This is a genomic window from Paracidovorax citrulli, from assembly GCF_900100305.1.
Lineage (GTDB): Bacteria > Pseudomonadota > Gammaproteobacteria > Burkholderiales > Burkholderiaceae_C > Paracidovorax > Paracidovorax citrulli.
Map to the genome: position 1 here is coordinate 1 of NZ_FNEY01000015.1, position 56,348 is coordinate 56,348.

Consider the following 56,348-nt stretch of genomic DNA (forward strand, 5'->3'; position numbering starts at 1 on the left):
GTGGCGGCGGCGGCCGGGCGATCGGCGCGCTGGGCGGAGCGCTGAAGACGCGCGAGGCCAGCGCGATGCTGACGCTGGTGGACAACCGCTCGGGCGTGCAGGTGTCGGTGTCGGAGGGCAGCGCGTCCAAGAGCGACTTCGCGGGCTTCGGCGGCCTGTTCGGGGGCTCGGCCGGGGGCGGCCTCGGGGGCTATCAGAACACCTCGCAAGGCAAGGTGCTGACGGCGGCGTTCATGGATGCGTACAACCAAATGGTCATGGCGCTGCGCAACTACAAGGCGCAGAAGGTGCAGGGCCAGGGGCTGGGCGGTGGCGGCCGGCTGGGCGTGGACGGGGGCATGGCGCCGTCGCAGACGAAGGCGGGCGCGGCGATGTCGGTGCGCGAGGCGCAGGCGCGGCTGAACGCGCTGGGCTACGACGTGGGCGCGCCGGACGGGGGCATGGGCCCGAAGACGGCGAACGGGCTGCGGGCGTTCCAGAAGGACAAGGGCCTGCCGGTGACGGGGCGGCTGGACGCGGCCACGACCGACGCGCTCTCGCGTTGAGCGGGGCCACAACGGCTTCCCGGGCGTGGCGCTACACTCCGCGCCCGGAGGATCCCCCGAAAATGCGAACCACCGTCACGCGCGTCTGCCGCACGTCGCGCTCTGCCCTGGTACTGGCCGGCATTCTCGCCGCCGTACCCTGCCTTGCCGCATCTCCGCCTGGAGATCCTGCATTCACCCGGCCCGATCCCGTCCGCCTGCCCGACCGCCCCATGCTGCGGGCTTTTCTCGAGGAGCTGGGGCAGACGCGCCACGCGAACACCTTCTGCTTCGTGCAGCAGCGCCTGTCCCCCCCGGAAACGGCCGAAGACGGCACGAGCGTGCTGTCGATGCTCTGGCATGAAGGCGAGCGCATCTACCTCGTCAATCTCGTTCGTCCGGGCCAGCGCTATCAGCCGGTGGAAGACTCCGCGGGCGAAGGCCGTGCGCTGGCGTCCTCCAGCGGCAGCGTGGACCTCAAGACCGACGTCGTCCCGACCGAAGCCGACGTGGGCTCCAGCACGACCCTGGTGAGCCGTGCCTGGGTCGAACGCCTGAAGGCCCAGTGCCGCCGCTTGGGCACGACGATCCGGGTGCCGGCCTTCACGCCGCGGCGCACACCGTAAGTCTGGGCACTCCGCGCGCCGTCCGGCAACGCACTCCTTCGCTCTTGCATCTGTCATGGCTCGTCCCTGGTGCCTGTTCCGGCACGGGACATGCCGCCTCCATCCGCCACCTTTCCCGCCACCCATGCCCAATGCCCTGCTGAAATACGCCTACGATGCGCCACTGCCCGCATCCATCACCCTGGTGGAGGGCAATGCGCTGCGGGTCAAGCTCGAATCCATCGAAAAGCGGTACACGCTGGTGGCGGTGAGCGATTTTCCGAACGTGCTGGAAGTCACGGCCACCCAGCACAATGCGCGGGCGGATTCCTGGGCGTTCACCGTGACGGCCCGCAGCGCCGGCAATGCCAAGCTGGCGGTGCAGGTCCAGCGCGGCGCCGGTGCCCCGGCCCTGACCATCACCCCCGCGCTGGTGAGCATTTCCGTGAAGCGCAAGACGGTACTGCCCGACCCGGACTCGGACGAGGGCTTGCTGGTGCGCCTCTTTCTCGTCGAGGTGCCCGCGCCGCAGGAGTGGCGGGCCGCTGGCATCGGCGGACCGGAGGAGGCGCTGGAAATCATGCGCATGATGCGCCGGGTGATCGTCAACCGGCTGCAATCCGGCAACACGCGGGAGTTCATGGCGGCGGGTGCGCGCGACATCCGCGGCATCGTCACCGCGAGCGATGGCGGCAGCGTGCAGTTCGCGGGCTTCGACAGCTATCCGAACATCGCCGGCGCCAAGCAGAAGATGATCGAATCCCGCATGGCCATCGTCAACGACGCCACCAATGCCGCTTGGCATGCCAAGTACGCGGCCTTCTACGAGGCGGCGCTCACGGCCGCGACCGAGCCGCTGCCGGCGGATCCCAGCCCCACGGGGCTTTTCGGCTGGCGCACCGAAGGGCGGGGCGCTCCTTCCCCAGAATACCGGGCCTTCCGATCGCTGGGGCGCAATACCTTCTTCACGCACCAGCGGTACCGCATCGGCGGCCGCTGAGGCGGATGGCCGGGGGGGGGGGCGTGCCGCGTCAGCCGGCCGCCGGCTCGCTCGTCAGCCCGAGGAAATGGTCCAGCATGTGGAAGTGGTCCTCGAAAAAGGCCTCTTCCAGCGCGGCCAGCTGCGTGATGGGAAACCACTCCACCTGCGCCGCGTCGTCGTCCGCGCGCACGTCGGGAAAGGGGTCGCCCTCCAGGTCGAAATAGTGCGCGTGCGTGATGGTGCGTCCGCGCTGGCTGCGGTCCGGGTGGTCGAACACGGCCACCTCCCGTAGCGCGGCGCGCATGCGCGCTTCGGGCAGCGCGCAATGCGTCTCCTCGGCCAGTTCGCGCAGGCAGGACTGCCAGACGGTTTCTCGCTGCTCGATGAAGCCCCCAGGTGCGGCCAGCTGCCCCTTGCCCGGCGCGTGCGCGCGGCGGATGAGCAGCACGTGGTCCTGGCAGCGCAGCACGGCATCCACGGTCACGAACACCGGCGGATAGGGCGCCTTCGCCCAGGCTTCGCGGTAGTCGCGCAGCATGCGCCACTCCTCCTGCAGGGCCGCGTAATGCGGGGCCTGGGCGAAGGCGCGCAGGAAGTCGATGGTGCTGTCGGGCATCTGCTCCGCGAGCAGCCCCAGCGCGGCGAGCAGCGTGTCCGGCGTGGCGCCGAAATACGCATCCCTGATGGCGGTGGCGTCGATGCTGCCCTGCCGCTCCACCGCGATGAGCTGCCAGCCCGGGAAGCGCCGCAGGTAGCTGCTGGTGGCGTCCTTGAAGTGGCCCACCAGCCCGATGCGCGCATCGGGCCGCACGTGCCGCGACACCGCCTGCAGCACGGCCGCCACCCAGGCCAGTTCGTTGTAGTGGTCGCGCACGGGCAGCACGGTGAGGCGGGCGCGGTCCGCCTCGGGCAGGGCATTGCGCAGCATGGCTTCGCGCTCCTGCCAGGTGAACGGGTTCTTGGGCGAGCGCGCCTGCCAGGCCGAGCCCATGATGACGATGGCATGGCGGGCGCTGTCGAGCGCACGGCGCAGCAGGGCCAGGTGGCCGTTGTGGACGGGCTCGAAGCGCCCGATGAGGATGGCGTTGTCGTACATGGATGCGGATGCGATGAGGGAAGCCCGCGGGCGGGACGCGCCCGGCGGGGCTGCAGGGCCACTGCGGCAAATGTAGCCGTGCCGGCGCGGTCAGACGTACTTCGCCGCGATCGGCATCTGCCGGCCGTTGCCGAAGGCCTTGGCGCGCACGCGCAGTATGGGCGGCGCCTGGCGGCGCTTGTACTCGTTGCGCGCGATCATCCGGCGCACCCGGTGCACCAGCGCGCGGCCGGCCTCGTCATGCTGCAGGCGGGCGGCGAAGTCGCGCGCATCGGCATACTCGGCATGCGAGAGGCCCTCGCCTTCGATGAGGAGCTTGAGCACCTGGTCCAGCACCGGATAGGGCGGCAGGCTGTCCACGTCCCGCTGGCCGGGAGCCAGTTCGGCCGACGGCTCCTTTTCGATGATGGCCTGGGGAATCAGTTCGCGGCCGGCGTGCGCGTTGACGTGGCGGGACAGCTCGAACACCTCGGTCTTGTAGAGATCGCCCAGCAGCCCCAGGCCGCCGTTCGTGTCGCCGTAGAGCGTGCAATAGCCCACCGAAATCTCCGACTTGTTGCCCGTGGTGAGCAGCAGGTGCCCGAAGGCGTTCGAATACTCCATCAGGATGGTGCCGCGGATGCGTGCCTGCAGGTTCTCCAGCGGCAGTCCTTCGAGCGACTGGCCGAAGCTGGCCTCGAACTGCGCGGCATAGCCCGCCACGAGGTCCGCGATGGGGTGCGTGTGCAGCCGGATGCCGAGGTTGCGGCAGAGCGCCACCGAATCGTCCACCGATCCGCTGGAGGAAAAGCGCGAGGGCATGGTCACCGCTATGACATTCTCCGCGCCCATCGCCTCGGCGGCGAGCGCCAGGGTCAGGGCGCTGTCGATACCGCCCGAACTGCCGACCACCACCTGCCCGAAGCCGCAGCGCCGCGCGTAGTCGCGCAGGCCGAGCACGATCTGCTGGCGGTAGAAGTCCATGGTGGGCAGGCCCTCCCGCGGCACGGGCGGCAGGGGGCCGCCATCCGCGGAGCGGAAGCGCCCGCCCTCCAGGCACAGGGTGCGCACGTCTTCGGCGAACCGCGGCGCCTCGAAGACCACGCCCGCCTCCGGCTCCGCCGCGAACGACGCACCGTCATAGACGATCTGGTCCTGGCCGCCGACCTGGTTCACATAGACCACCGGCAGGCCGTGGCGCCGCGCGGCGTCGCCGAATACTTGGTGCCGGACCTCGCGCTTGCCGATGTGGCTGGGGCTGGCATTGATGCTCACCACCAGGTCCGGCGCGGCATCGGCCAGGCGCTGGAAGGGGTTGGTGGCGTAGTCGGCCACGGCGTCGTTCCAGCCGTCCTCGCAGACCATGAAGCCGATCTGCGCGTGGCCGATGCGCAGCACGCGCGCCACGTCGGGGCCGGGCTCGAAATGGCGGCGTTCGTCGAAGATGTTGTAGGTGGGCAGCAATTGCTTGGCGTAGGTGAGGCGGATCGCTCCGTCCCGCAGCACCAGCAGGCTGTTGTGCAGGCGCTTGCCGGGGCCCTGCGCGCGCGTGGGCGTGCCCACCACCCAATGCAGCCCCGGCGTGGCGCGCGAAGCGTCCTGCAGCGCGGCGATGCCGGCGTCCACGCGCTCCATGAAACCGGACTCTTCCAGCATGTCGCCGGGGTAGTAGCCGCACAGCGCCAGCTCGGTGAACACCACCAGGTCGGCACCGGCCTGCGCCGCCTGTCGGGCGGCGTCGGTCATCCGCTGCACGTTGCCTTCGATGTCGCCCACGGTGAGGTTGAGCTGGGCAAGGGTGATCCGGAGCATGTCGTTTCCTTGGAGGTTGTTGGGGGCAAGGCGAAAAGGCTCAGGCCTCGGGCGGCAGGCCGAATACCTGCCGCAGGTAGGCGAGGTAGGTTTCATCGTCGCACAGCGTCTTGCCCGGGCTGTCGGACAGTTTCGCAACCGGCTGGCCATTGGCACGCACGATTTTCATGACGATGTTGAGCGGGCGCGGCCCCAGGTCGTTGCTGAGCTGCGTGCCGATGCCGAAGCCCAGCTGCACACGGTCGCCGAAGTGGCGGTGGAGCGCCAGCGCGCGCTCCACGTCGAGCCCGTCGGAGAACACCAGGCGCTTGCCGTGTGCGTCGATGCGCAGCCGCGCATAGTGCGCCAGGGCCTTTTCGCCCCAGGCGACCGGGTCGCCCGAGTCGTGCCGCAGGCCGTCGAAGAGCTTGGCGAAGTACAGGTCGAAATCCGCGAGGAAGGCGTCCATGCCGACCGTGTCGGTGAGCGCGATGCCGAGGTCGCCGCGGTATTCCTGCACCCAGTCCTCCAGTGCCGCCTTCTGGAAATCGCGCAGCCGCACGCCCAGCGCCTGGTAGCTCTGCAGGTACTCGTGGGCCATGGTGCCGATGGGCACCAGTTGCAGATCGCGGGCCAGCAGCACGTTCGATGTGCCCTTGAACCATTGCGGAGCCTGCGCGGCGAAGGTCTGCACCACCTCGCGCTGCCAGGCGGCGCCGTAGCGCCGGCGCAGGCCGAAGTCGAACATCTCGAACGGATGGGTACGCGGCGCCTCCGCTGCCAGCGCCCGCACCCGCGCGATCTTCGCGGTCAGCCGGCGGCGGCCTTCCCGCAGCACGTCCGCGCCACCGCCGAGCCGGCGGAAATACAGCTCGTTCACGATGGCCAGCACGAAGATCTCGAAGCCCATCACATGCACCTGCGGCCCGCGTGCCACGATCGACAGCTGCTCCCCTTCCGCGCGCGCCTCGATGAAGGCGCGCTGGAACTGGAAGATGCGCAGGAAATCCACGAAATCGCTCTTGATGTAGCGCAGCCCGCCGAGGTAATCCAGCTCGTCCGGGGAGAAGCGCAAGGCGCACAGTGCGTCCAGTTCCGCGTTGACCTGCGGCAGCAGTTCCGCGAGCGGAAAAGCCGGCGCATTGCGGCAGACGAAGCGATACTCCGCCTGCGTCTGCGGGTGGCGGTGCAGCAACGCCTGCCACATCGTGAACTTGTAGAGGTCGGTGTCCAGCAGGCTCTGGATGATCGGTGCCATGCGTGCGTGCTCCTGGAAGGCTGGAAGAAGGAAAGGCCGGGCGGCCCGCGCTAGGCAGCCCAATCGTCCGCGGCCGCGAGCCGCACGCCCTGCGCGCGCATCGCTTCGAGGAAAGCGCCCTGCTGGCTCTCGAAACCATGTACCGGGCTCATGCAGTCGGTCAGCAGCACGACGCGCGACGGCGTCCAGCCCGGCTGCAGGCGCGGCAGGTGTTGCACGATGTGCTCTGTGGTGGCGCGCACGCAGTGGCTGCCGGCCTCCCCGGCGATCACCAGGCACTCCGCCGCGCCCACGCGCCGCAGCAGCGGCATGTTCAGCGCGGTCGCCGGATCCTGCGGGTCGGGCACCTCGGCCTCGATCGCGCTGTAGTGCTCGGTCCATGGATTCATGCCCTTGAACACGGCCTGCACGGCCCGTCCACGCACGGCCTGCCACTGCGCGCAGGCCGCCAGCACCTCGGCATGTACGCCGTGGCCCCAGCTTCCTATCTCGCAGTGCACCGGCCACACCATGAGGGTATGGCGGCCCTGGGCTTCCAGCGCGTCCAGATACGCCAGCACGCGGGGCAGGGCGCCGGCATCGCGCGGCAGGAACGCGCCGTCGCGTACCTGCGCGGCGGTAATCGGCGTGAAGGGTTGTACGTCTCCGCCTTCGCGCGCCCGCCAGAAGAGAGGATGGGCGACGTCGTAGCGCTGGTGCGAATCCAGCGTGACGGTCACTGCGTCCAGACGGCTGGCGACGCGCCGTACGAACGAAGCCAGCCGCTGCATGTCGCCGTGCGCACCGGCCACCGGCAGCGATGGGGCCAGAGGAGCGCCGCTGGCGGGATCGACGGGGCACCAGTCCGCGGGCAGGTCGCAGAAATCGTTCTGGGGATCGATGGCCAGCAGATGCAGGGGGATGGAGGGACTGGTCATGGCGGTGTCCGTGGGAAAGGGCGATGAGGCCATTCTAGTTAGTTAGTTTATTTGTGCAACTAAGTTGGCGGTAAAAAGATGCAACGCGCGCTCCTTCTCATCTGCGCAAGAAGCGTGCTCCGTACGACGCCGGGCCACAAACAAGCATGCCCGGCCCGCTTCGCCTCCCCGCATGTGCAGAAGGCGAAGCGGACCGGGCATGCCGGGCTGGCTGGACCTGGGCCCGTCGTGCGGCTGCGGGAGCGCCAGGCGGTTACTTCATCACACTGCGCGCGGCGCCCACGCCGAGCACGGCCAGCACGATGAAGATGACCGCGACCACGAGGAACAGGAAGAACAGGATCTTGGCGATGCCCGCCGCGCCCGCGGCCACGCCGCTGAAGCCGAGCGCGCCGGCGATGAGGGAGATGATGGCGAAAATGATGGCGTACTTCAGCATGGTGTCGCTCCGTTGACGGTGGGGCCGTTGCCGGGCGGCTGTGCCGCCTTCTTTGCACCGGGTGTCTCGATCATCGCGAGCGGTTCAAGCGAGCGCCGTCGGCATGCCCTGACTGCCGGTGTAGGAGCGGGCGCAACGAAAAAGCCGCCGACCCGTGCGGGGGCGGCGGCTTGGCGGAGTGCGGTGAAGGGCAGGGGAAGGCTTGCGGCTCCGGCACGGCCCTATGGGCCTTCACATCGCTGGCGCGATGTGAGCCTGCGCCGCAAGGCGGCCGAACCCGCTGCGCGGGTTGCCGGGCTTACAGCCCGGCCGCTGCGCGCAGCGCGGCCGCCTTGTCCGTCTTTTCCCAGGTGAACTCGGGTTCCTCGCGGCCGAAGTGGCCGTAGGCGGCGGTCTTTTCGTAGATCGGGCGCAGCAGGTCGAGCATCTGGATGATGCCCTTGGGCCGCAGGTCGAAATGCTCCTGCACCAGCGCGGCGATCTTCTCGTCCGGGATCACGCCCGTGCCCTCGGTGTAGACGGTGACGTTGATCGGGCGGGCCACGCCGATGGCATAGCTCACCTGGATCTGGCACTGGCGCGCCAGGCCCGCGGCCACGATGTTCTTGGCCACGTAGCGCGCGGCGTAGGCGGCCGAGCGGTCCACCTTCGTCGGGTCCTTGCCGCTGAAGGCGCCGCCGCCGTGGGGGCAGGCGCCGCCGTAGGTATCGACGATGATCTTGCGGCCCGTCAGGCCGCAGTCGCCCTGCGGGCCGCCGATGACGAAGCGGCCCGTGGGGTTGATCAGGTACTTCGTCTCCTGCAGCCACTCCTTGGGCAGCACGGGCTTGATGATCTCCTCGATCACCGCCTCGATGAAGCTGGCCTTCATCCTGGTGGCGGTCTCGGACTGGTCGGGATGGTGCTGGGTGGACAGCACCACGGTATCGATGCTGTGGGGCTTGCCGTCCACGTAGCGCATCGTCACCTGGCTCTTGGCGTCCGGGCGCAGGAAGGGCAGGCGGCCGTCCTTGCGCAACTGGGCCTGGCGCTCGACCAGGCGGTGCGCGTAGTAGATGGGCGCGGGCATCAGCTCGGGCGTTTCGTCGCAGGCGTAGCCGAACATCAGGCCCTGGTCGCCGGCGCCGGTGTTCAGGTGGTCGTCGCTGGCATGGTCCACGCCCTGGGCGATGTCGTTGCTCTGCTTGTCGTAGGCCACCAGCACCGCGCAGCCCTTGTAATCGATGCCGTAGTCGGTGTTGTCGTAGCCGATGCGCTTGATGGTGTCGCGCGCCACCTGGATGTAATCCACGTGGGCATTGGTGGTGATCTCGCCGGCCAGCACGACGAGGCCGGTGTTGGTCAGCGTTTCGGCGGCCACGCGGCTGCGGGGATCCTCGCGGAAGATCGCGTCGAGGATGGCGTCGGAGATCTGGTCCGCCACCTTGTCGGGGTGGCCTTCGGACACCGATTCCGACGTGAAGAGAAAGTCGTTCGCCATTTGAATAAACTCCTGTGCTTTTTGGCATTTTGGGCGTTGCCCTCAGCCTTGTGGAGCCGTGGCGAACGCTTTAGCAGAGTTGTTTAACGTCGCCCTGCAAGTTGCTCATTTAACTCAGCGACCCCGCCATTCTACCGACACGGATCTGTCACCGATGCCCCCCGCGTTCCGCTTCTTCGCCCGATGGCCATTGCCTGCGCTCCATGCGCTGGGCGCGGTGCTGGGCTGGATCGCGTTCCTCGCGTCGCCCACCTACCGCCGCCGCTTCCTCGCCAATGCTCGCCTGGCCGGCTATCCCTTCGTGCGCGTGCGCGCCGCGGTGGCCCACGCGGGCCGCATGGCGGCCGAGCTGCCGCGCCTGTGGCTGCGCGCCGAGGCGCCGCCGTTCCGCATGGAGGGGGCGGAGTGCGTGGAACAGGCCTGGGCGGCTGGCCGGGGCATCGTCTTCCTCACGCCGCACATCGGCTGCTTCGAGCTGTCGGTGCAGATCGCGGCGCGGCGCTGGGCCGGGGAGCACGGCCCCGTTACGGTACTCTACCGGCCCGCCCGGCAGGCCTGGCTCGCGGAACTCATGCGCACGGCGCGCGACCGGCCAGGGATCCGGGCAGTGCCCACCACGCTCTCGGGCGTGCGGCAGATGATCAAGGCGCTGCGCCGCGGCGAGGCCGTGGGCCTGCTGCCCGACCAGGTGCCGCCCGAAGGGCAGGGTCTTTGGGCGCCGTTCTTCGGACTGCCGGCCTATACGATGACGCTCGCCGCCCGCCTGGTGCAGCAGACAGGCGCCACGGTGGTCCTGGCACGCTGCGAGCGCCTGCCGCGCGGCCGCGGCTACGTGCTGCACCTCGAGCCCCTGGCCGAGCCGCTTTCCCCTTCCCTCGAAACCGCCGTCCTGCAGATCAACCAATCCATGGAACGCATCATCCGACACTCTCCCGACCAATACCTCTGGGGCTACGGGCGCTACAAGCAACCGCGGGCCGAGGCATCCACGCCGGCCGTGCCGGGAGCGGACGCATGACGGCGGGGCGCTTCAATCTCGCCTGCATGCGCGTGCTCGCCCGCCTGCCCCTGCCCGTGCTGCGGGCCCTGGGCTGGGTGCTGGGGCAGGTGATCTACGTGCTGGCCAAGCCGCGTCGCAAGATAGCGCTGCGCAACCTGGAGCTGTGCTTTCCCGAGGCGAGCGCCGCGCAGCGGCGAGCGTGGGCGCGCGAAACCTTCGTGCGCTTCTGCCAGGCCTGGCTGGACCGCAGCTGGCTCTGGATGGCACCACGGTCGGTGGTGGAAAAGCGCCTGGAAATCCACGGCGCGCTCGACGAACTCGAAGGCGATACACCCACGATCATCCTGGCGCCGCATTTCCTGGGCATGGACGCCGCGGGAACCGCGCTCACGCTGCAGACCGACCGGGCCTTCACCTCCATCTTCACCCCGCATCCCGATCCGGACATCGATGCCTGGCTGTTCGCGGGCCGCCAGCGCTTCGGCAACGTGCGCATGCTCAACCGGGGAGACGGCGTCAAGCCCATCCTGAGCGGGCTGCGCAAGGGGGGGCTGCTGTACCTGCTGCCGGACATGGATTTCGGGCCCAACGACTCGGTGTTCGTGCCCTTCTACGGCATGTCGGCCGCCACCATCACTTCGCTGTCGCGCTTCGCGCGGCTGGGCCGGGCCAAGGTGGTGCCGCTCATCGGGCGCATCACGCCGCGCGGCTACAGCGCGGAAATGATGCCGGCCTGGCAGAACTACCCCACCGACGACATCGAGGCCGACACCGCCCGCATGAACCGCGAACTGCAGCAGTGGATCGACACCATGCCGGGCCAGTATTACTGGGTGCACCGGCGCTTCAAGTCGCGTCCTGCGGGCGAGCCGTCCGTCTATCGCTGAAGCCGGCCGACCGCTGCCGTGCCTGGCAGCGGCAGCTACTGCTGGCGCGTCTCCTTCAGGAAATCCCCGATCTCGCGCGCCACGCGTTCCGGCTGCTCGTGCACGATCCAGTGCGACGCGCCCGGTACCGTGCGCAACCGCAGCGCTGGCACCCAGCGCTCCAGCCCGTCGAGCAGGCCCGGGCGCAGCGCCGGGTCTTCCAGGCCCCACAGCACCAGCGTGGGCAGGGTGATGCCGAGCATGCCATCCGGCAGCTCGACGGCGGCCGCATGCGGCTCGCCCTCGCGCGGCGGCCGCAGCGGGCTGGCCCGGTAGTAGTTGCAGGGGCCCGTGAGGCCTTCGTCCCAGGTTGCGCGGTAGCGGCCCCGCAGCTCGGGCGTGAGCCATCCGGGGGCGCTCCCGTCGGGGCGGTCGAAAAAGCCGAAGAGCCGACGGTAGCCGTCCTCCGCCAGCAGGGCCTCGGCGTCGGGCCGGCAGAGGAAGTGCATGTATTCGCTGGCCTTTTGCTGCTCGGGGCTGTGCTGCAGTTCCCGCAGGAAGGTGCCGGGATGGGGCGAGTTCACGATCACCAGGCGCTCCAGCAGGTCGGGCCGCTGGTTCGCCAGGTTCCAGGCCACCGCTCCGCCCCAGTCGTGCGCGACCAGGGCGGCGAGCCGGCCGCCGGCTGCGGCGGGACCGCATTCCGCCTCGATGAGCGCTGCCAGATCCTGCACGAGGTGTTTGGCCCGGTAGGCCTCCACGGCCTGCGGGCTGCTGGAGGGCGCGAAGCCGCGCAGGAAGGGCGCCACGCAGCGGTAGGCACCGTTCTCGGGGCGTGCGAAATGCTCCAGCATCCCGTCCCAGATGAAGGCGCCCTCGGGGAAACCGTGCAGGAAAACCAGGACGGGGCGCCCGGCATCGCCGCGGGTGCGGCAGTGCAGGGTGATGCCGTGGGGCAGCGGGTGGAGCGTGGTGTCGGTCATGTGCGCGGCGGTCCGTGGGGCCACCCGCGCGGATCGTCCGCGCGGGTCGTCAGGAGGTTGCGGAATCCTCGGGGCCGGGCGCGGGGTCGGCGGGCGGCTGCAGGCCCTCCTGCGGCCCGGCCGCTGCGGCCGGCGTCCCGTCCAGGGGGTGCGACCATTGCCACAGCAGTTGCGCGACCTCGTCCACGCCCTGCTTCTTGAGGGCCGAGAACATCTTCACCTCCCCGCCGCCCGCCTGCAGTCGCGTGATGGACAGCACCTTGGCCTGCTCGGCGCGCGTGAGCTTGTCGGCCTTGGTGAGCAGCACCAGGAATTTCAGGCCGGCTTCCACCCGGGGCCGCACCGCCTCCAGCAGCGCCTCGTCCAGCTCGGTCAGGCCCAGGCGCGGGTCGCACAGCAGCACGATGCCCGTGAGGCTCTCGCGGCTCACGAGGTAGTTCACCATCACCTGCTGCCAGCGCTGCTTGTCCGATCGCGACACGGCCGCATAGCCGTAGCCGGGCAGGTCGGCCAGCACCGCGTCGGTCACGCCCTGGCGGCCCAGGGCGAACAGGTTGATGTGCTGCGTGCGCCCCGGCTTCTTGGAGGCGAACGCGAGCTGCTTTTGCTGCGTCAGCGTGTTGATGCAGGTGGACTTGCCCGCGTTGGAGCGCCCGACGAAGGCGAATTCGGGGACGTGGATGGCCGGCAGGTGGTGCAGCTGCGCGGCGGTGGTGAGGAAGCGGGCCGTGTGCATCCATCCCACGGCGACCTTGGCGTCGGGTGCGGGCGGAAGCGAGCCAGCAACTGGCGCATGTGATGTAGTCGTCATAAATGGGGGTTAGCAGGGAGACGCCCGCGAAGTGCCGCATTGTAAGATTGACGGGCTTTGCGGCCCCCCTTCTACAACACAGAACCCCCGATATGAAGAAACTGCTTGCTCCCATGCTGATGGCTGCCGCGCTGGCGGTGGCCGCCTTCCCGGCCTCGGCCCAGGCACCCGCGGCGGGACAGAAGGCGGGCAAGCCGGACCTGGTCAAGGGCGAGGCCGGCTTCGCCACGGTGTGCGCGGCCTGCCATGCGGCCGACGGCAACTCCACCATCGTGGCCAACCCCAAGCTGGCGCAGCAGCACCCCGAATACCTCGTCAAGCAGCTGCAGGAGTTCAAGTCCGGCAAGCGCAGCGACCCGGTGATGCAGGGCATCGCCGCCACGTTGTCGGAAGACGACATGCGCAACATCGCCTGGTGGGCGGCCGGCAAGCAGGCCAAGCCCGGCTTCGCCAAGGACAAGGACCTCGTCGCGCTGGGCGAGCGCATCTACCGTGGCGGCATCGCCGACCGCAACATCGCCGCCTGCGCGGGCTGCCACAGCCCCAACGGAGCCGGCATCCCGGCCCAGTACCCGCGCCTGTCGGGCCAGCATGCCGACTACACGGCCAAGCAGCTGGCCGCGTTCCGCGACGGCAAGCGCGCCAACAGCGTGCAGATGACCCAGGTCGCCGCCAAGCTCAACGACCGCGAGATCCGCGCCGTGGCGGACTACATCGCCGGCCTGCGCTGAACTCCTTCCTCCCCGCGCACCCTGCGGGAATCCCGGGAGCCCCGGCGCTTGATTTGCGTCAAAATCCCCCCGGTTGGCCCCCCGGCCTTCCGGAACCTGCCGCCGATAATCACACCCAAGACGGGCGGGCCCATCTGAACGGATGGCCCGCCTTTTCCGTTTTCAGGGCCCTGCCGCTCCCATCCTCCCCGCCAGCCGCACGCTTTCCGCCTGTCCGTTTCCATGTCCGACACCGTCCACGGCCACCCGCATTCGTCCCGCACAGCACCCGCGCGGGCCCTGGTCGAGCTGCTGTCGTCCATGCGTTTCGCGATCTCGCTGCTCACGGTGATCTGCATCGCCTCGGTGATCGGCACCGTGCTCAAGCAGCACGAGCCCGCGGCGAACTACGTGAACCAGTTCGGGCCCTTCTGGTCCGAGCTGTTCCTGGCACTGCGGCTGAATGCGGTGTACAGCGCGTGGTGGTTCCTGCTGATCCTCGCCTTTCTGGTGACCAGCACTTCGCTGTGCATTGCCCGCAACGCGCCGCGCTATCTCGCCGACCTGCGCAGCTACAAGGAAAACGTCCGGGAGCAGAGCCTGAAGGCCTTCCACCACCGCGCGCACGCGGTGCTCGGCGCCGAGGCGCCGGAAGCCGCGGCACGGCGCATCGGGGGGCTGCTGGCCGGCGGCGGCTGGAAGGTCCGCCTGCAGCAGCGTGACACCGCCGCCGGGCCGGGAACGGGGTGGATGGTGGCCGCCAAGGCGGGGGCCGCCAACAAGATCGGCTATATCGCCGCGCACAGCGCCATCGTGCTCATCTGCCTGGGGGGCCTGCTGGACGGCGACCTGATCGTGCGCGCCCAGATGTGGCTCGGGGGCAAGGCGCCGTACACTGGCGGAGGGATGGTTTCCGAGGTGGGGGCGGAGCACCGGCTCTCCGAACGCAATCCCACCTTCCGGGGCAATCTGTTCGTGGCCGAGGGCACCCAGTCCGGCACCGCCATCCTGAACCAGTCCGACGGCGTGCTGCTGCAGGAGCTTCCGTTTTCCATCGAACTGAAGAAATTCATCGTGGAGCACTACTCCACCGGCATGCCCAAGCTCTTCGCGAGCGAGATCGTCATCCACGACAAGGCCACGGGCGAATCCGTGCCCGCCCGCGTGGAAGTGAACCACCCCGCCAGCTACCGCGGCATCGAGATCTACCAGTCGAGCTTCGACGACGGCGGCTCCCTGCTCAAGCTGCGGGCCGTGCCCATGGCGCCGGGCGTGCGGCCGTTCGAGGTGGAAGGAACCGTGGGCGGCTCCACGCGCATCGAGCGCGCCGGCACCGGGGACAAGGGTGCGGATGCCGGGCAGGCCCTCACGCTGGAATTTACGGGGCTGCGCACCATCAACGTCGAGAACTTCGGCGCTGTACCTGGGACTGGCGGTTCCGGCGCGGATGTGCGCAAGGTGGACCTGCGGCATTCCATCGAGTCGCGCCTCGGGGCTGGCAACAAGACCGCCACGCCGAAAGAGCTGCGCAACGTCGGCCCGAGCGTCACCTACAAGCTGCGCGACGCCGCCGGCCAGGCGCGCGAATTCCACAACTACATGCTGCCGGTGGACACTGGCGACGGCCAGCCGGTGTTCCTGCTGGGCGTGCGGGAGACCCCGGCCGACCCCTTCCGGTTCCTGCGCGTGCCAGTGGATGACCAGGGCCGAATGGATGGCTTCCTGCGCATGCGCATGGCGCTGGCCGACCCTGCACTCCGCGAGCAGGCGGTGCGGCGCTACGTGGCCCATGCGGTGGACGGCTCCCGGCCCGAACTGGCCGATCAGCTGGCGCAGTCCACGCTGCGCGCACTGTCGATCTTCGCCGGTGCCGCGGAGCCCGGCAAGACTGCCGCGGGCAGCCCGCAGCGCGGCGGGCTGCAGGCCATCTCGGAATTCATGGAGGCGAACGTGCCTTCCGCCGAGCGCGAGCGGGCCGGCGAGGTGCTGATCCGCATCCTGAACGGCGCGCTGTTCGAGCTCGCCCAGCTGACGCGCGAGCGCGCGGGCCTCGCCCCCCTGCCGCAGGACGAGGCCACCCGCGCCTTCATGACGCAGGCCGTGCTGTCGCTCAGCGATGCCCAGGCCTATCCCGCGCCGATGGCGTTCGAACTGGCGGATTTCAAGCAGGTGCAGGCCAGCGTGTTCCAGGTGGCGCGCGCCCCGGGAAAGAACGTGGTGTACCTGGGCTGCGCGCTGCTGATCCTGGGCGTGTTCGCGATGCTCTACGTGCGCGAGCGGCGCGTATGGGTGTGGCTGGCGCCGGCCGGGAACGGCGACGGGGCCGACGCCACCATGGCACTGTCCACCAACCGCAAGACCCTGGACGGCGACCGCGAATTCGCCCGGCTCACCGAGAAACTCATCGGGGCCCGGCCCCACCACGGAGGCATCACCGCATGAACACGGCGACCACCACCATCACCCTGAGCGAAGGCTATTTCGCGCGCCGCAACTGGTTCGACTGGGTGTTCGCGGCCATCGTGGCGGCGGGCGGCCTCTATGCCCTGCAGCGCTACGGCGCCTTCATGGATGTGTACGAGAAGGGCATCCTGCTCGGTGCCATCCCCTGCACGGTCTGGCTGGGATGGTTCTGGCGTCCGCTGCGCACGCTGATGCTGGCGGTGGCGGCGTTCGCGTTGCTCGCCATCGGCCTCTACCAGCAGGACGGCGCGGGCAGCCTCGCGCGCGCGGATACCGTGTTCGGTCTCAAGTACTTCCTCTCCAGCCAGTCCGCCATCCTCTGGATGAGCATGCTGTTCTTCATCAGCACGGTCTTCTACTGGCTGGGCATGTTCGCCCGGGGCGAGCGCGGCACGCTCTCCCTGCTGGGCTCGCGCATCGCCTGGGTGGCGATCGCCATGGCGCTGATCGGCACGCTGGTGCGCTGGTACGAGAGCTACCTCATCGGGCCGGACATCGGCCACATCCCCGTGAGCAACCTCTACGAGGTCTTCGTGCTCTTCTGCTGGATGACGGCCGCGTTCTATCTCTATTACGAGGAGCAGTACGCGACGCGCGCGCTCGGCGGCTTCGTCATGCTGGTGGTCAGCGCGGCCGTGGGATTCCTGCTCTGGTACACCGTCGTGCGGGAAGCCCACGAGATCCAGCCCCTGGTGCCGGCCTTGAAGAGCTGGTGGATGAAGCTGCACGTGCCTGCCAACTTCATCGGCTACGGCACGTTCGCGCTGGCCGCCATGGTCGCGTTCGCTTACCTCGTCAAGCAACAAGCCGGCGAGACGCGGTGGTGGAAGCTCGCGCCGCTGTGGATGCTGGGTGTGGTGCTGTGCTTCGAGCCCATCGTGTTCCGCCAGAGCGCGGCCGAGAACGGCGGCAGCTACTGGATGGTGTATTTCGGCATTTCCGCGCTCATCGTCGCCGGCATCCTCCTGGGCCGCCGGCGCATCGCCGAGCGCCTGCCGTCCTTCGAGGTGCTCGACGACGTGATGTACAAGGCCATCGCCGTCGGCTTCGCCTTCTTCACCATCGCCACCGTGCTGGGTGCCCTCTGGGCGGCCGAGGCCTGGGGCGGTTACTGGAGCTGGGATCCGAAGGAGACCTGGGCGCTCATCGTCTGGCTCAACTATGCGGCCTGGCTGCACATGCGGCTGATGAAGGGGTTGCGCGGCACGGTGTCGGCCTGGTGGGCGCTGGTGGGCCTCGGGGTGACCACCTTCGCGTTCCTGGGGGTCAACATGTGGCTCTCCGGGCTGCACAGCTACGGAACGTTGTAGCGCGGGATGAGTCTCTCGGAGGGTTCGGCGCGTATAACCGGGGGCTTCCCCCCAGGGCGCCCCTACCGAGGACCATCCATGCTCATCCGCAACCACGACGACGGCTTTCTCCACCCCACCGGCAGCGAGATCACCCCGCGCTCGGTTTATGAGGGGCGCCGCGACCTCATGAAGCTGATGGCCGCGGGTGCGGCCGGTGCCGCCCTGGCATCCTGGGCCGGCCGGGAAGCCCTGGCCCAGACGGCCCGCCCGGGAAAGCTGGCCGCCCTGGCGGCGGTTCCCAGCAAGGTGGCGGGCGCCACCACCATCGAGAAGCTGACAGAGTACAAGGACGCCAGCACCTACAACAACTTCTACGAATTCGGCGTGGACAAGAGCGATCCCGCGCGCAACGCGCACACGCTGAGGACTTCGCCATGGACGGTGGAGGTCGAGGGCCTCGTCAACAAGCCCGGCAAGTTCGCCATCGAGGACCTGCTCAAGCTCAGCCCGCAGGAAGAGCGCATCTACCGGCTGCGCTGCGTCGAGGGCTGGTCGATGGTCATCCCCTGGGTGGGTTACTCGCTCGCAGAACTCATCAAGCGCGTCGAGCCCCAGGGCAGCGCCAAGTACGTCGAGTTCGTGACCCTGGCCGACAAGCAGACCATGCCCTACGTGGGCCGGCCCGTTCTGGACTGGCCTTACACGGAAGGCCTGCGCATGGACGAGGCCATGCATCCGCTCACGCTGCTCGCCTTCGGCATGTACGGCGAAGTCCTGCCCAACCAGAACGGTGCGCCCGTGCGCCTCGTGGTGCCCTGGAAGTACGGTTTCAAGAGCGCCAAGAGCCTGGTCAAGATCCGCTTCGTCGAGAAGGAGCCCGGCACGGCCTGGAACAAGGCGGCGAAGCAGGAGTATGGTTTCTATTCCAACGTGAACCCCAATGTGGACCATCCGCGCTGGAGCCAGGCGACGGAACGCCGCATCGGCGAGGACGGCCTGTTCGCCAAGAAGCGCAAGACGCTGATGTTCAACGGCTACGAAGCGCAGGTCGGCCAGCTCTACGCGGGCATGGATCTCAAGAAGTTCTACTGATCCGTGGGGCGCCGCCATCCACACGGTGCCTCGGCCGGATGCGGCCGGCCTGCTGGCTTCCTGTAGACCTCCATGAAAAAACTATTGCTGCACCCCGCCGCCAAGCCGGCGGTCTTCACGATCTGCCTGCTGCCCTTCGCCTGGCTCGTCTATGGGGTGGTCACCGACCGCCTGGGCCCCAACCCCGCCGAAGCGCTCATCCGCGCCTCCGGCGACTGGGCCCTGCGCGGCCTGTGGATCGCGCTCGCCGTCACGCCGCTGCGCATGCTCACCGGCATGCCGGCACTGGCGCGGTTCCGCCGCATGATCGGGCTGTTCGCGTTCTTCTACGCGCTGGTGCACCTGCTGTGCTACGCGTGGCTGGACATGGGCTTCGACGTGCCGGAGATCGCACGCGACATCGCCAAGCGGCCCTTCATCCTCGTCGGCATGCTCGCCTTCGCGCTGCTGCTGGTGCTCGCGGCCACCTCGTTCAACCGGGCCATCCGCTGGCTCGGCGGCAAGCGCTGGCAGGCCCTGCACCGCGCCGTCTACGTGGCCTCGGCCCTGGCGCTGCTGCATTTCTTCTGGATGCGTGCGGGAAAGAACTTCTTCGGCGAAGTCGCCATTTACGCGGCCATCCTGGCCGCGCTGCTGGGATGGCGCATCTGGAAGGCACTGCGCGGTGCGCGTGCTGCGAGGGCGGCGGCGTGAGTCAGGGCTTGGCGCTGAGGCAACCTGGTACCTGACCCACTATCGGGCACTCTGAGGGGATGTTTTCGAAGACGACTCCGAGGCCTGCATAAACTTTGTTGGCCTGCATGGGGGGGTCGAGATACCAGTCGATCGCACCGATTCCAGGCTCAAGATCAACCACCTTGCTTTCGCCGAGCAGTTTCTTGTGGTTTACCTCGTACAGGCGGAAGATGCCTGGGTCTCTTTGATCGTGATGCACGATGCGTTGCCACAGCGATGCTTCGTAGATCTCCAGCCGATACACGTAGTGAGGGCTGTTGTAAGTCATGAAGAGTGTCGGCCTCGTTGCATACCAGCCCAGCACCAAGCAGGCATTCAGCGCCAAGCACCAGACGATGCAGGGCACACTCTTAAGGTTGGCAAGCTTCATCACCACTCCAGCTTGATCGGAAAAGGCAGGCGCACGCGGTGCACGTCGGAGACGACCATGAAATCCCCGCCCCGTCCGTACAGGGCGCGCCATTCTCTGAAATGCCGGTTCTGCACCAAATAGTTCTGGCGTGCCGCTTCGGCGGCGTCTGCAAACATCCACTGCTCGGACATTGGGATGTCCAGTGCGGAGGGTAGAAAACGTTTCACGCCATCCGGTCCCCAGAAGCCCAGCGGCTGCGATATGAGAGAGTCATCGTTAAAGTCGTAGGAGTCGCGCAGGTAGAAGGCCAACTCATCGATTGCGATGGCGGTCTTGCCGGTCCCCTTTGACGTCACCAAGCCCGACACCGCGACCTTGAGCGTGGCCTCTCCCATCGCGCCGTAGAAGTCGTCCATAGGGTCGCTGAACCTGCCTATTTGCAAGATATTCACTTGGCAGGTGGTGTCCAGGATCTTTGCCGGCCGGTTCAGGTTACCGAAGCGCCAGGGTAAAGTCTGACCTAGTGCGTGTCGTGTCACCTTCCTTTGTAGCTCCACTATGCCGGCAGGGCTGTTCCATTCCGCCTGCAACCTCGACACCGCAGCCTGCACGCGCGAAAAACCCAGCGCCCATTGCATGGTGATTGTGGTTTCGTCCAGTTGCGAGGCTGGTAGCTGGTGCAGTTGTTGAGGTGGAACGCTGCGTTTTATCGGAGAAGTGATTTCAAACCCTACTTCCCTGAACCACCGCTCCATCAACGCAGCCGCCACTGGCCATCCCAGGCGAGAGCGCATCACGCCTGGAATGTCATCCAGCCGAAACCGCCGGACCTTCGGCGGCAGTTTCTCTTCCAAGCGCGCATGCAGGCGCTCCGTATCGACAAGTACGATATCGTTCATGTGCCCCTTCCCTCCGGTGTTTCTTCTTCGGGCCTGATTCTGGGGGGGCAAATACGCTCAGCGCCACGAAATGGATAGTCACATGGTTACGAAGCGCAACTGTCGAGCTGAAGCCACGCCTGCACAGGTGCAGCCCTTGTAATGCAGCAAGTGGCAGGCGCGGCCTCGGGCCGCAGGAAAGGGTGCGAATCCGGGCCGGCTTTCTGTCCGGGAATGAGCCTCCCGGTCCTCAGGCCCGCACCGCCTGCAGCGCCGGCCTCACCTGCCGCGTGGCCGGATCGATGAGCGCCGTCGGCAACTGGTAAGCGCGGTCGTCGAACAGGTCGATACCGCACTGCAGGTTCTCGATCCAGTCGAAGAAGTCCGCGATTGCCTGGCGGCCCATGATGGGCGCGCCGTGCTGCGGCACCAGCATGGCGATGTCGAGCTGGCGCGCCATGCGCGTCCACAGGCGCAGGATTTTGTTGGAAACCATGTAGCGCCGATGGAAGCCCTCCATGCGCGGGATGTGCGGGCGCAGGTCGGTGACCGGCTCGCGCGCCTCGGCCCCGGAGGTCATCGATACGCCCAGGTCCCCCGTGAAGAGAATCCTGCTCACCGGGTCGTAGAAATGGAAGTTGCCCTCGGAGTGCATGAAGTGCGCGGGCAGCAGCACCAGCTCATGCCGGCCCAGGGGCAGGTGGCCGCCGGCGTCGGGCACGCCGATCACGCGGTTCTCGGTCTTGCCCACCTTGGTGAAATGCGGCGCGAACCGCTCCCAGATGCGCGAGATCACCAGCGTGGCCTTGGTGCTGGTCATCCACCGGTCGAGCGAGGCGATGATGTCCGGATCGGCGTGCGAGGCGATGAGGTAGGAGAGCTTGTGCGGGGCGAAGTGCTTGCTCATGCCCATGAACAGCTCGTTGAACGCCAGGTTCCCGCCCGGGTCGATGATCGCCCCGGTGTCACCGTCCACGATGAGGAACTGGTTGGCCTGCACCGCCTGCCCGTCCTCCTCGATGAGGTCGGAGAACATCAGGCACGCGTGGTGCCTGTCCCGATACAGTTCCAGAGGTTCCGATGCCATGGCGTCCCGTCCGTCGTGAAACGGCCAATGTACGGACACCGGCCCGGCGGGAGCTTGATGCGCATCAAGCGAACGTTCAGCCGGGCAGTTTCTCGTGGCGGAACGTGTCTTCCAACGGCTCGCGCGTGCGGATCAGGTGGGCGTGGGTGCCGTCCACCAGCACTTCGGCGGGCCGCGCGCGGGTGTTGTAGGTGCTGCCCATGGAACTGCAATAGGCCCCCGCGGACAGCACGGCCAGCCGGTCGCCCGCACGCACGGCCAGCGTGCGGTCCCGGCCGATCCAGTCGCCGCTCTCGCACACCGGGCCGACCACGTCGTACACGGCGGTGGCCGCATCCCGGGCAGGCGCGGCCACCGGCACGATGCCGTGGAACGCCTGGTACATGGCGGGGCGGGGCAGGTCGTTCATCGCGGCATCGACGATGCAGAAGTTCTTCTGCTCGCCCGGCTTCACGTAGAGCACCTCGGTCAGGCAGACGCCCGCATTGCCCACGAGGGAGCGTCCGGGCTCGATCATGAACTGCCGGTCGCCGTAGCCGCGCGCGTCCAGGCGCGCGAGCAGCTGCTTCCACAGCGCATCCGCCGCGGGCGGCGTGTCGCCGTTGTAGTCGATGCCCAGGCCGCCGCCGAAATCGATGTGGTGGATGGGAATGCCGGCCGACTCGATCTGCGCGACCAGGTCGAGCATGCGGTCCACGGCGTCGAGGTAGGGCGTGGCCTCGGTGATCTGCGAGCCGATGTGGCAGTCGATGCCCACCACCTGCAGGCCCGGCAGGGCCGCGGCGCGCTGGTAGGTGGCGACCGTGCGCTCGTGGGCCACGCCGAACTTGTTGCCCTTGAGGCCGGTCGAGATATAGGGATGGGTCTTCGGATCCACGTTGGGATTCACGCGGATGCTCACGGGCGCGCGCCGGCCGCAGGCCATCGCGACCTCGTTCAGCACCTCGAGTTCGGGCTCGCTCTCCACGTTGAAGCAGCCGATGCCGGCTTCGAGGGCCTCGCGCATCTCCTGGCGCGTCTTGCCCACGCCGGAGAAGATCACCTTGGCTGCCTCGCCCCCCGCCGCCAGCACGCGCCGGAGTTCGCCGGCGGAAACGATGTCGAAGCCGCAGCCCGCCCGCGCGAACAGCTGCAGCACGCCCAGGGAGGAATTGGCCTTCATGGCGTAGCAGATCTGCACCTTGCGGCCCGCGAAGCCCCGCTGGTAGGCCTCCAGGGCCGACAGCATGGACGCCTTGGAATAGACGTAGAGCGGCGTGCCGTGCTCCTGCGCCAGGTCGGCGGCCCGCACGGATTCGATGAAGAGGTCGTCGCCCCGGTAGGCGATGTGAGGATGGCCGGGCAATGCGGTCAGCGTCATGGCGTGGTGGTGGCGGAAGCGGGGGAGGACGCGGGGGAGGACGCGGGAGAGGACGCGGGCGCGGCGGCCGGCACGGCGGGCTCGGGCGGCGTCAGGGACGGCACGGGAATCGGCGACGGCGTTGGCGCGTCGCGCATGGGATCGAGCGTCTGCGGCAGCGTGGCCCGCTGGCTGGCCGCGGGATCGCCCGGCAGGTAGAGCGGGCCGCGCTGCCCGCAGCCCGTCAGCGCGGCAACCGTACCAGCGGCAAGGACGGACACGCTGACTAGAATTTGGGAAGCTCTCAACATCCGCAAATTGTAGAAGTAATGACCGATACCGAATTCCTGGACCATGCCGAGAAACTGCTGCTGGCGGTGGAGCAGGGCTGTGATCGCATCAACGACACGACCGACGCCGACCTGGACGCCCAGCGGTCGGGCGGCATGGTCACCATCACCTTCCCCAACCGCAGCCAGATCGTCATCAACCTGCAAAAGCCGCTGCACGAGATCTGGATGGCGGCGCAGTCGGGCGGCTACCACTACCGGCTCGAGGACGGCGCCTGGAAGGACACCAAGGGCGACGGCGAGTTCTTCGCGGCCCTGACCCGCGACGCGTCCCGGCAGTCGGGCATGCCCCTGGTGTTCTCCGCATCCTGAACCAGGGGCTGCTCGCCAGAAAAGAAGAGGCACCGCGGCAGGCGCCGGGGTGCCTCGATCGCCCGCCGCACTGCACTGGCGGGAAGGCGGGGGGCGGGTTCAGTTCCTGAACAGGTCCAGGATGCGGTTGCGCTCTTCCGCCGGGGGAGGGGCCTGCGGCGGGGCGCCCGGCACCGCGGCGGCGGGATGGTCTTCCATGCCCACGCTCGCCACGCCGGCATTGCGGGCGAATTCCTCGTAGAACCATTCGCCGCCGACATTCACCACGCCGGGTGGCACCGTGGGCTCGGCCACGGGCACCCCCTTCAGGGCGCGCTCCATGAAGCTGATCCAGACCGGCAGGCTCAGGCCGCCGCCGGTTTCTCGGCTGCCCAGGTTGCGCGGGGTGTCATAGCCGATCCAGGTGACCGCCGCGATGGTGGGCTGGAAGCCCGCGAACCACGCATCCATGGCATCGTTGGTGGTGCCGGTCTTGCCATAGACGTCCGGACGCTTGAGCGTCGCCTGCGCGCGGGCGGCCGTGCCCGAACGCGTCACCTCCTGCAACAGGCTGTCCATGATGAACGCATTGCGCGCGTCGATGGCGCGCGGATTGTCGGTGGTCGCCGGCGGCTCGAAGTTGGACAGGATGCGTCCCTTGTGGTCCGTCACCCGGGTGATGAGATAGGGGTTCACGCGGTAGCCGCCGTTGGCGAACACCGAATACGCGGACACCATCTGCATCGGCGTCACGGAGCCGGCGCCCAGCGCCATCGTCAGGTAGGCAGGGTGCTTGTCCGCGTCGAAGCCGAATCGCGTGACCCAGTCCTGCGCGGTCTTCGGGCCCACGGCCTGGAGGATGCGGATGGACACGACGTTTTTGGACTTGGCCAGCGCGGTGCGCAGGGTCATGGGGCCGTCGTACTTGCCGTCGTAGTTCTTGGGTTCCCAGGGCTGCCCGCCCGTGGTGCCTGCGCTGAAGAACAGCGGGGCGTCGTTCACCACCGTCGCAGGCGTGAACCCCTTCTCGAGCGCCGCGGAATAGATGAAGGGCTTGAAGCTCGAGCCCGGCTGCCGCCACGCCTGGGTGACGTGGTTGAACTTGTTCTTGTCGAAATCGAAGCCGCCCACGAGCGCCTTGATCGCGCCGTTGCGGGGGTCGACGGCCACGAAAGCGCCTTCGACCTCGGGCAGTTGCGTGATGTCCCAGGTCTTCTTGGGCGTCTGGATGATGCGGATCACCGCGCCGCGGCGGATGCGGATGTTGGGCGGCGCCTTGTCACTGAGCCCGGACTGCGCGGGCTTGAGGCCGTCGCCGGTGATCTCGATGGGCTCGCCGTTCGCGCGCGCCGCCACGATCTTCTTCGGAGAAGCTTCCAGTACCACCGCCGAGAGCACGTCGCCATTGTCGGGATGGCCCGCGAGCGTGTCGTCGATGACGTCCTCGGCTTCCTGGGGATCGGTGGGCAGGGCGACGAATTTCTCCGGCCCGCGGTAATGCTGGCGGCGCTCGTAATCCATGATGCCCTTGCGCAAAGCCTGGTACGCCGCTTCCTGGTCCCCCGCGGTGAGGGTGGTATAGACATTCAGGCCGCGCGTATAGGCTTCGCTGCCATATTGCGCGAAGATGAGCTGGCGCGCCATCTCGGCCACGTATTCGGCATGGATGCGGGTATTGTCCGGGCCGCCGGAACGGATCTTCAGGTCTTCCTGCTTGGCGGCCGCGCCCTCCTCGGGCGTGATGAAGCCGTTCTCCACCATGCGGTCGATGATGTAGAGCTGGCGCACGCGGGCGCGTTTGGGGTTGCTGATGGGGTTGTACGCGGAAGGTGCCTTGGGCAGGCCCGCCAGCATCGCCGCCTCGGCGATGCTGATGGATTTCAGCGGTTTTCCGAAATACGCCTCCGATGCGGCAGCGAAACCATAGGCCCGGTTGCCCAGGTAAATCTGGTTCATGTAAATCTCAAGAATCTGATTTTTGGTCAACAGATGCTCGAGTTTGAAAGTTAGTAATATTTCGTAAATTTTGCGAGTAATTGTTTTCTCGGACGACAGATAAACGTTTCTTGCCACCTGCATGGTGATGGTGGAGGCTCCCTGACTCTTCACGCGGCCCAGATTGGCCAGGGCCGCGCGGACCATGCCCTTGTAGTCCACGCCGCCATGCTGGAAGAAGCGGGCATCCTCGATGGCCAGCACCGCATTGGTCATGACCTTGGGGATGTCCTGGATGGGCGTGAGATTGCGGCGCTCCTCGCCGAACTCGCCGAGCAGGGCCCCTTCGGCGGAATAGACGCGCAGAGGCAGCTTGGGCCGGTAGTCGGCGAGGTCGGAGATGTCCGGCAGGTTGGGGTACGCCACCGCCAGCGCGACGGCGATCAGCAGGGCGAGGCCCAGCGCGCCCGCGGCCGCGATCGCGAAGAGCCAGGCCAAGCTCCTGAGCAGCCAGCGGAGCCACGTGGGACGGGCGGAAGCGCTCTCGCGAGCGGTCTTGTCGGTCGGGGGAGGCGGCATATCTGTCCAGTGCAAATCAACCGGGCATTATAAAAAATCGAACGTTGCATCACGTTTTTTCAGGGTCGTCCCCCGGAGCCCGCGCCCGACGCGGCAGCGCCTGCGCCCGCATGCATTTAACGCCCCGCAACGGCTCGAAAACCGTCTGCTTTTGACAACGTACCGCCGGCTTCGGCGGCGGGAAACGCTTTGCCGCCCCGCAACCTTACTGCTAGCATTCATGTGAAATGTTAAGTTTTGTTGCGTCAATAAGGCGAGTTACAGGGGGCCAATCTTGATCTCTTTGGGATCTTTGTTCAGTCGCCAGGCTGCGCCGCTGCTGGGCATCGACATCAGCTCCTCCAGTGTCAAGCTGGTCGAGCTCGGGCGCGACAAGGCAGGGGGGCTGGTACTGGAGCGTTGCGCGATCGAGCCCCTGGAGCGGGGCTGGATCAGCGACGGCAACATCGAAAAATTCGACGAGGTCGCCGAGGCCCTGCGCCGGCTGGTGAAGAAGAGCGGCACGCGCACCAGGAACGTGGCGCTCGCTCTGCCGCCTTCGGCGGTGATCACCAAGCGCATCACCCTGCCGGGCGGCATGACGGAGCAGGAGCTCGAGGTCCAGGTCGAGTCCGAGGCCAACCAGTACATTCCGTTTTCCCTCGACGAGGTGAGCCTCGATTTCTGCGTCATCGGCCCCAACAAGAGCGCGCCGGGCGACGTGGACGTGCTGATCGCCGCCTCGCGGCGCGAGAAGGTGCAGGACCGGCAGGGGCTGGCCGAGGCCGCCGGCCTGAAGCCGGTCATCGTCGATATCGAATCCCATGCATCCCGGCTCGCCGCGGGCCGGCTCATCGAGGCCCTGCCGCAGCAGGGCAAGGACGCGCTGGTGGCGCTGTTCGAGGTGGGCGCGCTCACGACGAGCATGCAGGTCATACGCAATGAAGAGGTCCTCTACGACCGGGACCAGGCCTTCGGCGGCGCGCAGCTCACCCAGCTCATCGTCCGCCAATACGGTTTTTCCGCCGAGGAAGCGGAGAGCAAGAAGCGCAGCGGCGACCTGCCGGAGGACTACGCCTCCGCCGTCCTCCGCCCGTTCGTGGAGAGCATGGCTCAGGAAATCGGCCGTGCATTGCAGTTCTTCTTCACCAGTACGCCCTACAACCGGGTGGATCACATCATGCTGGCCGGCGGCTCCGCGCCGCTGCCCGGCCTGACGGAAGCCGTCACGCAGCACTCGGGCTGCGCCTGCACGGCCATCAATCCCTTTGAGGGCATGGAGATCGGAAGTTCCGTCCGTCTCAAGAAGATGGTGCGAGAGGCGCCTTCCTACCTGACTTCGTGCGGGCTCGCCATGCGGAGGTTCCTCCAGTGATTCTCATCAACCTGCTGCCCCACCGCGAGGCAGCCCGGAAACGCCGCAAGGAAGCCTTCCAGGTGGCGATGTTCGCGTCGTTCCTGATGGGCCTCGCGATCGCCGCCGTCGTCTATTGGTGGTTCCAGATGATGATCGGAGAGCAGCAGGGGCGCAATGCCTTCCTGCAGTCCGAGATCCAGGTCCTGGAGGGGCAGATCAAGGAAATCGCCACGATCGAAGAGGAAATCGCTGCCCTGCGTGCGCGCCAGAAGGCGGTGGAGGATCTCCAGTCCGACCGCAACCTGCCCGTCCATCTGCTTTCGGAACTGGTGCGGCAGCTGCCTGACGGTGTCTACATCACGAGTCTGAAGCAGGCGGACCAGGTCATCACCATGCAGGGCATGGCGCAATCCAACGAGCGCGTCTCGGAGATGCTGCGCAACCTGGCGGACAACACCCCGTGGTTCTCCAAGCCCGAGCTGGTGGAGATCGTGGCCACGAACGTGGCCCTGACGCCGCGCGACCAGCGCCGGGTGGCTTCGTTCAACGTGCGTTTCCGGCTCATGCGGACCAGCGAGGCGCAGAAGGCCATGGACGGCGCGAGCGCGCCGCGCGCGGCGGGGGGATGAGCATGGCGACGAGAAAAAAGACATCCGTGGATTTCGGCGCGCTGCAGGACAGTCTGCAGCGGCAATTCAGGAACCTGGATCCGAAGGACCCCTCCCTCTGGCCGCCCCTGCCCCGGCTGCTGCTGTGCGTCTTCATCGCCGTGGCGGTGGCGGCGTTCCTCTGGTTCTTCAAGATCAACGAGTACCAGGACGAGCTCGACGCCGAGCGCGCGAAGGAAGTCAGCCTGCGGGAGGACTACCAGCGCAAGCTCGTCAAGGCCGTGAGCCTGGACGCCCTGAAGAAGCAGCGCGAGCAGGTGCAGCAGTACGTGATCCAGCTCGAGAAGCAACTGCCCAGCAAGGCCGAGATGGCCGCGCTGCTGTCGGACATCAACCAGGCCGGCCTGGGGCGCAGCCTGCAGTTCGAACTGTTCCGTCCGGGGCAGGTGGTGGTGCGCGATTACTATGCCGAGCTGCCCATCGCCATCAGGGTCACGGGCAAGTACCACGACATCGGCGCGTTCGCGGCGGACATCGCCAATCTCTCCCGCATCGTCACGCTGAACAACATTGCGCTGTCGCCCGCGAATGCGAAGGATGCGCCGGCGGGCTCGCTGTCCATGGACGCCACGGCGCGCACGTTCCGCTACCTGGACCCCGACGAGATCCAGGCCCAGCGCAAGGCTGCCGGAGGAAAGAAATGAAGCGGCACCTTCCGTATGCGCTGGCCGTGCTCGCGGTGGCGGCCCTGCAGGGCTGCGGCTCCTCCAACGAGGACGAGCTGCGCGAGTGGATGGCGCAGTTGCGTGCGACCACCCGCCCGCACGTCACACCCCTGAGCGAGCCCAAGCGGTTCCAGCCGGAGAACTATCTCGTCGATGGAAGCGCCGATCCGTTCAATCAGACCAAGCTGACGCAGGCGCTGCGCCGCGATTCCGCCCAGGTGGCCTCCAACGCGACGCTGATCGCGCCCGAGATGGCCCGCCGCAAGGAGCCGCTGGAGGCCTATCCGCTGGATGCCATGGCCATGGTCGGCAGCCTGAACAAGAACGGTGTTCCGACGGCCCTTCTGAAGGTGGACAACCTGATCTACCAGGTGCGCGTGGGCAATTACCTGGGCCAGAACTACGGAAAGATCACCCGGATCACCGAGACGGCCGTTCAGCTGCGTGAAATAGTCCAGGACGCCACGGGTGACTGGATGGAGCGTCCTGCGACGCTGGATCTCCAAGAGGGGAAGAAATGATTCGAACGAAATGGTTTGGTTTTCGCTGCCGGGCGGCCTTGCTGGCTGCCGCAGCCACGTTGTGCAGTACCTGGGCCCATGCGCAGGCCGCGATCGAGTCGGTCACGGGTGCAGTGCAGGGCGGAACGGAAATGGTCCGCATCGAGCTGTCGCAGCCGCTCGGCGCCGTGCCTTCGGGCTTCGCGATCCAGGCACCCGCCCGCATCGCGCTGGACTTCCCCAACACCACCAACGGGACGGGCAAGTCGCTGGTCGAGGTGAACCAGGGCAACCTGAAGTCGGTGAACATCGTCCAGGCAGGCGACCGTTCACGGGTGGTCCTCAATCTCAAGCAACCCACGTCCTACAAGGCGGAAGTGCAGGGTTCCGCCCTCATGGTGTCGCTGGAGCCCGTGTCCGGCGGGGCTGTGTCCAATGCGGCCGCCCCCGCGGTGTTCGCTGAAAACCGCAATACCGACGTGCTTCCGCTGCGCGACGTGGATTTCCGCCGCGGCACCGACGGCGCCGGCCGGGTCATCGTTGGCCTGGCCAACAACCAGGTGGGCGTGGACCTGCGCAAGCAGGGCAACAACCTCGTGGTGGAATTCCTCAAGTCCTCGCTGCCCGAGGGGCTGCGCAGGCGCCTCGACGTCACGGACTTCGGCACGCCCGTGCGCACCGTGACCACCACCACCCAGGGCGAGCGCGTGCGCATGACGATCGAGCCCATCGGGGAGTGGGAGCACAGCGCCTACCAGAGCGACAACCAGTTCGTGGTCGAGGTGCGGCAGAAGAAGGTCGATCTGAACAAGCTGAGCCAGGGACCGGGCTTCAGCGGCGAGAAGCTGTCGCTCAACTTCCAGAACATCGAGGTGCGCTCGCTGCTGCAGGTGATCGCGGACTTCACCAATTTCAACATCGTCACGTCCGACACGGTGACCGGCGCCCTCACGCTCCGGCTCAAGGATGTGCCCTGGGACCAGGCGCTGCAGATCATCATGGATGCCAAGGGCCTGGGCATGCGCAAGTCCGGCACCGTGCTGTGGATCGCCCCGAAGGACGAGATCGACGCCCGTACGAAGAAGGACTATGAAGCGGCGCTCGCCATCCAGAAGCTCGAACCGCTGCGCACGCAGGCCTTCCAGCTCAACTACGCCAAGGCGGCCGACATGGTGACCCAGCTGGCCAACAACAGCACCGGCAGCACCGGCACGTCCACCCGCTTCCTGTCCGAGCGTGGCAGCGCGATCGCCGAGCCTCGCACCAACCAGCTCTTCGTCACCGACACTCCTTCCAAGCTGGAAGAGGTGCGCCAGCTGCTCAGCACGCTGGACGTGGCCGTGCGCCAGGTGATGATCGAGGCGCGCATCGTCGAGGCGCGCGACACCTTCGGCCGCTCCCTGGGCGTGCGCCTGGGTGGCGCCGACCTGCGGGCCAACCGCGGGGGAGACGGCGGCTACAGCGTGGGCGGCAACAACCGCCTCGCGATCGGCACCAGCTACAACAACGCCGTCGCATCGAGCGGCGCGGGCGGAACGGTGGCGACGGGGTCGGATGCCGCCGGCTCCACCTTCGTGAACCTGCCGGCCGCGCTCTCTTCCGGCGCCAGCTTCGGCAACTTCGCGCTGACGCTCTTCAATTCCGCAGCGAACCGCTTCCTGACCCTGGAGCTGTCCGCCATGGAAGCCGACGGCCAGGGCAAGGTGGTATCGAGCCCGCGCCTCATCACGGCGGACCAGACCAAGGCCCTGATCGAGCAGGGTACCGAATACCCGTACTCGGTGACGGCCCCGAACGGCGCGACCACCATCGCCTTCAAGAAGGCGGTGCTGAAGCTGGAGGTCACGCCCCAGATCACGCCCGAGGGCAACATCATCCTCGACCTGGATGTGAACAAGGACAGCAAGGGAGAGACGACCACGCAGGGCGTCGCCATCGACACGAACCACGTCAAGACGCAGGTTCTGGTGGAGAACGGCGGTACCGTGGTGATCGGCGGGATCTTCCGGTTGGAGGAAACCAACCAGGAAAACAAGATCCCCCTGCTGGGAGACGTGCCGGTCGTCGGCAACCTCTTCAAAAACAGGACCCGTGAGTCCACCAAGCGCGAAATGCTGGTGTTCATCACGCCGAAGGTGATTTCGGACAAAGGTCCGGTCCGTTAAAAGCAAATGAAGGTGAACGAATGAAAGCATTGATGAGAGCCATCGCGTTGACGCTGGCTGCCACGCTTGCAGCGTGTGGAGGAGGTGGCGGGAGCGGCGGGAGCAGCGGCGGCGGAAGCGGCGGCGGCACCACGACGCCGAACGTGGCATCCATCGAGGTCCTGACCTCGGCGACCACGCTGGCATCCGCCGATGCCACGGGCGTGACGGTCACGGCCGTGCTGAAGGACGCAGCCAACAACGCCATCGCGTCCAAGCCGGTGACCTTCAGTGCGAGCAGCGGCACGCTGGCCAGCGCGGCGGCCTCCACCGGTGCGGACGGCCGCGCCACGGCCACCCTCACCGCCGGCACGGACCGTTCCAACCGCGACATCGTGGTGACGGTGGCATCGGGCTCCGTCACGCAGAAGGCGACCATTCCGGTCTCGGGCACCACGCTGACGGCATCGGGTGCCACGTCCATGCTGACGGGCGCAACGACCAACTTCGCCGTGTCCTTGCGCGACAGCGGCGGGGCCGCTCTTCCCGGCGTTGCGGTGACTGCTTCATCGTCGCTGGGCAATGCGGTTACTGCCAGCAGCGCCACGACGGACACCAATGGTTCGGTGACGCTGGCCTATGCAGCCACCCGCAGCGGCACGGACACGCTGACCATCCAGGGCGCTGGGGCGTCGCAGGCGCTCACGATCAATGTCAGCAGCGTGAATTTCGCCTTCTCGGCCCCCGCTGCCAACACGGAGGTCGAGGTCAACAGCACCCGCACGGTGACAGTGCGCTACCTGTCGGGCAATGCCGGAGTGGCGGGCAAGGTCATTTCGTTCGGCACGACCCGCGGGACCGTGACGCCCACGCAGGCGGTGACCGACGCGAATGGTTCGGCCACGGTGCAGGTGACTTCCCCGTCGGTGGGCATCGCCACGGTGAGCGCCCGCGTGGATGACAACGCCATCACGACCCTGCCGCTGAATTTCGTGGCTTCCACGCCCGCGACCCTGGTCCTGCAGACTTCGTCGGCAGCCCTGGCACCCAACCCGGCCGGCAGCAGCACCAGCCAGGTGCAACTGCGCGCCACCGTGCGCGACGCTGCCGGCAATGCCGTCAAGGGCAAGACCGTGTTCTTCACCGTGGTGCAGGACCTGAGCGGCGGCGCCATCAAGACGGGCACGGCAGTCACCGATGCCAACGGACTGGCGACGGATGTGTTCGTGGCCGGCGCCACCTCGACTGCTGCCAATGGCGTGCAGATCCGCGCCAGCGTGGCCAACACCAACATCAGTGCCGTGTCGTCCCTGACGGTGAGCAACCAGGCGCTCTTCATCTCCATCGCGGCCAACAACCAGATCGAGAAGCTGACGACCACGTACCGCAATACGTTCTCCGTGCAGGTCACGGATGCCACCGGCGCGCCGGTGGCCAACCAGAATGTGGCGCTGTCGTACTGGGCTCCGCTGTATGGCAAGGGTACTCTGCTCTTCGACAAGACCAACAATGTCTGGACCTACAGGGACAATCCCCCGGCCTTCTGCTTCAATGAAGATGCCAATCGCAACGGCATTCTCGATCCGGGCGAGGACCGGGACGGCAACGGCCGCCTGAGCCCGGGGCTGCCGGCTGCCATTGCGCCGGCTTCCGTGACCACGGATGCCACCGGCAGCGCAACCTTCACGCTGACCTTTGGGCAGCAATATGCCAATTGGCTGCAGATCGAGCTGGCTGCCAGGGCCATCGTTGCGGGCACGGAATCCAGCACGTTCTTCAGCTTCTTCACGGGGGCACCGTCTTCCGACATGACGAACGCGCAGGTGCCTCCCGCCTCGCAGGTCAGTCCTTTCGGCAGCATCAACAATTGCGCGGACCCCAACTGAGCATCCACCTCATCGGCCTTCCAGGCTCGGGTAAATCCACCGTCGGGCGACATCTCGCCCGGCGGCTGGGCCTGCCCTTCATCGATTCGGACCACGTGATCGAGCAGCGCATCGGCGGCTCGATCCGTGGTTTTTTCGATCGTGAAGGCGAAGCCGCCTTCCGTGACCTGGAGGAGGAGGTCATCCTCGAGCTGACGGAGGCGAACGTGCCGCCCCAGGTGCTGGCCACGGGCGGCGGGGTCGTGATACGTCCCGGCAACCGGACACGCCTGCGTGAGCGGGGCACGGTCGTTTACCTCAACGCTTCGCCGGAGGAAATCTTCCGGCACATCCGCCACGACCAGACGCGGCCCCTGCTGCAGGTGGGTTCGCCGCTGGACCGGCTCCGCGAACTGCAGCGCGAGAGGGACCCGCTCTACCGGGAGGCGGCCCATTTCGTCATCTCGCCGGAGCGCGGCAAGAACGTGGCGGCCCTGGTCCAGCACATCGCCATGCAGCTGGAGCTGGCAGGCATCCGTCCGCCATCCCCATGAAGACCTGACGGAAGCCGATAGACTCCACGGCATGACTGCCGACGCATTTTCCGTTCGAGACACCGACCGGTCCCTTCCGTCCTCCCATACCGGCGCCGCCGTGGCGGACCGCATGGCCCCGCCCGTGGCGTCGCCTGCGCCGCAGGCGCATGCCGGCCGCGTGGAGATCGCGCTGGGCGACCGGAGTTACGGTATCGAGATCGGCGCGGGTCTGCTGGGCGATGCCCGGACCTACGGCGCGCTGCCCAGGGCCGCCCGCGCGTTGATCGTGACGAACGAGACGGTGGCGCCGCTCTACGCGGAGCCGTTGCGCGCCGCGCTGTCCGCGCACTATGCCGATGTCGTCCTGGCCGTGCTGCCCGACGGCGAGGAGCACAAGGACTGGCCGACGCTGAACCGCATCTTCGATGCGCTGCTGTCGCACGGCTGTGACCGCAAGACGGTGCTTTTCGCGCTGGGCGGAGGTGTCGTGGGCGACATGACCGGCTTCGCCGCCGCGAGCTACATGCGTGGCGTGCCGTTCGTGCAGGTGCCCACGACACTGCTCGCGCAGGTCGATTCTTCGGTGGGCGGCAAGACGGCCATCAACCACCCCCTGGGCAAGAACATGATCGGGGCGTTCTACCAGCCGCAGCTGGTGGTGTGCGACCTCGCCACCCTGGCGACGCTGCCCGCGCGGGAGTTGAGCGCGGGCCTGGCCGAGGTCATCAAGTACGGCCCGATCGCGGACATGGAATTCCTGGCCTGGCTCGAAGACCATGTCGAAGCCCTGCGCGCGGGCGACCACGCGGCCCTGGCCCACGCCGTGCGCCGCAGTTGCGAAATCAAGGCCTGGGTGGTGGGGCAGGACGAGCGGGAGGCCGGCCTGCGCGCCATCCTGAACTTCGGCCATACCTTCGGGCACGCGATCGAGGCGGGCATGGGCTATGGCGTGTGGCTGCACGGCGAAGGCGTGGGGGCGGGCATGGTGATGGCCGCCGAGCTGTCGCGCCGGCTGGGCCTGGTGGACGAGGCGTTCACCGCGCGGTTGCGCCGCCTCGTCGAGCGAGCCGGCCTTCCCGTGCGGGGCGCCGTGCTCGATCCTGCCGACAACGCCGGCCGCTACCTGGAGCTCATGCGCCTGGACAAGAAGTCGGAAGGGGGCGAGATCCGTTTCGTCGTCATCGACGGACCGGGCCGCGCCGCCGTGCGTCCCGCGCCCGACGCGCTGGTGCGCGAGGTCATCGGCGCCTGCTGCGCGTGAGCTGAGGATGCGGGAGCGCCCGATGGCGGACATGCATTCCCCCGGCGCAGTCGGGCAGTCCGGTGCCGGCGCGGTGGAAGGCGCCGCGGGCCAGACTGCCGGCCCGCTCGCGCCCTATGCCAGCGACCCCGCCCGGACGCGCGGCCGCCGCCATCCGCAGGCACCCGCGCCCACGCGCACCGAGTACCAGCGCGACCGCGATCGCATCGTGCATTCGACCGGTTTCCGCCGGCTGGTGTACAAGACCCAGGTGTTCCTCAACCACGAGGGCGACCTGTTCCGCACCCGGCTCACGCATTCGCTCGAAGTCGCGCAACTGGGGCGTTCCATCGCGCGCTCGCTGCGCATCAACGAGGATCTGGTCGAGGCGATTTCGCTGGCGCACGACCTGGGGCATACGCCTTTCGGGCATGCGGGCCAGGATGCGCTGAATGCCTGCATGGCCCCGTACGGAGGCTTCGAGCACAACCTGCAGAGCCTGCGCGTGGTGGATGCGCTGGAAGAGCGCTACCCGGACTACGACGGCCTGAACCTGACCTTCGAGACGCGCGAGGGCATCCTCAAGCACTGCTCGCGCGCCAATGCCGAGCGCCTGGAGGCCTCGGAGCCCGGCGGCGTGGGCGCGCGGTTCCTGCGCCGGGAGCAGCCCGGCCTGGAGGCGCAGCTCTGCAACCTGGCCGACGAGATCGCCTACAACGCCCACGACATCGACGATGGCGTGCGTTCCGGCCTGATCACCCTGGCCCAGCTGCGCGATGTGCCGCTGTTCGACCGTTTCCGGGCCGATGCCGAGCGGGAACATCCGCACCTGGCCGCGCCGCAGGCACGGCGCCGGCTGCTGCACGAGGCCATCCGCCGCATGCTGAGCGCCCAGGTGTACGACGTGATCGGCGCCACCGAAGCCGCGCTGGCGCAGGCTGCACCGCGCACGGCGGACGATGTGCGCCGCATGCCGCCGCTGGTGGCTTTCAGCGCGGCCATGCGTGCGCAGTCCATCGAACTCAAGCGCTTCCTGTTCCAGAACCTCTACCGCCATCCGCAGGTGATGGAAACCACCGGCCACGCCCAGCAGGTGGTGCGCGACCTGTTCGGCATCTACGCGGAGCGGCCTTCGGAAATGAAGCACCGGTTCGCCGACCGCGCCGTGGCGGCGCGGGAGGCAGCTGCCGGTGCCGGCGGCCTGCCCCATGCCCGCATCGTCGCCGACTTCATCGCCGGCATGACGGACCGTTTCGCGGTGCGCGAGCACGAACGGCTGACGGGCCGCCGGCTGCTCTCCTGAGCGTGGCGGTGGCGCCAGGGGCGCGGCGGGCGGGGCCCGATAAAATCACCCTCCTGCCGATACGCGCGCCAGCCTGCCGAAAGACTCCATGACCGAATCCTCCGCCGACGCGGTGCCGCCCTCCAGCGCCGCGAGCGCATCCACCATGCACCGGACCGTGATCGACGACACGGTCCGCTGGCTGGAGCGTGCGGTCATCGGGCTGAACCTGTGCCCCTTCGCCAAGTCCGTGCACGTGAAGGGGCAGATCCACTATGTGGTGAGCGAGGCCGAGGATGCGCGCGCGCTCATCGAAGACCTGCAGCGCGAGCTCGAAGCCCTGGCCGAGGCCTCGCCCGAGCAGCGCGACACCACGCTGCTGATGGCGCCGCGCTGCATGGAGGATTTCCTCGACTTCAATGATTTCCTCGGCCTGGCCGATGATCTTGTCGATGCCATGGATCTGGGCGGCATCCTGCAGGTGGCCTCGTTCCATCCGCGCTTCCAGTTCGCCGGCACGGAAGTGGACGACGTGGGCAACGCCACCAACCGGGCGCCGTACCCCACGCTGCACCTGCTGCGCGAAGAAAGCATCGACCGGGCCGTGGAAGCCTTTCCCGAGGCCGAAGCGATCTTCGAGCGCAACATCGAGGTGCTCGAGGAACTGGGGGCCGACGGCTGGGCGGCACTCGACGTCGGGCCGCGCTGCCCGGTGGCGCACGGCGGCGCGCGGAGCGGTGCATGAAGAAGACCGCACGGATGGCCGCGCAGGTACTGAAAGCCCCGGCGGCGCGCCGCAATGCAGGCGCGGGTGCGGATGCCCAGGTGCTGCAGGAACTGCGGCCCGGCCAGTCCGTGGAACTGCTCAAGGAACTGCACATCCTCACGCGCGAAGGACGGCTCAACCAGGATTCGCGCCGCAAGCTCAAGCAGGTGTACCACCTGTTCCAGTTCATCGAGCCCCTGCTGCGCGAGTTCGCGCAGGACGGGCAGGCCCCCACGCTGGCGGACCACGGCGCCGGAAAATCGTACCTGGGATTCATCCTCTACGACCTGTTCTTCCGGGAACTGGGGCGCGGCCACATCTACGGCATCGAGACGCGGGCCGAACTGGTGGAGCGCTCGCAGGCGCTGGCCCATCGCCTGGGCTTCGAACGCATGTCGTTCCTGGCCCTGAGCGTGGCCGACTCCATGCAGGCCGATGCCCTGCCTGCGCGCTTCGACGTGGTGACGGCGCTCCACGCCTGCGATACCGCGACGGACGATGCGATCGCCTTCGGGCTGGCCAAGCAGGCGCGCGCCATGGTGCTGGTGCCGTGCTGCCAGGCCGAGGTCGCGGCGTGCCTGCGGCAGAACAAGGCCCTGGCCCTGGCGCGCACGCCCCTGGCCGAGCTGTGGCGCCATCCGCTGCACACGCGCGAGCTGGGCAGCCAGTTGACCAATGTGCTGCGCTGCCTGTACCTGGAAGCCAGCGGCTACCAGGTCACGGTGACGGAACTGGTGGGCTGGGAGCACAGCATGAAAAACGAGTTGATCGTGGCCCGGCATACCGGCCAGCGCAAGCGCAGTGCGGCCGAGCGGCTGCGTGCGATCCTCGCCGAGTTCGGGCTGGAGCGGGAACTCGGTCCGCGCTTCGGCCTGGCGGGCGATGACGGCGCGAACGCAGGCGACGAAAGGGCGGCTGCCCAGGGCGTGCCGGCCTGAGCCGGACGAAGTCCGGAACGGCTTTTCCGGGCGCGCCCCCGCGGGTCTAATATCGCGGCCCCGCCTCTTCATCCGTGCCCGACCATGGCCCGCCTTCCCCGCCTGACGCTTCCCGGCTACCCGCACCACGTGATCCACCGGGGCAACAACCGGCAGTCGGTCTTCGTGGACCGGCAGGACCGCGAAATGCTACTGGAATCGCTCGCCGACCAGGCGCGTGCCTTCGACGTGGCGGTCCACGCCTACGTGCTGATGGACAACCACTTCCATCTCCTGGCCACGCCGCGCACGGCCGAGGGCCTGCCGCTGCTGATGCAGGCCGTCGGCCGCCGCTACGTGCGCGCCTTCAACCAGCGCCACGGGCGCACGGGAACGTTGTGGGAAGGTCGCTACCGTTCCACCGTGCTCGATCCCGCACGCTACCTGCTGGCCTGCATGGCCTATATCGACCTGAACCCGGTGCGCGCCGGCCTGGTGGCCGATCCCGCGGAGTACCCCTGGTCCAGCCATGCGCATGCTCTGGGCCTGCGGCCCGACCGGCTGGTGACGCCGCACGCGCTCTACTGGGCCTTGGGGAACACCCCGTTCGCGCGCGAGGCTGCCTATGGCGCGCTGGTGCAGGCGGGGCTCTCCGAGCAGGACCGCCGCCGCATTACCGATGCGACGCTGTCGGGATGGGCGCTCGGCGATGCGGAATTCGCCGCAGCGCTGCAGTCCCAGACGGCGCGGCGGGTGGTGAAGGCGCAGGCAGGGCGTCCGCGCAAACGTATCGTGCCTCCCGAGGACTGACCGCAGGCATGTGAATACACACGACGGACTTTGATGTGTCCCCTATTAAATGTTGATGAACTGCCTGGAAAGAATATTGCGTATCTGACCCTAATTAAAAATGCTTGCTCCGCATAACGCCATGCAATACGCTCGGGCTCCCCGCGATTTTTCTTGAGGAGTGCGCCATGACGACGGCCGCCGAAATCCAGCACCTGCAACAGCATGGTTTGTATGCATCCGCCAACGAGCACGATGCGTGCGGCCTTGGCTTCGTGGCCCACATCAAGGGCGAGAAGCGCCACGACATCGTCACCCAGGCGCTGAAGATCCTCGAGAACATCGACCACCGCGGTGCCGTGGGCGCCGACAAGCTGATGGGCGACGGCGCAGGCATCCTGATCCAGATCCCGGACGCGCTCTACCGCGAGGAGATGGCCAAGCAGGGCGTCGCCCTGCCTCCCGCCGGCGAATACGGCGTGGGCATGATCTTCCTGCCCAAGGAGCACGCATCGCGCCTCGCCTGCGAGCAGGAGATGGAACGCGCCATCAAGGCCGAGGGCCAGGTGCTGCTGGGCTGGCGCGACGTGCCGGTGAACGTCGAGATGCCGATGTCGCCCACCGTGCGCACCAAGGAGCCCATCCTGCGCCAGGTGTTCATCGGCCGAGGCAACGACGTGATCGTGCAGGACGCGCTGGAGCGCAAGCTCTACGTGATCCGCAAGACGGCCAGCGCCGCCATCCAGAGCCTGAAGCTCAAGCACAGCAAGGAATACTACGTTCCCAGCATGTCCAGCCGCACCGTGGTCTACAAGGGCCTGCTGCTGGCCGACCAGGTGGGCACCTACTACCTCGACCTGCAGGACCCGCGCTGTGTCTCGGCCATCGGCCTCGTGCACCAGCGCTTCTCCACCAACACCTTCCCCGAGTGGCCGCTCGCCCACCCGTACCGCTACGTCGCCCACAACGGCGAGATCAATACCGTCAAGGGCAACTACAACTGGATGCGCGCGCGCGAAGGCGTGATGGCCTCGCCCGTGCTGGGTTCGGACCTGAAGAAGCTCTACCCGATCAGCTTCGCCGACCAGTCCGACACCGCCACGTTCGACAACTGCCTCGAACTGCTCACCATGGCCGGCTATCCGATCAGCCAGGCCGTGATGATGATGATCCCCGAGCCGTGGGAGCAGCACGCCACCATGGACGGCCGCCGCCGCGCCTTCTACGAGTACCACGCCGCGATGATGGAGCCCTGGGACGGCCCGGCCTCCATCGTGTTCACCGACGGCCGCCAGATCGGCGCCACGCTGGACCGCAACGGCCTGCGTCCCTCGCGCTACTGCGTGACCGACGACGACATCGTGATCCTGGCCTCCGAGTCCGGCGTGCTGCCCGTGCCCGAGAACAAGATCGTGCGCAAGTGGCGCCTGCAGCCCGGCAAGATGCTCCTGATCGACCTGGAGCAGGGCCGCATGATCGACGACGACGAGCTCAAGGCCAACATCGTCAACACCAAGCCCTACAAGCAGTGGATCGAGAACCTGCGCATCAAGCTCGACAGCGTCGGCAGCGACGTGCCGGTCGCGCCGCTGCCGGCCGAGCTGCCGCTGCTGGACCGCCAGCAGGCCTTCGGATACACGCAGGAGGACATCAAGTTCCTGATGGCCCCGATGGCGAAGAACGGCGAGGAAGGCATCGGCTCCATGGGCAACGACAGCCCGCTGGCCGTGCTCTCGGGCAAGAACAAGCCGCTCTACAACTACTTCAAGCAGCTCTTCGCGCAGGTGACCAACCCGCCGATCGACCCGATCCGCGAGGCGATCGTCATGTCGCTCGTGAGCTTCATCGGACCGAAGCCCAACCTGCTGGACATCAACCAGGTGAACCCGCCGATGCGCCTCGAAGTGAGCCAGCCGGTGCTCGACTTCGCGGGCATGGCCAAGCTGCGCGACATCGAGCAGCACACGCAGGGCAAGTTCAAGAGCGCGGTGATCGACATCACCTACCCGCTGGCCTGGGGCCGCGAAGGCGTGGAGGCCAAGCTGGCCTCGCTGTGCGCGCAGGCCGTGGACGCGATCAAGGGCGGTGCGAACATCCTCATCATCAGCGACCGTGCCGTGAGCGCGACGCAGGTGGCCATTCCCGCGCTGCTGGCGCTGTCGGCCATCCACCAGCACCTCGTGCGCGAGGGCCTGCGCACCACGGCGGGCCTGGTGGTGGAGACCGGCACGGCGCGTGAAGTGCACCACTTCGCCGTGCTCGCGGGCTACGGCGCCGAGGCCGTGCATCCCTACCTGGCCATGGAGACGCTGGCCGACATGCACAAGGACATGTCCGGCGACCTCTCGCCCGAGAAGGCCATCTACAACTACGTGAAGGCGATCGGCAAGGGCCTGTCGAAGATCATGTCCAAGATGGGCGTGTCCACGTACATGAGCTACTGCGGCGCGCAGTTGTTCGAGGCCATCGGCCTGAACACCGACACCATCGCCAAGTACTTCACCGGCACGGCCAGCCGCGTGGAAGGCATCGGCGTGTTCGAGATCGCCGAAGAGGCCATCCGCATGCACAAGGCCGCGTTCGGCGACGACCCGGTGCTGGAAACCATGCTGGACGCGGGCGGCGAGTACGCCTGGCGCGCCCGTGGCGAAGAGCACATGTGGAGCCCCGACGCGATCGCCAAGCTGCAGCACTCCACGCGTGCCAACAACTGGAACACGTACAAGGAATACGCGCAGATCATCAACGACCAGAGCCGCCGCCACATGACGCTGCGCGGCCTGTTCGAGTTCAAGTTCGACCCGGCCAAGGCCATCCCCGTGGAGCAGGTCGAACCGGCCAAGGAGATCGTCAAGCGCTTCGCCACCGGCGCGATGTCGCTGGGCTCCATCTCCACCGAGGCGCACGCCACGCTGGCCGTGGCGATGAACCGCATCGGCGGCAAGAGCAACACGGGCGAGGGCGGCGAGGACGCCGCGCGCTACCGCCAGGAACTGAAGGGCATCCCGATCAGGCAGGGCGACACGCTCAAGACCGTGATCGGCGCCGCCAACGTCGAGGTGGACCTGCCGCTGCAGGACGGCGATTCGCTGCGCTCGCGCATCAAGCAGGTGGCCTCCGGCCGCTTCGGCGTCACGGCCGAGTACCTGTCGTCGGCCGACCAGATCCAGATCAAGATGGCCCAGGGCGCCAAGCCCGGCGAAGGCGGCCAGCTGCCCGGCGGCAAGGTTTCCGACTACATCGGCAAGCTGCGCCACAGCGTGCCGGGCGTGGGCCTGATCTCGCCGCCGCCGCACCACGACATCTACTCGATCGAGGATCTCGCGCAGCTCATCCACGACCTGAAGAACGTGGCGCCGCACGCCGACATCTCGGTCAAGCTCGTCTCCGAAGTGGGCGTGGGCACGATCGCGGCCGGCGTGGCCAAGTGCAAGAGCGACCACGTGGTGATCGCCGGCCATGACGGCGGCACGGGCGCCTCGCCCTGGTCGTCCATCAAGCACGCGGGCTCGCCCTGGGAGATCGGCCTGGCCGAGACCCAGCAGACCCTGGTGCTCAACCGCCTGCGCGGCCGCATCCGCGTGCAGGCCGACGGCCAGATGAAGACGGGTCGCGACGTCGCCATCGGCGCGCTGCTGGGCGCCGACGAGTTCGGCTTCGCCACCGCGCCGCTGGTGGTCGAGGGCTGCATCATGATGCGCAAGTGCCACCTGAACACCTGCCCGGTGGGCGTGGCCACGCAGGACCCGGTGCTGCGCCAGAAGTTCTCGGGCAAGCCCGAGCACGTGGTGAACTACTTCTTCTTCGTCGCCGAGGAAGTCCGCCAGATCATGGCGCAGCTGGGTATCGCGAAGTTCGACGACCTCATCGGCCGCACCGACCTGCTCGACATGCGCGCCGGCATCGCGCACTGGAAGGCGCGCGGCCTCGACTTCAGCCGCCTGTTCGCCCAGCCGCAGGTGCCCGCCGACGTGCCGCGCTTCCACGTGGACACGCAGGACCACAACATCGGCAACACGCTGGACCGCAAGCTCATCGAGCGCAGCCGCCCCGCGATCGAAAAGGGCGAGCGGGTGCAATTCATCGAGGTGGCGCGCAACGTGAACCGTTCCGTGGGCGCGATGCTCTCGGGCGCGGTCACGCGCGAGCACCCGGAAGGCCTGCCCGACGACACCATCCGCATCCAGCTCGAAGGCACGGGCGGCCAGTCGTTCGGCGCGTTCCTGACGCGCGGCATCACGCTCTACCTGATCGGTGACGCCAACGACTACACCGGCAAGGGCCTCTCGGGCGGCCGCGTGATCGTGCGCCCGAGCATCGACTTCCGCGGCGACACCACGCGCAACACCATCGTGGGCAACACGGTGATGTACGGCGCCACCACCGGCGAGGCCTTCTTCGGCGGCGTGGCGGGTGAGCGTTTCGCGGTGCGCCTCTCGGGCGCCTCCGCGGTGGTGGAGGGCACGGGCGACCACGGCTGCGAATACATGACGGGCGGCACGGTGGTGGTGCTCGGCAGGACGGGCCGGAACTTCGCGGCCGGCATGAGCGGCGGCGTGGCGTACGTCTACGACGAGGACGGCCTTTTCCACACGCGCTGCAACCTGTCGATGGTCACGCTGGACCGCATCCTGCCCTCCGACGAGCAGATGGCGACCACCCACGCCGGCATCTGGCACCGCGGCCAGACCGACGAGGCGCAGCTCAAGAAGATGCTGGAGGACCACAACCGCTGGACCGGCAGCAAGCGTGCGCGCGAGCTGCTGGACAACTGGGCGGCCTCGCGGGCGAAGTTCGTGAAGGTGTTCCCCACGGAATACAAGCGCGCGCTGTCCGAGATCCACGAACGCAAGGCGCTGCAGGAGCCGCCCACCCCGCCGGTGGCCGCCCCCGAGCAGGAAAAGGCGCGCGCCGCGGTGCCGGCCAGGTAAGGCCGGATCGAACCGACGACGCACCGCTTCGCACCCCACAACGACAGGACACGCAATCATGGGAAAGACCACCGGCTTCATGGAATATGAGCGCATCGAGGAGGGCTACAAGCCCGTCGCCGAGCGCCTGAAGCACTACAAGGAATTCGTCATCGGCCTCGATGACGCGCAGGCCAAGCTGCAGGGCGCGCGCTGCATGGACTGTGGCACTCCGTTCTGCAACAACGGCTGCCCGGTCAACAACATCATTCCGGACTTCAACGACCTGGTCTACCAGCAGGACTGGAAGAGCGCCTGGGCCGTGCTGGACTCGACCAACAACTTCCCCGAGTTCACCGGCCGCATCTGTCCCGCGCCCTGCGAGGCCGCCTGCGTGCTGAACGTGAATGACGACCCGGTGGGCATCAAGTCCATCGAGCACGCCATCATCGACCGCGCCTGGGCCGAGGGCTGGGTGAAGCCGCGCCCGGCCAAGCACAGGACCGGCAAGAAAGTGGCCGTGGTGGGCTCCGGCCCCGCGGGCATGGCGGCCGCCCAGCAGCTCGCGCGCGCCGGCCACGACGTGACGCTCTTCGAGAAGAACGACCGCATCGGTGGCCTGCTGCGCTACGGCATTCCCGACTTCAAGATGGAGAAGTCGCACATCGACCGCCGCGCCGAGCAGATGAAGGCCGAAGGCGTGCAGATCCGCACCGGCGTGCTCGTCGGCACGGCCAAGGACGGTCTGGGCAAGGGCTCCAAGGTCACCAACTGGGCCAGGGAAACCGTGACGCCCGAGCAACTGCAGGCCGAGTTCGACGCCGTGCTGCTGGCCGGTGGCGCCGAGCAGAGCCGCGACCTGCCCGTGCCGGGCCGCGAGCTGGACGGCGTGCATTTCGCGATGGAGTTCCTGCCCCAGCAGAACAAGGTGAATGCGGGCGACAAGCTCAAGGGCCAGATCCGCGCGGACGGCAAGCACGTCATCGTGATCGGCGGCGGCGACACGGGCAGCGATTGCGTGGGCACGAGCAACCGCCACGGTGCCGCGAGCGTGACGCAGTTCGAGCTGATGCCCCAGCCGCCCGAGGTGGAAAACCGCCCGCTCACCTGGCCCTACTGGCCCTACAAGCTGCGCACCAGCTCGAGCCACGAAGAGGGCTGCGAGCGCGAGTTCGCCATCGCCACGAAGGAATTCATCGGCGAGAAGGGCAAGGTCACGGGCCTGAAGACCGTGCGCGTCGAATGGAAGGACGGCAAGATGGTCGAGGTGGCCGGCTCCGAGCAGACGCTCAAGGCCGACCTCGTGCTGCTGGCCATGGGCTTCGTGAGCCCCGTGTCGCCGGTGCTGGAGGCCTTCGGCGTCGAGAAGGACGCGCGCGGCAACGCCCGCGCCACGACGGAGTTCACCGGCGGCTACGCGACCAACGTGCCCAAGGTATTCGCTGCCGGCGACATGCGCCGCGGCCAGTCCCTGGTGGTGTGGGCCATCCGCGAAGGCCGGCAGGCCGCGCGGGCGGTGGACGAGTTCCTGATGGGTTACTCCGACCTGCCGCGCTGACGCGCAGCCCCCCGTGCCCGGCCCGCCAGCGGGCCGCCCGGCATGCCGACCGCGCCCCGGGCGCCGTTTTTCATGGTGGGGCATGCGGGTTTTGCTATCTTTTTGATAGCAATTCATGCCGGCATGCCAAGGCGTGCGCGCGGTTTGCCCGTGCATGCGGCGGAGAAGGTTGCGCGCCGTACCGCAGCCGGTGCGGACGATCGGGGACAATACGGGCTGGTTCCGTGCCGCCACGCATGCCCGCCTGCCGTTCGGCGCAGGCCCTGTGCGCTGTTGCCGGCCTGCCTTTCCCTTCACCCTTTTTCGCTCCATGCCGGCCTGCGGGCCGGCTTTTCGTTGCCATTGCCATGAAGAAGATCGCCGCCATCGCCCTGGTGTCCCTCGGTGCCCTGCTTGCCGCCTGCGGCAAGAACGACAGCGCCCAGCCGGCCGCCTCCACCCCCGCCACGCCTGCGGCCGCCGTCACGAAGATCGTGATCGGCCTGGACGACAATTTCCCGCCGATGGGCTTCCGCGACGACAAGAACCAGCTCGTGGGCTTCGACATCGACATGGCCCGCGAGGCCGCCAAGCGCATGGGCGTGGAGGTGGAGTTCAAGCCGATCGACTGGAGCGCCAAGGAGGCCGAACTGTCGGGCAGGCGCGTGGACGCGCTCTGGAACGGCCTCACGATCACCGAAGAGCGCAAGCAGAACATCGCCTTCACCGCGCCCTACATGGAGAACCACCAGATCATCGTGGTGGCGGCCAACTCCCCGGTCAAGACCAAGGCGGACCTCGCCGGCAAGATCGTCGGCGCGCAGGAGGGCAGCAGCGCCGTGGACGCGGTGAAGAAGGAAGAGGCCGTCTTCAAGTCGTTCAAGGAATTCAAGACCTTCGGCGACAACGTGACCGCGCTCATGGACCTCTCCACCGGCCGCCTGGAAGCCGTGGTGGTGGACGAGGTGGTGGGCCGCTACTACGTCGCCAAGAAGCCGCAGGACTATGCCGTGCTCGACGAGCATTTCGGTACCGAGGAATACGGCGTGGGCGTGCGCAAGGACGACACCGCGCTGCAGGGCCGCCTCGACAAGGCGCTCGCCGACATGAAGCAGGACGGCGCCGCGGCCACGATCGCCACGCAGTGGTTTGGCAAGAACATCATCAAATAACGGCGTTCATCCCCCTGAGGCGCTGCGCCTTCTCCCTTCTCCCGCATCGCTGCGCGATGCGGGAAGGGGGACGCAGCCGGCGCGGCGGGGCGGCCCTTGCGCGGCTGCCGCTGGCATTGGGGCGCGCCAGTGCCTGTGCCTTTGGTTTTGCCGGCTGCAGCTGTTCAGCCATGGATTCTTGTAGCTCTTAGATGGATTACGTTCTTTCACTTCTGGGGCCGCTGGCGCAGGGAGCGACGGTCACGCTGAAGCTCTTCGCGATCACGCTGGGGCTGGCGGTGCCGCTCGGGCTGGCGCTGGCGCTGGCGCGGGTGTCGCGCTGGGGGCTGCTGTCGGGGCTGGTCAACGGCTACATCTGGCTGATGCGCGGCACGCCGCTGATGCTGCAGATGCTGTTCATCTATTTCGCGCTGCCGTTCGTGCCGGTGATCGGCGTGCGCCTGCCGGATTTCCCCGCGGCGGTGGTGGCGTTCGCGCTGAACTACGCGGCGTATTTCGCGGAGATCTTCCGCGCCGGCATCCAGTCGATCGACCGCGGCCAGTACGAGGCCGCCAAGGTGCTGGGCATGACCTACGGGCAGACCATGCGGCGCATCGTGCTGCCGCAGATGGTGCGTCGCATCCTGCCGCCCATGAGCAACGAGACCATCACGCTGGTCAAGGACACTTCGCTCATCTACGTGCTGGCCCTGAACGACCTGCTGCGCGCCGCGCGCGGCATCGTGCAGCGCGATTTCACGACCACGCCCTTCCTCGTGGCCGCCGCCTTCTATCTCGTGATGACCCTGGTGCTGACCTGGGGCTTCCAGCGCCTGGAGCGACGCTATGCCCGCCATGACGCCTGATCTCTCTGCCGCCGCCGTGCCCATGATCGAGGCGCGGGGCCTGCACAAGGCCTTCGGCGGCCTGCCGGTGCTGCGGGACGTGTCGCTCACGCTCGGCCGCGGCGAGACCGTGGCCGTGATCGGCCCCTCGGGCTCGGGCAAGAGCACCTTCCTGCGCTGCCTGAACCACCTGGAAACCATCGACCGCGGCCACATCGCCATCGAAGGCGACACGCTCGCGACCACCGATGCCGGCGGCCACTGCCGCTACGTGCCCGAGGCCGAGGTGCGCCGCATCGGCCGCCGCATGGGCATGGTGTTCCAGTCGTTCAACCTGTTCCCGCACCTCACCGTGCTGGAGAACGTCATCGAGGCACCCATGGTGGTCAAGCGCGTGGCCCGGCAGGCCGCCGTGCCGCCCGCGCAGGCGCTGCTCGCCAAGGTGGGGCTGCTGGAGAAGCAGGACAGCTATCCCGGCCGGCTTTCGGGCGGGCAGAAGCAGCGCGTGGCCATCGCCCGCGCGCTGGCCATGGAGCCGGACATCCTGCTCTTCGACGAGCCCACCTCCGCGCTCGATCCGGAACTGACCGGCGAGGTGCTGCGCACCATGCGCGCGCTGGCCCAGGAGCGCATGACCATGCTGGTGGTCACGCACGAGATGGGCTTCGCGCGCGAGGTGGCCCACCGCGTGGTCTTCATGGACCAGGGTGAGATCATCGAGGCCGCGCCGTCGGCGGAGTTCTTTGCGAATCCGCGACATGCGCGAACCCAGGCATTCCTTCGCAGCATGCTGTGAGAAGGCCTGCCGTTGGCGGGAGAATATCGCTCCACTGGCACTCCAGGGCCTGCGGGTTCTTTCTGGTTTGCTATTGAAAAGATAGCCATCTTCCGCCACGCATTCCAGCAAACATGCATGCATGTATGTTTGCGTTACCATCGCTCGCATCGCCAACGGCCGCACCCGCGACAATTACGTTCCCAACCGACATTTCCAACGCCCTCTGCATGTCCGAAACCCCCCTGGTCGAACTGCGCAACGTCACGTTCTCGTACGGTGAGCGCCCGATCCTGCGCGATGTCTCGCTGCGCATCCCGCGCGGCAAGGTGACTGCGCTCATGGGCGCCTCCGGCGGGGGCAAGACCACGGTGCTGCGCCTCATCGGCGGGCAGCACCTCGCGCAGCAGGGCGAAGTGCTGGTGAACGGCCAGGACGTCGCGCGCATGGACACGCAGCAGCTCTACGCCGCGCGCCGTCGCATGGGCATGCTGTTCCAGTTCGGGGCGCTCTTCACCGACATGAGCGTGTTCGAGAACGTGGCCTTTCCGCTGCGCGAGCACACCGACCTGTCCGAGGCGCTGGTGCGCGACATCGTGCTCATGAAACTGCAGGCCGTGGGCCTGCGGGGCGCACGCGACCTGATGCCCAGCCAGATCTCGGGCGGCATGGCGCGGCGCGTGGCGCTGGCGCGGGCCATCGCGCTCGATCCGGAGCTGATCCTCTACGACGAGCCCTTCGCCGGGCTCGATCCCATCTCGCTCGGCACGGCCGCGCAGCTGATCCGGCAACTCAACGACGCCATGGGCCTGACCACGCTGGTCGTGTCCCACGACGTGGAGGAAACCTTCCGCGTGGCGGACCACGTCGTCATCCTCGGGCCGGGCGTGGTCGCCGCGCAGGGCTCGCCCGACGAGGTGCGTGCCAGCACCGATCCGCTGGTGCACCAGTTCGTGCATGCGCTGCCCACCGGGCCGGTGCCGTTCCATTACCCCGGCCCTTCGGTGGCCGACGATTTCGGGCCGCTGGCCGGCCCGGGCGGAGGCGCGCGATGAGCTGGTGGAAACCTTCCGATGTCGGCTTCGCCACGCGCAGCCTGCTGGCGGACATGGGCCGCGCGGCGCGGCTGTTCGTGCGTCTGGCCGGCCTGATCGGCCCGACCCTGCAGCGCTTCGGGCTGGTGCGCGACCAGTTGCACTTCCTGGGCAACTATTCGCTGTCCATCATTTCCGTGTCGGGCCTGTTCGTGGGCTTCGTGCTGGGCCTGCAGGGCTACTACACGCTGCAGCGCTACGGCTCCGCGCAGGCGCTGGGCCTGCTCGTGGCGCTGTCGCTGGTGCGCGAGCTCGGCCCCGTCGTCTCCGCGCTGCTGTTCGCGGGCCGCGCTGGCACTTCGCTCACGGCGGAGATCGGCCTGATGCGCGCGGGCGAGCAGCTCTCGGCCATGGAGATGATGGCCGTGGACCCGGTGCGCCGCATCCTGGCCCCGCGCTTCTGGGCCGGGGTGATCGCGATGCCGCTGCTGGCCGCGGTGTTCAGCGCGGTGGGCGTGATCGGCGGCTGGATCGTCGGCGTGGTCATGCTCGGCGTGGACGGCGGTGCCTTCTGGGGCCAGATGCAGAGCGGGGTGGACGTGTGGGCGGACGTGGGCAACGGCGTGCTCAAGAGCTTCGTCTTCGGCGTCACGGTCACTTTCATCGCCCTGCTGCAGGGCTACATCGCCAAGCCCACGCCCGAGGGCGTGTCCCGCGCCACCACCCGCACCGTGGTGATGGCCTCGCTCACGGTGCTGGGGCTGGATTTCCTGCTCACGGCCTGGATGTTCAGCATCTGACGCGGCAGCGCCCAAGAACCCTTCAGAGAGAAAACACCATGCAGCATTCCAAGAACGACGTCTGGGTCGGCCTCTTCGTCCTCCTCGGCGGTGCGGCCCTGCTCTTCCTCGCCCTGCAGTCGGCCAACCTGCTGCGCGTGCAGTGGCAGTCCGGCTACCACGTCACCGCGCTCTTCGACAACATCGGCGGGCTCAAGCCCCAGTCCGCGGTGCGCAGCGCCGGCGTGGTGGTCGGGCGGGTGAATTCCATCACCTTCGACGACAAGACCTTCCAGGCCCAGGTGACGCTGGAGATGGACAAGCGCTACGCCTTCCCCAAGGACAGCTCGCTCAAGATCCTCACCAGCGGCCTGCTGGGCGACCAGTACATCGGCATCCAGGCGGGTGCCGACGAAAAGAACCTCGCCGAGGGCGACCGCATCACGTCAACGCAGTCCGCGGTGGTGCTGGAAAACCTCATCGGCCAGTTCCTCTACGGCAAGGCCGAAGAGGGCGGCGGCGGGGCCTCCGCGGGCGGCTCCAAGAAATGACGACAACAATGATGACCACCAATTGCCAAGCTCTCCGGGCCCCGTCCCTGCGCGGCAGCGCCTGCGCGCTGGCCGTGGCCAGCCTGCTGGCCGGCTGCGCCACCGGGCCCGACGCCAACCCGCGCGATCCGTTCGAGCCCTACAACCGCGGCGTGACCCGGTTCAACGACACGGTGGACGACGTGCTGCTGCGGCCCGTCGCCACCGCCTATACCGAGGTCACCCCGCGCCTGGTGCGCACTGGCGTGAGCAACTTCTTCGCCAACCTCGGGGACCTGTGGTCCTTCGTGAACAATGCGCTGCAACTGCGCGGCGAGGGCGCGCTCAACAGCATCGCGCGCTTCAGCGCGAACACCGTGTTCGGCATCGGCGGCGTGTTCGACGTCGCCACCGAGATGGGCATCGACCGCTCGAAGCAGGATTTCGGCCTCACGCTCGGCCGCTGGGGCGTACCCACGGGGCCGTACCTCGTGCTGCCGTTCCTGGGCCCGTCCACCGTGCGCGACACGGTGGCCCTGCCGGTGGATGCCAAGGGCAACCTGATCACCTATGTCGATCCCGTGTCCGATCGCAACGCCCTCTATGCCCTGCGGGCGGTGGACACGCGAGCCAACCTGCTGCGCGCGAGTTCCGTGCTGAACAGCGCCGCGCTCGACAAATACAGTTTCACGCGCGACGCCTACCTGCAGGTGCGCAGCCAGGCGGTGCAGAAGGACCGGCGCAACGAGGAGCGCTACGACCAGGATGCCGGCAAGCTGCCCGAAGAGCCGAAGCCCTGAGGGCGGCGGCGGAGGCCGGGGCGGCGTTGCAGTTGCTTGCATCCGTGCACCGGGCAGACGCATGGGGGCGTCGCCCCGCGTCCACAATGGAACATGACATGGCGCGCCCCGCCGGGGACGCGCCTTCAGAAAGGAAACCGATATGACGATGAGCCGACGTACCCTGGGCCATGCCGCCCTCCGCACTGCCGCCGTTCTGTGGCTGGGCATGCCGGTGGCGGCCCTGGCCGCCGACGAAACGCCCGACGAACTGATCAAGCGCCTGTCCACCGACGTGCTGAACACCGTGCGCAGCGACAAGAGCATCAAGTCGGGCGACATCAACAAGATCACCGCGCTGGTGGACAAGGTCATCCTGCCGCACGTGAACTTCCGCCGCATGACAGCCGCCGCGGTGGGCCCGGCCTGGCGCCAGGCCACGCCGCAGCAGCAGACGCGCCTGCAGGACGAATTCAAGTCGCTGCTCGTGCGCACCTACTCGGGCGCCCTCAACCAGGTCAACGACCTGTCGATCCAGGTCAAGCCGCTGCGCGCCGGCGCCGACGACAAGGACGTGCTCGTGCGTTCCGAGATCCTGGGCCGCGGCGACCCTATCCAGCTCGACTACCGCCTGGAGAAGACCCCGGGCGACGGCGCGGGCTGGAAGATCTACAACCTGAACGTGATGGGCGTGTGGCTGGTCGAGACCTACCGCACGCAGTTCGCGCAGGAGATCAACGCCAAGGGCATCGATGGCCTCATCGAATCCCTGGCGGCGCGCAACAAGGCCAACGCCGCCGGCTCCGGCAAGGCGGGCTGACGCATCCATCGGGCGGCCGCCATGCTGGTCCTACCCACCGAGCTGACGCACCGACAGGCCGAGGCCTGCCTTCGCATGCTGCTGCAGGGGCTCAAGGCGCACCGCGACGAGATCCTCGTCGTGGACGCCGCGCCGCTCGCCTCCTTCGACTCGTCGGCCCTGGCGGTCCTGCTCGAGTGCCGCCGCGCCGCGCTGCTGGAGAACCGGCGCTTCGAGGTGAAAGACCTGCCCGCGGGCCTGGCCAAGCTGGCCGGGCTGTACGGGGTGGGGGAGTTGCTTGCCGGTCCGGCGGTGGCCGCGGCGGCGGATTGAGCCGATCCCGCCTCAGCGCGAAGCGTCCGAACGCTCCCGCCACTGGCCCCGGAAGCTCTGCAGCCAGCCCGACAGGCTGAAGATGTCCTCCGTCACGCTCGCCACGTCGTTCTTGGCCGGGTCGCCCATGCGCGACCGCAGGCGGTTGGCGACAGTGCCTGCGCCATCGCCGTCCCCCAGGAGCGCCGCCTGCGCATAGGCGGCGTCCGCCTCCGCGTCACGCCCGAGCGCAGCCAGGCTCGTGGCCAGGTGGGCCTGGAGCCGGGGCCATGGGCGAGGCCGCCGAAGTGGCATGGACGAGGTCGGCAAGCATATCCGCGCCAGACCCGTAAAATGGCCGGCTCCCATGCCCGCAGTCTCCTTCCAGTCCGTCTCCAAGACCTACGACACGCCTAAAGGGCCCTTCCAGGCGCTCGACGGCGTGAGCCTCGACATCGAGGAGGGCGAGTTCTTCGGCCTGCTCGGGCCCAATGGCGCGGGCAAGACCACGCTCATCAGCATCCTGGCGGGCCTCTCCCGGGCCTCCGGCGGGCGCGTGCTGGTGCAGGGCAGCGACGTGCTGTCCGACTATGCCGATGCGCGCCGCAAGCTCGGCATCGTGCCGCAGGAGCTCGTCTTCGATCCGTTCTTCAACGTGCGCGAGGCGCTGCGCATCCAGTCGGGCTATTTCGGCGTGAAGAACAACGGCGCCTGGATCGACGAGTTGCTCGAGAGCCTGGGCCTGGCCGACAAGGCGTCCGCCAACATGCGCCAGCTCTCGGGCGGCATGAAGCGCCGCGTGCTCGTCGCCCAGGCGCTGGTGCACAAGCCACCCATCATCGTGCTGGACGAACCCACGGCCGGGGTCGACGTGGAACTGCGCCAGACCCTCTGGCACTTCGTCGCGCGGCTCAACAAGGCGGGCCACACGGTGCTGCTCACCACCCACTACCTGGAAGAGGCCGAAGCGCTCTGCAACCGGATCGCCATGCTCAAGCGCGGCCGGATGGTGGCGCTCTCGACCACGTCCGAACTGCTGCAGGCCGCCTCCACGAACGTGCTGCGCTTCAAGACCGACGACGCGTTGCCCCCGGCGCTCGCCGCCGCCGCGCGCGTCACCGGCCGCGTGGTGCAACTGCCCGCGCAGGACGCTGCGGACATCGAGCGCATCCTCTCGGGCCTGCGTGCCGCGGGCATCGGCGTGCACGACGTCGAGATCCGCAAGGCGGACCTGGAGGACGTGTTCCTCGGCCTCATGGCCGAAGGGCGCTACCCCGATCCCGCGCGCGAGCCCGCTCCGGCGGACGAGCCCGCGGAAACGCCCGAAGGCGGGGTGCGGCTATGACCGGCTGGCAGACCCTGTTCTACAAGGAAGTGCTGCGTTTCTGGAAGGTGAGCTTCCAGACCATCGCCGCCCCCGTGCTCACGGCCGTGCTCTACCTGCTGATCTTCGGCCACGTGCTGGAAGACCATGTGAAGGTCTATGACCGCCTGAGCTATACCGCCTTCCTGGTGCCGGGCCTCGTGATGATGAGCGTGCTGCAGAACGCGTTCGCGAACAGTTCGTCGAGCCTCATCCAGAGCAAGATCATGGGCAACCTGGTGTTCGTGCTGCTCACGCCGCTGTCGCACTGGTCCTGGTTCTTCGCCTACGTGGGCTCTTCGGTGGTGCGCGGCCTGGCCGTGGGGCTGGGCGTGTTCATCGCCACGCTCGGCTTCGCGCGGCCGGAATTCGCCGCGCCGCTGTGGATCGCCGCGTTCGCGCTCCTGGGGGCCGCGCTGCTGGCCACGCTGGGCCTGATCGCCGGGCTCTGGGCCGACAAGTTCGACCAGATGGCGGCGTTCCAGAACTTCATCATCGTGCCGATGACCTTCCTCTCGGGCGTGTTCTATTCCATCCAGTCGCTGCCGCCTTTCTGGCAGACGGTGAGCCACCTGAATCCGTTCTTCTACATGATCGACGGGTTCCGCTACGGCTTCTTCGGGCAGAGCGATGCTTCGCCCTGGCTGAGCCTGGCCATCGTGGGCAGCGCCTGGCTGGCGGTGAGCGCGCTGGCCGTGCATCTGCTGCGCACCGGATACAAGATCAGGAACTGATGACCATCCTCCCGGGCGTGTGCACGCGAAGCGCCGCACGTGCGGCCGGGTGCCCGTCCTCCCACATGAACCACTGACATGACCGCCGACCAACTCAAAGACCTGATCCGGGCGGGGCTGCCCTGCGAGCACCTCACGCTGGAGGGCGACGGCCGCCATTGGTATGCGACCATCGTCTCCGCGGAGTTCGAGGGCAAGCGTGCGATCCAGCGCCACCAGCGGGTGTACGCGACGCTGGGCAGCCGCATGCACACCGACGAGGTGCATGCGCTCTCCATGAAGACCTTCACGCCCGCCGAATGGGCCGCGCAGCCGCGTGGCGAATGAACGCAGGGCCCCGTCCGCTGCACCATCCGCGCAACGGCCCCTTCCCGTCCTCCAGACCCCAGAACAACAAGCCATGGACCAACTCCAGATTCGCGGCGGCCGTGCCCTGAGCGGCGACGTGCCGATCTCCGGCGCAAAGAACGCCGCATTGCCCGAGCTGTGCGCCGCGCTGCTCACGGCCGAACCCGTCACCCTCCTGAACGTGCCGCGGCTGCAGGACGTGGCGACCATGCTGCAGCTCATCCGCAACATGGGCGTGGCGGCCGAGCATTCCCAGGGCGACGACCGCGCCAGCAGCGGCACGGTGCGCATCGATGCCGGCGCGCTGTCCACGCCCGAGGCGCCCTACGAGCTGGTCAAGACCATGCGCGCGTCGGTGCTGGCGCTGGGCCCGCTGCTGGCGCGTTTCGGCGAGGCCACGGTGTCGCTGCCCGGTGGCTGCGCCATCGGCTCGCGCCCCGTGGACCAGCACATCAAGGGCCTGTCGGCCATGGGCGCGGAGATCGTGGTGGAGCACGGCTACATGATCGCGCGTCTGCCCGAGGGCCGTTCGCGCCTGCAGGGCGCCCGCATCACCACCGACATGGTCACGGTGACCGGCACCGAGAACCTGCTCATGGCGGCCACGCTGGCGGATGGCGAGACCGTGCTGGAGAATGCGGCCCAGGAACCCGAGGTGGTGGACCTGGCCGAGATGCTCATCGCCATGGGCGCGCAGATCGAGGGCCACGGCACGAGCCGCATCCGGGTGCAGGGCGTGGAGCGCCTGCACGGCTGCACGCACCGCGTGGTGGCCGACCGCATCGAGGCCGGCACCTTCCTGTGCGCGGTGGCCGCGACGGGCGGCGAGGCGCTGCTGCGCCATGGCCGCGCCGACCACCTGGACGCCGTCATCGACAAGCTGCGCGACGCGGGCGTCACCGTGGAGGCCGTCGATGGCGGCATCCGCGTGCGCAGCCCGGGCGCGGGCCAGTTGCAGGCGCAGAGCTTCCGCACCACCGAGTACCCGGGGTTTCCCACGGACATGCAGGCGCAGTTCATGGCGCTCAACGTGGTGGCGCAGGGTACTTCGCGCGTGACCGAGACCATTTTCGAGAACCGCTTCATGCACGTGGACGAATTGCTGCGCCTGGGCGCGCGCATCCAGGCCGACGGCAAGGTGGCGGTGATCGAGGGGCTCGGCGACACGGGCGCGCTGCTGTCGGGCGCCACCGTGATGGCCACCGACCTGCGCGCTTCCGCGAGCCTGGTGATCGCCGGCCTCGTGGCCACGGGCCAGACCACGGTGGACCGCATCTACCACCTCGACCGCGGCTACGACTGCATGGAAGGCAAGCTGCGCGCCCTGGGCGCCGATATCGAAAGGGTGAAGGCATGACGACCCCGGGCGACGTGATCACCCTGGCCCTGTCCAAGGGCCGCATCTTCGACGAAACCCTCCCGCTGCTGGCAGCCGCCGGCATCGAGGTGCTGGAAGACCCCGAGAAATCCCGCAAGCTGATCCTGCCGACCAACCGGCCCGAGGTGCGCGTGGTGCTGGTGCGCGCCACCGACGTGCCCACCTACGTGCAGTACGGCGGCGCGGACCTGGGCGTGACGGGCAAGGACACGCTCATCGAGCACGGGGGCCAGGGCCTCTACCAGCCGCTGGACCTGCAGATCGCCAAGTGCCGCGTGAGCGTGGCGGTGCGGCAGGATTTCGACTACGCCAGCGCCGTGAAGCAGGGGGCCCGCCTCAACGTGGCCACCAAGTACACCACCATCGCCCGCGAGTTCTTCGCGGCCAAGGGCGTACACGTGGACATGATCAAGCTCTACGGCAGCATGGAGCTTGCCCCGCTCACCGGGCTGGCCGATGCGATCGTGGATCTGGTCTCGACGGGCAGCACGCTGCGCGCCAACCACCTGGTGGAAGTGGAGCGCATCATGGA

At 67.9% G+C, this 56,348-nt stretch carries 54 protein-coding genes (1 of these 54 running past the window's edge); 39 read left to right on the forward strand and 15 right to left on the reverse strand.

Annotated elements, in window-relative coordinates; translation table 11 throughout:
• The 3 genes from BLR99_RS11705 to BLR99_RS11715 form a co-directional block, all read left to right on the forward strand.
• A partial coding sequence (locus tag BLR99_RS11705; RefSeq protein WP_139160158.1) for a peptidoglycan-binding domain-containing protein occupies positions 1-545 on the forward strand: 545 nt, incomplete at its 5' end.
• Positions 546-607: 62 nt separating this feature from the next.
• Positions 608-1,150 carry a hypothetical protein gene (locus tag BLR99_RS11710; protein WP_046060431.1) on the forward strand — a complete coding sequence of 181 codons (543 nt, stop codon included), beginning with the start codon at positions 608-610 and terminating at the stop codon, positions 1,148-1,150.
• A 124-nt stretch (positions 1,151-1,274) separates the two neighbouring features.
• Complete coding sequence (locus tag BLR99_RS11715; protein WP_041827240.1) at positions 1,275-2,129, forward strand: hypothetical protein; 855 nt, start codon at positions 1,275-1,277, stop codon at positions 2,127-2,129.
• Between the two features lie 31 nt (positions 2,130-2,160).
• On the opposite strand, the gene BLR99_RS11720 is transcribed toward BLR99_RS11715, so the two are convergent.
• The 6 genes from BLR99_RS11720 to metK form a co-directional block, all read right to left on the reverse strand.
• Positions 2,161-3,207, reverse strand: coding sequence for a bifunctional nicotinamide-nucleotide adenylyltransferase/Nudix hydroxylase (locus tag BLR99_RS11720; RefSeq protein WP_011794130.1), 1,047 nt, complete (start codon positions 3,205-3,207; stop codon positions 2,161-2,163).
• 90 nt (positions 3,208-3,297) lie between these two features.
• Positions 3,298-4,998, reverse strand: a complete 1,701-nt coding sequence (locus tag BLR99_RS11725) for an NAD+ synthase (RefSeq protein ID WP_046060432.1) — start codon at positions 4,996-4,998, stop codon at positions 3,298-3,300.
• Positions 4,999-5,038: 40 nt separating this feature from the next.
• Complete coding sequence (gene pncB / locus BLR99_RS11730; protein ID WP_011794132.1) at positions 5,039-6,235, reverse strand: nicotinate phosphoribosyltransferase; 1,197 nt, start codon at positions 6,233-6,235, stop codon at positions 5,039-5,041.
• 50 nt (positions 6,236-6,285) lie between these two features.
• Positions 6,286-7,152, reverse strand: coding sequence for a cysteine hydrolase family protein (locus BLR99_RS11735; RefSeq protein ID WP_046060433.1), 867 nt, complete (start codon positions 7,150-7,152; stop codon positions 6,286-6,288).
• A 253-nt stretch (positions 7,153-7,405) separates the two neighbouring features.
• The gene (locus BLR99_RS11740) at positions 7,406-7,591 is read right to left on the reverse strand and encodes a DUF1328 domain-containing protein (protein ID WP_011794134.1); all 186 of its coding nucleotides are present in this window, start codon (positions 7,589-7,591) and stop codon (positions 7,406-7,408) included.
• 298 nt (positions 7,592-7,889) lie between these two features.
• Entirely contained in the window at positions 7,890-9,071 is a 1,182-nt protein-coding gene (gene metK, locus BLR99_RS11745; protein WP_011794135.1) for a methionine adenosyltransferase, read from the reverse strand.
• Positions 9,072-9,225: 154 nt separating this feature from the next.
• Between metK and BLR99_RS11750 the strand changes: the two genes are divergently transcribed.
• Positions 9,226-10,089 (forward strand): lysophospholipid acyltransferase family protein, encoded by an 864-nt coding sequence (locus BLR99_RS11750; protein ID WP_011794136.1) that lies wholly within the window; start codon positions 9,226-9,228, stop codon positions 10,087-10,089.
• Complete coding sequence (locus BLR99_RS11755) at positions 10,086-10,958, forward strand: lysophospholipid acyltransferase family protein (protein WP_011794137.1); 873 nt, start codon at positions 10,086-10,088, stop codon at positions 10,956-10,958. The genes BLR99_RS11750 and BLR99_RS11755 overlap by 4 nt, the downstream gene beginning before the upstream one ends.
• A 35-nt stretch (positions 10,959-10,993) precedes the next feature.
• Here the strand turns inward: BLR99_RS11755 and BLR99_RS11760 are convergent, their stop codons facing one another.
• On the reverse strand, positions 10,994-11,920 hold the full coding sequence (locus BLR99_RS11760) for an alpha/beta fold hydrolase (protein WP_011794138.1): 927 nt from the start codon (positions 11,918-11,920) through the stop codon (positions 10,994-10,996).
• A gap of 49 nt (positions 11,921-11,969) precedes the next feature.
• Positions 11,970-12,731: a ribosome biogenesis GTP-binding protein YihA/YsxC gene (gene yihA / locus BLR99_RS11765; RefSeq protein ID WP_011794139.1), complete on the reverse strand. Its 762-nt coding sequence runs from the start codon at positions 12,729-12,731 to the stop codon at positions 11,970-11,972.
• A 92-nt stretch (positions 12,732-12,823) separates the two neighbouring features.
• Between yihA and BLR99_RS11770 the strand changes: the two genes are divergently transcribed.
• The 5 genes from BLR99_RS11770 (at position 12,824) to msrQ (ending at position 18,981) form a co-directional block, all read left to right on the forward strand.
• Positions 12,824-13,462 (forward strand): c-type cytochrome, encoded by a 639-nt coding sequence (locus BLR99_RS11770; RefSeq protein ID WP_017439616.1) that lies wholly within the window; start codon positions 12,824-12,826, stop codon positions 13,460-13,462.
• Positions 13,463-13,684: 222 nt separating this feature from the next.
• On the forward strand, positions 13,685-15,883 hold the full coding sequence (locus BLR99_RS11775) for a cytochrome c biogenesis protein ResB (RefSeq protein WP_011794141.1): 2,199 nt from the start codon (positions 13,685-13,687) through the stop codon (positions 15,881-15,883).
• A complete protein-coding gene (gene ccsB / locus BLR99_RS11780) occupies positions 15,880-17,214 on the forward strand; it encodes a c-type cytochrome biogenesis protein CcsB (protein WP_011794142.1) in 1,335 nt (444 codons plus the stop codon). Before BLR99_RS11775 ends, ccsB begins: the two co-directional genes overlap by 4 nt.
• A 78-nt stretch (positions 17,215-17,292) precedes the next feature.
• Positions 17,293-18,288: a protein-methionine-sulfoxide reductase catalytic subunit MsrP gene (msrP, locus tag BLR99_RS11785; RefSeq protein ID WP_011794143.1), complete on the forward strand. Its 996-nt coding sequence runs from the start codon at positions 17,293-17,295 to the stop codon at positions 18,286-18,288.
• Between the two features lie 72 nt (positions 18,289-18,360).
• Complete coding sequence (gene msrQ, locus BLR99_RS11790) at positions 18,361-18,981, forward strand: protein-methionine-sulfoxide reductase heme-binding subunit MsrQ (protein ID WP_011794144.1); 621 nt, start codon at positions 18,361-18,363, stop codon at positions 18,979-18,981.
• 1 nt (position 18,982) lies between these two features.
• Here the strand turns inward: msrQ and BLR99_RS11795 are convergent, their stop codons facing one another.
• The 5 genes from BLR99_RS11795 to lptM form a co-directional block, all read right to left on the reverse strand.
• A complete protein-coding gene (locus BLR99_RS11795; RefSeq protein ID WP_011794145.1) occupies positions 18,983-19,393 on the reverse strand; it encodes a hypothetical protein in 411 nt (136 codons plus the stop codon).
• On the reverse strand, positions 19,393-20,274 hold the full coding sequence (locus tag BLR99_RS11800; RefSeq protein ID WP_011794146.1) for a DUF6402 family protein: 882 nt from the start codon (positions 20,272-20,274) through the stop codon (positions 19,393-19,395). Before BLR99_RS11800 ends, BLR99_RS11795 begins: the two co-directional genes overlap by 1 nt.
• A 229-nt stretch (positions 20,275-20,503) precedes the next feature.
• Entirely contained in the window at positions 20,504-21,340 is an 837-nt protein-coding gene (locus BLR99_RS11805; RefSeq protein WP_011794147.1) for an oxygen-binding di-iron domain-containing protein, read from the reverse strand.
• 76 nt (positions 21,341-21,416) lie between these two features.
• Positions 21,417-22,700: a diaminopimelate decarboxylase gene (lysA, locus tag BLR99_RS11810; protein WP_011794148.1), complete on the reverse strand. Its 1,284-nt coding sequence runs from the start codon at positions 22,698-22,700 to the stop codon at positions 21,417-21,419.
• On the reverse strand, positions 22,697-22,960 hold the full coding sequence (lptM, locus tag BLR99_RS11815) for an LPS translocon maturation chaperone LptM (protein WP_228193896.1): 264 nt from the start codon (positions 22,958-22,960) through the stop codon (positions 22,697-22,699). The genes lysA and lptM overlap by 4 nt, the downstream gene beginning before the upstream one ends.
• A 48-nt stretch (positions 22,961-23,008) precedes the next feature.
• Between lptM and cyaY the strand changes: the two genes are divergently transcribed.
• Positions 23,009-23,341 (forward strand): iron donor protein CyaY, encoded by a 333-nt coding sequence (gene cyaY / locus BLR99_RS11820; protein WP_011794150.1) that lies wholly within the window; start codon positions 23,009-23,011, stop codon positions 23,339-23,341.
• Positions 23,342-23,440: 99 nt separating this feature from the next.
• Here the strand turns inward: cyaY and BLR99_RS11825 are convergent, their stop codons facing one another.
• Positions 23,441-25,834, reverse strand: a complete 2,394-nt coding sequence (locus BLR99_RS11825; RefSeq protein ID WP_011794151.1) for a penicillin-binding protein 1A — start codon at positions 25,832-25,834, stop codon at positions 23,441-23,443.
• 274 nt (positions 25,835-26,108) lie between these two features.
• On the opposite strand from BLR99_RS11825, the gene BLR99_RS11830 reads away from it, so the two are divergent.
• The 23 genes from BLR99_RS11830 (at position 26,109) to BLR99_RS11940 (ending at position 52,014) form a co-directional block, all read left to right on the forward strand.
• Positions 26,109-27,188: a pilus assembly protein PilM gene (locus tag BLR99_RS11830; RefSeq protein WP_011794152.1), complete on the forward strand. Its 1,080-nt coding sequence runs from the start codon at positions 26,109-26,111 to the stop codon at positions 27,186-27,188.
• Positions 27,185-27,799: a PilN domain-containing protein gene (locus tag BLR99_RS11835; protein WP_011794153.1), complete on the forward strand. Its 615-nt coding sequence runs from the start codon at positions 27,185-27,187 to the stop codon at positions 27,797-27,799. Before BLR99_RS11830 ends, BLR99_RS11835 begins: the two co-directional genes overlap by 4 nt.
• 2 nt (positions 27,800-27,801) lie before the next feature.
• The gene (locus BLR99_RS11840; RefSeq protein WP_011794154.1) at positions 27,802-28,482 is read left to right on the forward strand and encodes a type IV pilus inner membrane component PilO; all 681 of its coding nucleotides are present in this window, start codon (positions 27,802-27,804) and stop codon (positions 28,480-28,482) included.
• Positions 28,479-29,024, forward strand: coding sequence for a pilus assembly protein PilP (locus BLR99_RS11845; RefSeq protein ID WP_011794155.1), 546 nt, complete (start codon positions 28,479-28,481; stop codon positions 29,022-29,024). The genes BLR99_RS11840 and BLR99_RS11845 overlap by 4 nt, the downstream gene beginning before the upstream one ends.
• Entirely contained in the window at positions 29,021-31,168 is a 2,148-nt protein-coding gene (locus BLR99_RS11850; RefSeq protein ID WP_011794156.1) for a type IV pilus secretin PilQ, read from the forward strand. The genes BLR99_RS11845 and BLR99_RS11850 overlap by 4 nt, the downstream gene beginning before the upstream one ends.
• Positions 31,169-31,311: 143 nt before the next feature.
• A complete protein-coding gene (locus BLR99_RS11855; RefSeq protein ID WP_228193895.1) occupies positions 31,312-33,033 on the forward strand; it encodes an Ig-like domain-containing protein in 1,722 nt (573 codons plus the stop codon).
• Complete coding sequence (locus BLR99_RS11860; protein ID WP_011794158.1) at positions 33,015-33,566, forward strand: shikimate kinase; 552 nt, start codon at positions 33,015-33,017, stop codon at positions 33,564-33,566. The genes BLR99_RS11855 and BLR99_RS11860 overlap by 19 nt, the downstream gene beginning before the upstream one ends.
• A 112-nt stretch (positions 33,567-33,678) precedes the next feature.
• Positions 33,679-34,809, forward strand: coding sequence for a 3-dehydroquinate synthase (gene aroB / locus BLR99_RS11865; RefSeq protein ID WP_011794159.1), 1,131 nt, complete (start codon positions 33,679-33,681; stop codon positions 34,807-34,809).
• 22 nt (positions 34,810-34,831) lie between these two features.
• A complete protein-coding gene (locus BLR99_RS11870; RefSeq protein ID WP_011794160.1) occupies positions 34,832-36,091 on the forward strand; it encodes a deoxyguanosinetriphosphate triphosphohydrolase in 1,260 nt (419 codons plus the stop codon).
• Positions 36,092-36,236: 145 nt separating this feature from the next.
• Positions 36,237-36,815: a DUF1415 domain-containing protein gene (locus BLR99_RS11875; protein WP_046060469.1), complete on the forward strand. Its 579-nt coding sequence runs from the start codon at positions 36,237-36,239 to the stop codon at positions 36,813-36,815.
• A complete protein-coding gene (locus tag BLR99_RS11880) occupies positions 36,812-37,774 on the forward strand; it encodes a class I SAM-dependent methyltransferase (RefSeq protein WP_011794162.1) in 963 nt (320 codons plus the stop codon). Before BLR99_RS11875 ends, BLR99_RS11880 begins: the two co-directional genes overlap by 4 nt.
• An 84-nt stretch (positions 37,775-37,858) precedes the next feature.
• Positions 37,859-38,563 carry a transposase gene (locus BLR99_RS11885; protein ID WP_011794163.1) on the forward strand — a complete coding sequence of 235 codons (705 nt, stop codon included), beginning with the start codon at positions 37,859-37,861 and terminating at the stop codon, positions 38,561-38,563.
• Positions 38,564-38,730: 167 nt separating this feature from the next.
• On the forward strand, positions 38,731-43,473 hold the full coding sequence (locus tag BLR99_RS11890) for a glutamate synthase-related protein (RefSeq protein ID WP_017438155.1): 4,743 nt from the start codon (positions 38,731-38,733) through the stop codon (positions 43,471-43,473).
• Positions 43,474-43,531: 58 nt separating this feature from the next.
• Positions 43,532-45,010: a glutamate synthase subunit beta gene (locus tag BLR99_RS11895; RefSeq protein WP_011794165.1), complete on the forward strand. Its 1,479-nt coding sequence runs from the start codon at positions 43,532-43,534 to the stop codon at positions 45,008-45,010.
• Positions 45,011-45,357: 347 nt separating this feature from the next.
• Positions 45,358-46,161 carry an amino acid ABC transporter substrate-binding protein gene (locus tag BLR99_RS11900; RefSeq protein ID WP_011794166.1) on the forward strand — a complete coding sequence of 268 codons (804 nt, stop codon included), beginning with the start codon at positions 45,358-45,360 and terminating at the stop codon, positions 46,159-46,161.
• 191 nt (positions 46,162-46,352) lie between these two features.
• Positions 46,353-47,006 carry an amino acid ABC transporter permease gene (locus BLR99_RS11905; RefSeq protein ID WP_011794167.1) on the forward strand — a complete coding sequence of 218 codons (654 nt, stop codon included), beginning with the start codon at positions 46,353-46,355 and terminating at the stop codon, positions 47,004-47,006.
• A complete protein-coding gene (locus BLR99_RS11910; protein ID WP_011794168.1) occupies positions 46,987-47,781 on the forward strand; it encodes an amino acid ABC transporter ATP-binding protein in 795 nt (264 codons plus the stop codon). The genes BLR99_RS11905 and BLR99_RS11910 overlap by 20 nt, the downstream gene beginning before the upstream one ends.
• Positions 47,782-47,990: 209 nt before the next feature.
• The gene (locus BLR99_RS11915) at positions 47,991-48,815 is read left to right on the forward strand and encodes an ABC transporter ATP-binding protein (RefSeq protein ID WP_041827242.1); all 825 of its coding nucleotides are present in this window, start codon (positions 47,991-47,993) and stop codon (positions 48,813-48,815) included.
• A complete protein-coding gene (gene mlaE, locus BLR99_RS11920; protein WP_011794170.1) occupies positions 48,812-49,594 on the forward strand; it encodes a lipid asymmetry maintenance ABC transporter permease subunit MlaE in 783 nt (260 codons plus the stop codon). Before BLR99_RS11915 ends, mlaE begins: the two co-directional genes overlap by 4 nt.
• Positions 49,595-49,632: 38 nt before the next feature.
• Complete coding sequence (mlaD, locus tag BLR99_RS11925) at positions 49,633-50,124, forward strand: outer membrane lipid asymmetry maintenance protein MlaD (RefSeq protein ID WP_011794171.1); 492 nt, start codon at positions 49,633-49,635, stop codon at positions 50,122-50,124.
• Positions 50,121-50,903: an MlaA family lipoprotein gene (locus tag BLR99_RS11930; RefSeq protein ID WP_011794172.1), complete on the forward strand. Its 783-nt coding sequence runs from the start codon at positions 50,121-50,123 to the stop codon at positions 50,901-50,903. Before mlaD ends, BLR99_RS11930 begins: the two co-directional genes overlap by 4 nt.
• A gap of 142 nt (positions 50,904-51,045) precedes the next feature.
• Complete coding sequence (locus tag BLR99_RS11935; protein WP_017439233.1) at positions 51,046-51,702, forward strand: MlaC/ttg2D family ABC transporter substrate-binding protein; 657 nt, start codon at positions 51,046-51,048, stop codon at positions 51,700-51,702.
• Positions 51,703-51,705: 3 nt separating this feature from the next.
• The gene (locus tag BLR99_RS11940; RefSeq protein WP_491893102.1) at positions 51,706-52,014 is read left to right on the forward strand and encodes an STAS domain-containing protein; all 309 of its coding nucleotides are present in this window, start codon (positions 51,706-51,708) and stop codon (positions 52,012-52,014) included.
• A gap of 12 nt (positions 52,015-52,026) precedes the next feature.
• On the opposite strand, the gene BLR99_RS11945 is transcribed toward BLR99_RS11940, so the two are convergent.
• The gene (locus BLR99_RS11945; protein ID WP_041827243.1) at positions 52,027-52,308 is read right to left on the reverse strand and encodes a hypothetical protein; all 282 of its coding nucleotides are present in this window, start codon (positions 52,306-52,308) and stop codon (positions 52,027-52,029) included.
• 52 nt (positions 52,309-52,360) lie between these two features.
• Here BLR99_RS11945 and BLR99_RS11950 point away from each other — a divergent pair, with 52 nt between their 5' ends.
• From BLR99_RS11950 to hisG, 5 genes are all read left to right on the forward strand, one after another.
• Complete coding sequence (locus BLR99_RS11950) at positions 52,361-53,338, forward strand: ABC transporter ATP-binding protein (protein WP_041827244.1); 978 nt, start codon at positions 52,361-52,363, stop codon at positions 53,336-53,338.
• On the forward strand, positions 53,335-54,090 hold the full coding sequence (locus tag BLR99_RS11955; protein ID WP_011794176.1) for an ABC transporter permease: 756 nt from the start codon (positions 53,335-53,337) through the stop codon (positions 54,088-54,090). The genes BLR99_RS11950 and BLR99_RS11955 overlap by 4 nt, the downstream gene beginning before the upstream one ends.
• 78 nt (positions 54,091-54,168) lie before the next feature.
• On the forward strand, positions 54,169-54,417 hold the full coding sequence (locus tag BLR99_RS11960; RefSeq protein ID WP_011794177.1) for a BolA family protein: 249 nt from the start codon (positions 54,169-54,171) through the stop codon (positions 54,415-54,417).
• Between the two features lie 73 nt (positions 54,418-54,490).
• The gene (gene murA / locus BLR99_RS11965; protein ID WP_011794178.1) at positions 54,491-55,795 is read left to right on the forward strand and encodes a UDP-N-acetylglucosamine 1-carboxyvinyltransferase; all 1,305 of its coding nucleotides are present in this window, start codon (positions 54,491-54,493) and stop codon (positions 55,793-55,795) included.
• Positions 55,792-56,348: the 5' portion of an ATP phosphoribosyltransferase gene (gene hisG, locus BLR99_RS11970; protein WP_011794179.1), read on the forward strand. The gene runs 112 nt beyond the window's last position; the window shows 557 of its 669 coding nt (coding positions 1-557); its start codon is at positions 55,792-55,794; the stop codon falls past the right edge of the window. The genes murA and hisG overlap by 4 nt, the downstream gene beginning before the upstream one ends.

Coding starts and splice junctions, on each gene's coding strand:
- BLR99_RS11935 (WP_017439233.1), top strand. CDS start 51,046: ATGACGATGAGCCGACGTACCCTGGGCCATGCCGCCCTCCGCACTGCC.
- BLR99_RS11840 (WP_011794154.1), top strand. CDS start 27,802: ATGGCGACGAGAAAAAAGACATCCGTGGATTTCGGCGCGCTGCAGGAC.
- BLR99_RS11850 (WP_011794156.1), top strand. CDS start 29,021: ATGATTCGAACGAAATGGTTTGGTTTTCGCTGCCGGGCGGCCTTGCTG.
- ccsB (WP_011794142.1), top strand. CDS start 15,880: ATGAACACGGCGACCACCACCATCACCCTGAGCGAAGGCTATTTCGCG.
- metK (WP_011794135.1), bottom strand. CDS start 9,071: ATGGCGAACGACTTTCTCTTCACGTCGGAATCGGTGTCCGAAGGCCAC.
- BLR99_RS11900 (WP_011794166.1), top strand. CDS start 45,358: ATGAAGAAGATCGCCGCCATCGCCCTGGTGTCCCTCGGTGCCCTGCTT.
- BLR99_RS11880 (WP_011794162.1), top strand. CDS start 36,812: ATGAAGAAGACCGCACGGATGGCCGCGCAGGTACTGAAAGCCCCGGCG.
- BLR99_RS11945 (WP_041827243.1), bottom strand. CDS start 52,308: ATGCCACTTCGGCGGCCTCGCCCATGGCCCCGGCTCCAGGCCCACCTG.
- BLR99_RS11875 (WP_046060469.1), top strand. CDS start 36,237: ATGCACCGGACCGTGATCGACGACACGGTCCGCTGGCTGGAGCGTGCG.
- msrQ (WP_011794144.1), top strand. CDS start 18,361: ATGAAAAAACTATTGCTGCACCCCGCCGCCAAGCCGGCGGTCTTCACG.
- BLR99_RS11735 (WP_046060433.1), bottom strand. CDS start 7,152: ATGACCAGTCCCTCCATCCCCCTGCATCTGCTGGCCATCGATCCCCAG.
- BLR99_RS11890 (WP_017438155.1), top strand. CDS start 38,731: ATGACGACGGCCGCCGAAATCCAGCACCTGCAACAGCATGGTTTGTAT.
- BLR99_RS11740 (WP_011794134.1), bottom strand. CDS start 7,591: ATGCTGAAGTACGCCATCATTTTCGCCATCATCTCCCTCATCGCCGGC.
- BLR99_RS11775 (WP_011794141.1), top strand. CDS start 13,685: ATGTCCGACACCGTCCACGGCCACCCGCATTCGTCCCGCACAGCACCC.
- BLR99_RS11750 (WP_011794136.1), top strand. CDS start 9,226: ATGCCCCCCGCGTTCCGCTTCTTCGCCCGATGGCCATTGCCTGCGCTC.
- BLR99_RS11870 (WP_011794160.1), top strand. CDS start 34,832: ATGGCGGACATGCATTCCCCCGGCGCAGTCGGGCAGTCCGGTGCCGGC.
- BLR99_RS11825 (WP_011794151.1), bottom strand. CDS start 25,834: ATGCCGCCTCCCCCGACCGACAAGACCGCTCGCGAGAGCGCTTCCGCC.
- BLR99_RS11915 (WP_041827242.1), top strand. CDS start 47,991: ATGTCCGAAACCCCCCTGGTCGAACTGCGCAACGTCACGTTCTCGTAC.
- BLR99_RS11895 (WP_011794165.1), top strand. CDS start 43,532: ATGGGAAAGACCACCGGCTTCATGGAATATGAGCGCATCGAGGAGGGC.
- BLR99_RS11795 (WP_011794145.1), bottom strand. CDS start 19,393: ATGAAGCTTGCCAACCTTAAGAGTGTGCCCTGCATCGTCTGGTGCTTG.
- BLR99_RS11960 (WP_011794177.1), top strand. CDS start 54,169: ATGACCGCCGACCAACTCAAAGACCTGATCCGGGCGGGGCTGCCCTGC.
- msrP (WP_011794143.1), top strand. CDS start 17,293: ATGCTCATCCGCAACCACGACGACGGCTTTCTCCACCCCACCGGCAGC.
- BLR99_RS11710 (WP_046060431.1), top strand. CDS start 608: ATGCGAACCACCGTCACGCGCGTCTGCCGCACGTCGCGCTCTGCCCTG.
- murA (WP_011794178.1), top strand. CDS start 54,491: ATGGACCAACTCCAGATTCGCGGCGGCCGTGCCCTGAGCGGCGACGTG.
- BLR99_RS11910 (WP_011794168.1), top strand. CDS start 46,987: ATGCCCGCCATGACGCCTGATCTCTCTGCCGCCGCCGTGCCCATGATC.
- mlaE (WP_011794170.1), top strand. CDS start 48,812: ATGAGCTGGTGGAAACCTTCCGATGTCGGCTTCGCCACGCGCAGCCTG.
- BLR99_RS11885 (WP_011794163.1), top strand. CDS start 37,859: ATGGCCCGCCTTCCCCGCCTGACGCTTCCCGGCTACCCGCACCACGTG.
- BLR99_RS11805 (WP_011794147.1), bottom strand. CDS start 21,340: ATGGCATCGGAACCTCTGGAACTGTATCGGGACAGGCACCACGCGTGC.
- BLR99_RS11800 (WP_011794146.1), bottom strand. CDS start 20,274: ATGAACGATATCGTACTTGTCGATACGGAGCGCCTGCATGCGCGCTTG.
- BLR99_RS11725 (WP_046060432.1), bottom strand. CDS start 4,998: ATGCTCCGGATCACCCTTGCCCAGCTCAACCTCACCGTGGGCGACATC.
- mlaD (WP_011794171.1), top strand. CDS start 49,633: ATGCAGCATTCCAAGAACGACGTCTGGGTCGGCCTCTTCGTCCTCCTC.
- lysA (WP_011794148.1), bottom strand. CDS start 22,700: ATGACGCTGACCGCATTGCCCGGCCATCCTCACATCGCCTACCGGGGC.
- BLR99_RS11715 (WP_041827240.1), top strand. CDS start 1,275: ATGCCCAATGCCCTGCTGAAATACGCCTACGATGCGCCACTGCCCGCA.
- BLR99_RS11770 (WP_017439616.1), top strand. CDS start 12,824: ATGAAGAAACTGCTTGCTCCCATGCTGATGGCTGCCGCGCTGGCGGTG.
- BLR99_RS11760 (WP_011794138.1), bottom strand. CDS start 11,920: ATGACCGACACCACGCTCCACCCGCTGCCCCACGGCATCACCCTGCAC.
- aroB (WP_011794159.1), top strand. CDS start 33,679: ATGGCCCCGCCCGTGGCGTCGCCTGCGCCGCAGGCGCATGCCGGCCGC.
- BLR99_RS11845 (WP_011794155.1), top strand. CDS start 28,479: ATGAAGCGGCACCTTCCGTATGCGCTGGCCGTGCTCGCGGTGGCGGCC.
- BLR99_RS11720 (WP_011794130.1), bottom strand. CDS start 3,207: ATGTACGACAACGCCATCCTCATCGGGCGCTTCGAGCCCGTCCACAAC.
- BLR99_RS11930 (WP_011794172.1), top strand. CDS start 50,121: ATGACGACAACAATGATGACCACCAATTGCCAAGCTCTCCGGGCCCCG.
- BLR99_RS11755 (WP_011794137.1), top strand. CDS start 10,086: ATGACGGCGGGGCGCTTCAATCTCGCCTGCATGCGCGTGCTCGCCCGC.
- BLR99_RS11950 (WP_041827244.1), top strand. CDS start 52,361: ATGCCCGCAGTCTCCTTCCAGTCCGTCTCCAAGACCTACGACACGCCT.
- cyaY (WP_011794150.1), top strand. CDS start 23,009: ATGACCGATACCGAATTCCTGGACCATGCCGAGAAACTGCTGCTGGCG.
- BLR99_RS11955 (WP_011794176.1), top strand. CDS start 53,335: ATGACCGGCTGGCAGACCCTGTTCTACAAGGAAGTGCTGCGTTTCTGG.
- pncB (WP_011794132.1), bottom strand. CDS start 6,235: ATGGCACCGATCATCCAGAGCCTGCTGGACACCGACCTCTACAAGTTC.
- yihA (WP_011794139.1), bottom strand. CDS start 12,731: ATGACGACTACATCACATGCGCCAGTTGCTGGCTCGCTTCCGCCCGCA.
- BLR99_RS11905 (WP_011794167.1), top strand. CDS start 46,353: ATGGATTACGTTCTTTCACTTCTGGGGCCGCTGGCGCAGGGAGCGACG.